This is a genomic window from Ectothiorhodospira sp. PHS-1 (assembly GCF_000225005.1).
Lineage (GTDB): Bacteria > Pseudomonadota > Gammaproteobacteria > Ectothiorhodospirales > Ectothiorhodospiraceae > Ectothiorhodospira.
In genome coordinates this window covers 1-57,671 of the sequence record NZ_AGBG01000018.1, presented here as the reverse complement: position 1 = coordinate 57,671, position 57,671 = coordinate 1, and the positions used below count along the sequence as shown (strand labels likewise).

The following is a 57,671-nucleotide window of genomic DNA, read 5'->3' as shown; positions in this document are numbered from 1 at the left end:
CAGGGCCCCGCCGATCACCGCCCCGGTCTGCTCCTGGGTCGGTCCCGTCGCACAGCCGCCGACGAGGACGGCCGCGCCCATGATGGCGGCAATGCTGATCTTGCTCAGAATGGTCATGATGATGCTCCCGGGTCTTTTGCGCAGACAGGTTCAGGCTTCCGTGGGAGGATAGAACACAAGACCTGAACGGGGCCTGACCCAAGCCATATGGAAATTGGAACCGCCCGGTCCCGGCAGGTTCCTCAAACACACCCCGGAAGGCCCAGCCCGGTTCGGGAAGCCTCCCTGCTTCCCATGGAGACCGGACGATCAAGCGGTTCTGAGCAGATCATACTGCAGATCCGGATAGGCCCTCGGACTCCTCACACCATTCAGCACCGCCTGCGGATCTTCACTCTCCGGCAACTGGAAGGCGTTGAAACCGACCCGGCGCATGAAGTCCAGCTGATCCCGATAGACCTCGCCGGTCGCCCTGAGTTCGCCCTGATAGCCGTGCCGGGTACGCAGCAACCGGGCAGTGCTGTAGTGCCGGCCATCCGCCACCCGGGGAAAGTGCAGGCCGATCAGGTTCAATCGGCCGAGCCACGGCAGGATCGGCTCCAGGCTGTCTTCCGGTTGCAGGATCACGCCCAGTCCGCCGGGGCGCTGGGAATAGAACAGGGCGTTGGCGACGAACCGCTCATACCCGAACAGCAGGCTTCCGTCCGGCGGCAGGGATTCGTCATCCCTCACTGTGCGCCAGTGATCCGTGGTGAGTTGCCCGTCGAGAATGATCATGTTGTTCATAAACCGTTTCCTTGAAAGTCTTGAGACCGATGCGTTGCACCGTCTCCGCAAAAGGCTCCCCCGACAGCCGCCGGGCGGCGTAAAGGGCGAGTATTGTTTCGATGGCGTCCGGGACTTGCTCCGCCCGCAGGGCCGGCCCGAGCACGCGCCCCAGACGGCTTTCGGACCCGGCACGGCCTCCCAACAGCAGCTGAAACCAGGAACCGCCCTGCTTTTCCACACCCAGCAGACCGATGTCCGCCACGTGGTGATGGGCACATCCGTTCATGCAGCCGGAGATCTTCAGGTGGACCTCCCCCAGGTCATGGAGATAATCCAGATCCTGGAAACGCTGCTGGATCTGCTGCGCCAGCGGCAGGGTGGCCGCATTGGCCAGATTGCAGTAATCCAGTCCCGGACAGGCGGTCACATCGTTCACCGTGCCGATGCCGGGATTGGCCAGACCCAGGATGTCCAGGGTCTGCCAGACCTCCCGCAGGGCCCGCACCGGAATATGGGGCAGCAGCAGGTTCTGATCATGGGTGGTCTGCAACCGGCCGAAGCCGTGCTGATCCGCCAGATCGGCCAGCACGCGCATCTCCACCGCCGTCAGGTCGCCGGGCGCCCGTTCCAGCCCCTTGAGCAGGATGAAGACCACCCGGTACCCGGGTACCCGGTGTTCACGGGTGTTGTACCGGAGCCAGCGGGCAAAAGCCCCGGTGGGCGCGGGCTCGATCCGGTCATCGGCCAGCGCGGGATCATGGGCCGGCTCGGTGAATCGGGCCTGGATCCGCGCCAGGGCGGCCAGGGCCGAGATGGACCGGGTTTCACGAATGTCCTGCCAGGTTGCTTCCACCTGATTCGAGAAGGCCTCGATCCCCAGGCTCTTGACCAGGATCTTGATACGGGATTTGTAGAGATGATCCCTGCGCCCGGCCTGGTTGTAGACCCGCAATACCGCCGTGAGATAGTCGATGAGATCATCAGCGGGCAGGAACTCCCGCAGGCACTGGGCCAGATGGGGCTCTCGACCCAGGCCGCCGCCGACCCAGACCCGGAATCCCGGCTTCTCCTGTTCATCCCGCCGAAGTTCCAGCCCCAGATCATGAATCCGGCAGGCGGCGCGGTCGTGCAGGCGGCCGCTGACGGCGATCTTGAACTTGCGCGGCAGGAAGGTGAACTCGGGGTTCAGGGTGGCCCATTGCCGGATCAGCTCACACCAGGGCCGGGGGTCATCCACCTCGCCGGGCAAAAGTCCCGCCAGCGGATCGGTGGTGACGTTGCGGATGCAGTTGCCGCTGGTCTGGATGGCATGCAAACCCACCTCGGCCAGTTCGGCCAGGACATCGGGGACCGACGCCAGCGTGAGCCAGTTGAACTGGATGTTCTGGCGGGTGGTGAAATGGCCATAGCCGCGGTCATGGTGCTCGGCCACATGGGCCAGCCCCCGCAACTGGTCCGAGGAGAGGACGCCATAGGGGATGGCCACCCGCAGCATGGGGGCGTGGCGCTGCACATAGAGGCCGTTCATGAGGCGCAGCGGACGGTAGGCATCCTCGGTCAGCTGCCCGGCCAGAAAGCGCTGTGTCTGGTCGCGGAATTCCGCCACCCGCTCCCGCAGCAGGGCCTGGTCCCATTCATCCTGTTGGTACATTGTCTACCGTCTCCTGCATTCTTGAGCTTTGCAGGAGGTTACTTCAATTGATAACGATCAAAAAAGAATTTGTATTCATCTATTGATTCCTTTAGTGAATATGAGGCAGGTCAAGGGGAGTGTCGGGCAGGTTCAGGAACGCCCCGCAAGGCCTACAATGAAGTCCAGGCAGTTGACCACCTGGAGGCATCATGGAATTACCCGAGCTGACAGTCCGCCTGCCCGACTGGCTGCGGGCACAACTGCAGGGGCCGGCTCCCGTGCTGGAGACCGCCGAGGCACAGGTCCGGTTCGCCATCGAACTGTCCCGACAGAATGTGATCCACGGCACCGGCGGGCCTTTTGGGGCCGCCATCTTCGACGAGGACGGGACCCTGGTGGCACCGGGGGTGAACATGGTGGTGAGCCGGGGCTGTTCCATCCTGCATGGGGAGATGGTGGCACTGGCCATGGCCCAGCAGAGGGTGGGGCGGCACGACCTGAGCGATGGCGGGCAACACCGGTATCGGCTGGCGGTATCGGCCGAACCCTGTGCCATGTGCATGGGTGCCCTGCCCTGGTCCGGCATCCGGGAACTGGTCTACGCGGCCCTGGACGAGGATGTTCGGGCCATCGGGTTTGACGAGGGCGACAAGCCCGCGGCCTGGCGGCAGGCCCTGGAACGACGGGGCATCCGGGTGACGGGAGGGGTGCTGCGGGAGGAGGCCGTGGCCGTGCTCAATCAGTATCTGGCGACCGGCGGCCGGCTCTACTGAGAGCCGGGCACCAGCAGTCACGATGCGGGAGACTCCCGCGAGGGCGGCCTATTCCTCTCCCGGCGTCTCGCCCCGGGCAGCCCTTTCCATCTCCTCCAGGCTGACGTGGCGCACGTCCTTGCCCTTCACCAGGTAGATCACATATTCGCACATGTTGCGGGCATGATCGCCGATGCGCTCCAGCGCCCGCAGGGCCCAGATCACGTCCAGGGCACGGGTGATGGTGCGGGGATCTTCCATCATGTAGGTGATGTGCTGGCGCATCACGGACTCATATTCCCGGTCCACATGGGCATCTTCCCTGGCCACCGCCAGGGCCACTTCCACATCCATGCGGGCAAAGGCATCCAGGGCCTCATGCACCAGACGCGCCACCCGTTCGCCCAGGGACTGAACATCCGCGTACTGATTCTTGGGTCGGTCCTTCTCCGCCAGGTGCACCGCCATGCGGGCCACCTTTTCCGCTTGGTCGCCGATACGCTCCAGATCGGTGATGGTCTTGACGATGGAGATAATGAAGCGAAGATCGCTGGCCGCCGGCTGATGGCGGGCCAGGATCTCGGCACACTGCTCGTCGATGATGACCTCCAGGCTGTTGACCCGGGCATCGTTCTTGATGACCTGATCCGCCAGGCGCACATCGGCGGCCACCAGTGCGCTCACCGCATCGGTCACCTGGGATTCCACCAAGCCGCCCATGGCAAGGACACGGTTGCGCAGAGTCTCCAGTTCCTCGTTGTATTTCTCCAGGTAGTGACCACCCAGTTTGTTCTTGTCCATCGCTATTGCCTCGAAAATATCGGTGAAGAACGGCCGATCAGCCGTAACGACCCGTAATGTAGTCCTCGGTGGCCTTCTTCCTGGGATTGGTGAAGAGGGTCATGGTGTCGCCGTATTCGATCATCTCGCCAAGATACATGTAGGCGGTGTAATCGGATACACGGGCCGCCTGCTGCATGTTATGGGTGACGATGAGGATGGTGTAATCCTCCTTCAGCTCATAAATCAGCTCTTCGATCTTGGCCGTGGAAATCGGATCCAACGCCGAGGCGGGTTCGTCCAGCAGGATTACCTCCGGCTCAATGGCAATCGCCCGGGCGATGACCAGACGCTGCTGCTGACCCCCGGAAAGCCCGAAGGCGTTCTGGTGAAGACGGTCCTTGACCTCATCCCAGAGGGCGGCACTCCGTAGGGAACGCTCCACCACCTCGTCCAGGACCTTGCGGTCACGCACACCCTGCAGGCGCAGGCCGTAGGCCACGTTCTCGTAGATGGACTTGGGGAAGGGGTTGGGTTTCTGAAACACCATGCCCACCCGGCGACGCAACTCGGCCACGTCCACCTTGCGGTCGTAGATGTCATCCCCTTCCAGCAGGATCTTGCCCTCGATACGGCAGGCATCCACCAGGTCGTTCATGCGATTGAAACAGCGCAGCAGGGTGGACTTGCCGCAGCCGCTGGGGCCGATGAAGGCGGTGACCCGCTTCGCGGCCACCTTCATGGAGATGCGCTTCAGGGCCTGGGCCTCACCGTAGTAGAGGTTGAGGTCCTGCACTTCCAGGGCAATGGTCTCGTCGGCCAGGCGCAGACGCTTGCGCTCGGTGTTCTCGAAGAGACCGGCGGTGACGCCGTGGGTCATGGTGTTCTGCTCTGTCATGGTTGTCATGCCGTCCATATTCTTGAATCTCTTCGACCGGGATCAATCCGACTCGCCGCGATATTTCTCGCGCAGATGGTTGCGAATGCTGATGGCGGTCAGGTTCAGCACCACGATCAGGACCACCAGGGTCAGGGCGGTGGCGTAAACCAGCGGCTGGGCCGCCTCCACGTTGGGACTCTGGAAGCCCACGTCAAAGATGTGGAAGCCCAGATGCATGATCTTGCGCTCCAGATGAATGAAGGGGAAGTTACCGTCGATGGGCAGGGTCGGAGCCAGCTTCACCACCCCCACCAGCATCAGCGGCGCCACCTCGCCCGCGGCCCGGGCGATGGCCAGGATCAGGCCGGTCATCATGGCGGGCGTGGCCAGGGGGACCACCACCTTCCACAGGGTCTCCGCCTTGGTGGCACCCAGGGCCAGACTGCCGTGACGGATGGTGCTGGGAATCCGCGACAGCCCCTCCTCCGTGGCCACGATCACCACCGGCAGGGTCAGCAGGGCCAGGGTGAAGGAGGCCCACATCAGACCCGGCGTGCCGAAGGTGGGCGACGGCAGGGCTTCAGGATAGAAGTTGCGGTCAATGGCCCCGCCCATGAAATAGACGAAGAAGCCCAGGCCAAACACCCCGAAGACGATGGAGGGCACCCCCGCCAGGTTGTACACGGAGATGCGAATCACCCGCAGCAGCGGCCCCTGGCGGGCATATTCCCGCAGGTAGATGGCCGCCAGCACACCGAAGGGGGTGACGATGATGGACATGATGAACACCATGGTCACGGTACCGAAAATGGCCGGGAAGATGCCGCCCTCGGTGTTGGCCTCACGGGGATAACCGCTCATGAACTCCCAGAACTGCTTGAGATAAAGGCCGGTCTTGCTGAACACATTCATGTCATTCGGCTGGATGGCGCGAATGATCTGGGCCATGGGAATGTCCCATTCCCGACCATCCATCACCCGCGTCACCAGGGTGTCGCGACGCACGTCCTTGTACAGCGCGTCCAGCTGCTCCTGCAGCACGGCGTATTCCTGGTCCAGTACCAGGCGCTGGGCGGCCAAGGCCGCCATGCCCTGATCCCGCTCGGCCACGGTGATGCGGCCTTCACGCAGTTGCAGGTCCAGGCGCCGCTCGCTCAGACGCACCCGCTCCATGCGGTGATTGACGTTGCCGATCTCCCGTCGCTCGATGCGGCGGATTTCATCAAAGATATCGTTGGCGCGGCGAATGCGCTGCTGCAACTCCGGCCACAGCTGGTCTCCTTCCGCCACGGTGCGGCCCTGTTCCAGGATGCGCACGGGGAAGCCGTAGAAATCGCCCCATTCACGCCGCTCCAGGCGCATGGCGTCCTTCGGATAGGTCCACTGGGTCATGCCCAGTTCCGGGTACCAGACAAAATCCCGCCCCCAGACATCCCGGTTACCCTGTTTGATCAGATGACGGGTGACCAGCTGGATGTCATCGTCGATGGGCACCCCCGCATCCCGCAGCACCTGGGCCGGCAGCACCTGGGAGCGGGACAGTTCGCCGACAATGCGCATCTCGCGACCGTCATGGGTGGTCAGGTCCGTCATCAGGATCGGCGAGGGCCAGAAGTGGGAGAAGCCACGCACCATAATGAGGGCCAGGAGACCCACCACCATGATCATGCTGATGGCGATGGCGCCGGCATTGAGCCAGACCCAGGGGCTGCCGCTCTTGAACCAGTTCTTGAGAGTCATTGGCTTGTTCCCGGCACGTTCCGGTCCAGTTCCAGAAAAATCATCATGTCATGCCCTCCCCGGCCTACAGATTGCTGTAGCGCTGACGCAGGCGCTGGCGGATGATCTCCGCCGCCGTGTTCACCACGAAGGTGAGGATCAGCAGCACCAGGGCGGAGAAGAACAGGATGCGGTAGTGGGTGCTGCCCACGGCGGTCTCGGTCAGTTCCACGGCGATGTTGGCCGAGAGGGTGCGCATGCCTTCGAAGATGTTGAAGTTGATCACCGGGCTGTTGCCGGTGGCCATCAGCACGATCATGGTCTCGCCCACGGCCCGGCCGAAGCCCATCATCACGGCGGCGAAAATGCCGGGGCTGGCGGTGGGCAGCACCACGCCCACCACCGTCTGCCAGGGAGTGGCGCCCAGGGCCAGAGAACCCTGGGTCAGGTGCTTGGGCACGTTGAATACCGCATCCTCGGCAATGGAGAAGATGGTGGGAATGACGGCAAAGCCCATGGCGATCCCCACCACCAGGGCATTGCGCTGGTCGTAGGTGATGCCCACCTCGGTCAGCCACTGCCGCATGCTGCCGCCGAAGAACAGCACTTCCACCAACGGACTGGCGGCGATGGACAGCCAGCCCACCAGAAGGATCACCGGCACCAGCACCAGGATCTCCATACCCAGAGGGACGTACTGGCGCACGCTCAGGGGCATGCGGGTCCAGGCGAAGCCTGCTGCCAGCATGGCCAGGGGCATGAGTATCAGGATGCTGAACACCGCCGGCAGATGGGACTCAATGAACGGTGCCAGCCACAGGCCCGCCAGGAAACCCAGGATCACGGTGGGCAACGCCTCCATGATCTCCACCGTGGGCTTCACCACGGTGCGCAGGTGCCGCTGCATGAAGTAGGCAGTGTAGATAGCGCCCATGATGGCCAGGGGGGTGGCGAACAGCATGGCGAAGAAGGCGGCCTTGAGGGTGCCCAAGGTCACGGGAATGAGACTGAACTTGGGCTCGAAGTCATCGGTGGCGCCGGAGGACTGCCAGATATACTCGGACTGACTGCGTCCCTCGTACCATACCCGGCTCCACAGGGCCTGCCATGACGCCTGAGGATGGGGGTTTCGCAGGTCCAGCAACAGCAGGTTATCGGCGTCGTCCCGCACCAGCATCGCCCGATTCACCGGCGACAGGCCGATATCCCGAATCGGGCCATCGGTCAGCTGACGCTTGAGCAGGGTCCGGTGGGAGGTGGCGTAATGAATGCCCAGTACACCGGAGGCATCTCCCACATAGAATCCCTTTCGGGCCAGTTCCGGCGTGATGGCGGTGATGGGCGCGGCGTGGGATTCGAACTCCCGCACCAGGGTCAGATGGTGACGATTCTGCTCATCCCGCACCAGGAACCACTGGGACACCGAACCGTCGGACCCGCCGACGATGATGGACAGGGTGCCCACCAGGAAATCCATGGCCGTGATCTGGTGTCCCTGGGGAACCACCCGGCCGGAATCGGCCAGACGGGCATTGGCCGGCACGGAGATGTCGTAGTAATGGAGCTGTCCCAGGTCATCGGCAACGAAGACGCTGCGATGATCCCCGGACACCAGGATCTGCCGGGTGTTACCGGGTGGAGACGGCAACTGGAAAGAGTCCCGCCGCACGTCCACGGCCCCGGTGAAGAGGTTGGTGGTGCTGCGTACCCGACTCATGAGCAGGCGGTTGTCTTCGGTGAGCGCCGCCAGCACGAAACCCTGGGGGCCTTCCTGGACGGCAATCTGGGTGAGAGCCCTGCCCTGGGGATCCACCACCACCGGGTCATCCCCCAGAGGGAAATCCACCTTGGGCGTGATGTAACGGATGTCATCCGGATAGCTCAGGTCATAGGCATGGCGGCCGACGATGGCGCTGCCGTCCGACAGGCCATAGGCCACCAGTCGCTGGCGAGCCTCGCCATGGGCAAAGCTGGTGACAGCCACTCCTTCGGGAATGGGCATGGCCGCTTGGGCGCGGACGCGGCCATCGCCGGTTTCAAAGAAGGTGGCGATACCGCGATCGGAAAAGCGCACCCCCAGTTCCTGATAGCGCTCCAGGGTCAGAAACAGGGTATCGGCGTCGGCATCACCGGGGAGCTGGTAGGTGCTTTCAACGGAGACATCCGCCGGCACCAGCAGCGGGAAAACCTCGTAAAAGAGGTAGACGAAGATCAGACCCAGGGCGAACACCACCCCGATACCGCCGGCACCCACGCCATAGCGGGACACACCGTCCTTGAAATAGCGCCACTTGCGCAGGCGTGCACGTTTTTCACCGCTGGGGAGCAACGTGGCCGACGGCCTGCTGTCCTTGCCCGGGGCTGTGATGGATGCATCAGTCATGGGGAAATCGCCGTCCGAAGGGATTGCACTTTGCGCGCACGGTAACCCACGAAAGTGACAGTACGATTACGGATTGTCATATTTCATGAAAGGCGCGCATGCCGTCATTCCCGCGAAAGCGGGAATCCAGCGATGGACTGAAAGGCCTGGGCTCCCGCTTTCGCGGGAGCGACGGCGCAGTGGGAGTGACAGGGGTGATGGAAGTGACGGGTGAGGGGCACAAGAAAAACAGCCCCGGCGATACCTCGCCGGGGCTGGCTTACAACCGGTCACAAGGACTGCTTACTTCACACCGACGCGCTCGCGCACCTGGGCGGCCACGGAGGCCGGCAGGGGGATGTAGCCGTCACGAAACACGATTTCCTGTCCCTGCTTGGACAGGATGAGCTTGACGAATTCATTTTCCAGCGGGGCCATGCCCCGGTTGGGGTGGGAGTTCACATAGACCAGCAGCTGACGGGCCAGCGGATAGTCGCCGGTGGCGGCATTTTCCGCCGTGGGCTCGAAGAACTGACTGTCATCCTTACCAACAGCAATGGCACGCACGCCGGCGGTTTGGTACCCGATGCCGGAATAGCCGATGCCATTGATGGACTCGGTCACGCCCTGTACCACGGAGGCGGAACCAGGCTGCTCGTTGATGCTGGGCTTGAAGTCACCCCCGCAAAGGGCAACTTCACGGAAGAAGCCATAGGTACCGGAGACGGCGTTACGGCTGTAGAGGGTGAAGTCGCGGTTGGCCCAGGCGCCGGTCAGGCCCAGTTGGCCCCAGCGGGTGATGTCTTCGGGATGGCCGCAGCGGCGGGTGGCGGAGAATACCGCGTCCACCTGGGGAATGGACATGCCCTGGATGGGATTATCCTTGTTCACGAACACCGCCACCATGTCGATGGCCACACCCACTTCCGTGGGCGGATAGCCGTGGGCCTGTTCGAAGGCCTGGATCTCGGAGGAGCGCATGGCACGGCTCATGGGACCGAAGTTGGCGGTCCCCTGGGTGATGGCCGGCGGAGCGGTGCCGGAGCCGGCACCCTGGATCTGAATGTTGACGTTGGGATAGAAGCGATTGAACTCCTCGGCCCAGAGGGTCATGAGGTTGTTCAGGGTATCGGAGCCGATGGAGGACAGATTGCCCGAGATGCCGGAGACGCGCTGGTAGTCGGGCAGGTTGGGGTCGACGCGATCCGCCATGGCGGGCGCGGAAACCATCAGGGCCGCGGCCACGCCGGCGACAAGGGCCTTCTTCAGGTTCATCATTGATTTCCTCTGGACAGGGGTGTGCGTGTGTCCTGCATCTCGCAAGGGGAAGCAGTTTTGACATGGAGAAGTATGGGAACCTGCGGTGTCAGGCTTGTGAAGGGATTGTGACGATTTGGTGACAACCCCTTCGCGGCTCGCGGTCCTCTAATGCTTCGAATGCCCTGAACCGGCCTGCGCCTCTTCCAGGACCGGCATCTCATCGGTCACCAGCGCCTTCAGGGTCATCCCCCCCATCAGCGCCTGCAGCGTTTCGTCACGCTTGCTCAGCACCTGATCCACACGCCGGTCCTCATCGGGCAACCCCTCGTCCAGCAATGAGCTGCCATAGCCCCTTACCGAATCCAGAATCTCCTTCAGGTTGATCCGCTCCAGATCCCGCCCGGGCACGTAGGCCTCGGCCTCACTGCCCGCGGACACCAGCAGCCCCGCCTGCCGCAGGGCCTCCAGCACCGGCTCCACCCCCTCTTCCGGCAGATTGAAGTCCCGGGCCATCCGTGCCCTGGGCGTCGGCCCCTCGCCCTGATAGAACCGCTCCCCGACCAAGCGCATCACCCGTAGCGCCAGGCGCTCCTGCAGATCTCCCGAGAGCCTCATCGGCGATCCATGGGCCACATGCAGATAGCCGGGATGCTGCACATAGAAAGCCACGTGAGAGCCCACCAACAGGATCAGCCAGTTCAGATACAGCCAGAACAGCGCCATGATGACGATGGCAAATCCGGAATAGATCGCATCATATTTGGTGGAGCCGGCCATCATGGACGTAAAGCCCCACCCGGTGGTCTGCCACAGCAACGCCGCCACCAATGCCCCCACCAGGGCCGGCACCGGTTTCACGCGAGTGTTGGGCACAAAAATGTAGATGAAGGCGAAGGCCAGCATCACCAACAGATAAGGCACCAGGCGGCTGAGCAGCGCCACCGACTCCCCCACCAGGCCATAGTCCATGGCTTTTTGCACCACGTCGGCGGCCATCACCGAAGCCGTGATGCCCAAGGCCGAGAAGATCAGCACCGGCCCCACCAGGATCACACTCAGATAATTGGAAAAACGCTGGGCGAAATTGCGGGGACTGGTCACATGCCAGATGTAGTTGAAGGCCGCCTCCACCTTCTGGACCAGGCCGATCACGGTAAAGAAGAGGAAGATCAGGCCGATGAATCCCAGCACCCCCACCCGCATGTTCTCGACAAAGACCACGATGTTGGTGACGATCTCTTCCCCCTGCTCACCCAGGGGCTCCAGCACCGTCAGCAGGAACGGCTCCACCGCGTTGTGAGCCCCAAAGGCCTTGAGCACGGAAAAGGACAGGGCCAGCAACGGTACCACCGACAGCAGGCTGGTATAGACCAGGCTCATGGCATGCAGGTTGAGCTGTCCGGCGGAGACCTCCCGGCCGATGCTCATGACCGCCCGCGCCGCACCCACCGCCCGGGCCTGGGATCGGGGCATGCGTCGCAGGTCACCCTGCTCCACCAGTTTTCTCAGGTGCTCGGGATAGTCCGCAATCTTCACCGATCGGCTCCTTTGCAATCGACGCATATCCTCATGATAGGCGCTGGAGACGCCCCTGTCATACCGGTGGCAGCAGGGACCGGCACGACATGAGCGACGTTCCTCTTTCTTCGTGCAGCCGCTACACTGCCCCCCGAACGTCAACTAAGGAGCGCCCGTCATGCCCATCCAGGTCGGCGATCAGATCCCCGAGACCACCCTGCGCGTGATGACACCGGCAGGTGACCACCCCATCACCACCACGGAACTCTTCAGCGGCTACCGCTGCGCCCTGTTCGCCGTCCCCGGTGCCTTCACGCCCGCCTGCTCCGGTGTTCATCTGCCCGGCTTCATCCACAAGGCGGAGCAGCTGCGGGCCGCCGGCATCGAGCGGCTCTTGTGCCTGGCGGTGAACGATATCTTCGTCCTCAGTGCCTGGGCCGACATCCACGCGGTGGACAACCGGATCATGATGGTTTCCGACGGCAATGGGGATCTCACCCGGGCCGTGGGGCTGGAATCCGATGCCACCGGCAGTCAGATGGGGGTCCGTTCCCGGCGCTATGCCATGATCGTGGACAACGGCCGGGTGGAATGGATCGGTGTGGACAAGCCCCGACAGGTGGTGGAAAGCTCCGCCGATGCCGTCCTCAAGGCCCTCCAGGGCCGACCATGACCGCCCCCAGATAGATCGCCACCAGCATCGACAGCACCAGACCGATGAACAGCAGCCCCAGGGTCTCCCAGCGCAGCAGCAGGCGCTCGCCCCGGGCCACCCGGTCCAGCCATGCCGCCCAAAGCCGGGGCAGCCCATGGACCAGGGCCAGGGTGAACCCGCCGCCCGGCATGTGCCAGAACCCAGGGGTACGGGAAATCCATCCCAGCACCCCCTGACCGCCCCGCTCCAAAGGCACCCACAGATCCCCCTCGGGTATCAAGCGGGGCATGGTCCCGCCCCAGAGACGAGCCAGCAGCACACCGCTGCCGCCGATCAACAGTCCCAAACCCATGGGCCAGGCCACCGCCAGCACATGGTCGGGGGTCAGGGCCTTGAACGCGCCTTCCGGTGCCAGAGCCCAGGGCAGGAGTACCGTGCCCAGCACCAGCACCAGACAGGGCAGCCAGAGGAACACCGACACCGGGCGAGGCTCGCGCGCGCCACCGGCGGCCAGTACCCAGAACCGCAGCATCAGCAGCAGGGTGCCGGCCGCCGCCGTGGACAGCAACAGGGTCACCAGGGACAGATCCACGGGCGCATCGTACAGGGGTGCCTTGAGCAGGGTCTTGGCCACGGCGCCACTGGTCAGGGGCATCCCCGCCAGCGCCAGTCCCGGCAACAGCAACCAGGCCAGTGCCGCCGGTCGCCCCACCCGCTGGGCAATGCCCACCCCCAGGAACAGAGCTGCCTTGGCAATGCCATGGTGCAGGGCGTAGATTACCAGTGCCGATATCAGCGCGGGCGCCAGGGCCGGGTGGGCTATCGCCACCCCCAGGCCCGCCGTCATCAGCCCCATCTGACTGATACTGGAATAAGCCAGCACGGTCTTCGCCCGATACTGAAAAACCCCCGCCGCCACCCCGTAGCCGGCCCCCACCAGGCCCAACACTACCAGGATCGTGCCCAGGGCTTCCGGCGCACTGCCCGGCGGTAGCAGGCGCATCCAACCCAGCAGGCCCGCCTTGATCATGGCCCCGGAAAGTACCGCACTGGCGGGGGTGGGCGCCGCCGGATGGGCCAGGGGCAGCCAGACATGCAGGGGGACCAGCCCGGCCTTCACCCCCAGACCGATCACCAGCAGGGCCGCGGCCGCCGCATCCGGCGGCTGCTCCCAGACCCGCACCATGCCATGTCCGCCGGCATCGTGCACCAGCAGGATCAGCCCTGTGAACAGGGCCACCTCGCCGACCACGGCCATGCCCAGATAGACCCAACCCGCCCGCCAGGATTCGAAGCGCTGGTCGTGCACCACCAGCCCCATGGCGGCCAGGCTCATGAGGGCAAAGCTGGTATAGAAAAAGACCACGTCCGCCGCCACCACCAGCCCCAGGTTGCCCGCCATGGCCAACAGGAAAAAGGCGTGGAAACGCACCCGGGCCGGACCTGCCCCCAGATACCCCTGGGCGTAAACGGCCGCCGCGCCCCACAGCAGGGCGGTGAGCAGCAAAAAGCCTCGTCCCACCGGATCCAGGGCCAGTTCCGTACCCATCAGCAGCCAGGGATAGAAGGCCCAGGCACCATCCGGCAGCCACACCAGGCCCGCCAGGGCCGGCAACACCGCCAGCGGGGTCAGGCGCCAGAGATGCCGCCCCAGGCCCGGCAGGGCCATCGCCAGCACCAGCAGCAGCGGGGTTACAGGGATCAGGATCAGCCACAGTTCCAGGGTCATGGCGTCTCCCATTCGAAGATGGCGCGCCAGATATGATCGTAGCCGTACTCGAATTCCACGATGAAGGTCACCCAGTACAGGGGACTGATGGTCAGGGAGGCCAGTAGCCCCATGCCCAGGGCCATGGCGGCGACGGTCACCGTGGGCAGCAGCAGCATCCAGTGGGTTTCCAGCCGTCGTCCCCCGTGACGTTCATCGGGCCACGCCCCCTCCCGGCGACTGAACCAGCCCCGCAGGATCGGCGGCAGGAAATACAGGGCGTTGAGCAGACTGCTGACCACCAGCACGCCGGTCACCCAGGCCATTCCCGCCTCCAGGGCGCCCAGGCCCAGATACCATTTGCTGATGAACCCGGCCAGCGGGGGAATGCCGATCATCCCCAGGGCCGCCAGGGTGAAGGCGGTCATGGTCCAGGGCATGCGCCGGCCCACCCCACGCATCTCATCCACCCGATGGATGCCCAGGGTCTCGGCGAAATTGCCGGCGCAGAAGAACAGGGTGATCTTCATCACCCCCTGATGGACCAGATGCACCAGCCCCCCCACGGCACCGATGGGTCCGGCCAGGGCCACGCCGAGGATGATGTAGGACACCTGGCTGACGGTGGAAAAGGCCAGCCGTTGCTTGAGATCATCGGCAAACACCGCACGCACCGAACCATAGACGATGGTCATGATGGCCAGCAGCAGCAACGGCAGGGTCACCCCCAGATCCGCCGCCAGTTCCACCCCGTAGACATCATTGAGCACCCGCACGATGCCGAAGGCCCCGGCCTTGACCACGGCCACCGCGTGCAGCAGGGCACTCACCGGGGCCGGGGCCACCATGGCCCGGGGCAGCCAGCTATGCAGGGGCAGCAAGGCCGCCTTGACCCCGAATCCGGCCATGAGCATGGCAAAGATCATGATCAGAACCGGACCCTGGTCGGCACTCAGATGCCGCAGATAACCGCCGGCGACAAAGGGCTCGGAACCCGCCAGCAGGGTCAGCCAGACCACGGCCCCCAGCAGCACCGCGCCCCCCAGGAGGGTGTAGGCCAAATAGATGCGCCCGGCCCGGAAGGATTCCGCCGTGCCCCGGTGTACCACCAGGGGCCAGGTGGCCAGGGTCAGGATCTCGTAGAAGATCAGCAGGGTGATGAGGTTGCTGGAGAAGGCGATCCCCACCGTGGCGCTCACGCACAGGCTGAAGAAACCGAAGAAGCGGCTGCGGTTGGGGGAATCCTCCAGGTAGCCGATGGCGTAGATGGTGGTGACCAGCCAGAGCACCGCCGAGAGGGTGGCAAACAAGAGAGACAGGGCATCCGCCGCCAGCACCAGATCGATCCCCGGCAACAGGTTCACGCTCAGGCTGTAGGTCTTGCCGTCCCGGTACACTCCCACCAACAGGGCAATGATCAGCAGGAACTTGAGGGTGGCGCCCCCCAGGTTGAGGGCCGTGCGCAGGGCAAACTGCTGCTCCCGCAGGAAGAAGATGGCCACCCCGGGCAGCAGGGAGCTCAGGAGAATCAGCAGCAGCATGTATCCCCCCGTTGCCATTTCAGCCCCCTCCCCCGGCCAGGGTTCGGGCCAGCAACGACAAGGCCGGGCTACCGGCAAACCCCAGGCCGATGGTCAGCAGGGCCAGGGCCAGGGGCACCCATTCCATCACCGCGGGCAAGGGACGCCCCCGATCCGCGGGGCCCGGCTCAAAGGCCGGCCCCAGCAGACGGAACACATAGGCGCCGGCCAGAAGCCCGCCACCCAGCACCACCAGGGCCCAGATCCACAGCCCGGCCTCCAGGGCGGTCTGCACCAGCAGCCATTTGGCGATGAAACCCCCGGTGAAGGGCAAACCCACCAGACCGGCACCAGCAATCCCCAGGGCAAAACTGGTCTTGAGCCGCCCCCGCATCACCGCCCCCAACTCCGCCAGCCGGTCGTGACCCGCCGCCCGCTGCAGGGTGCCGGCGGCCAGGAACACGGCGGCCTTGGCCACCCCGTGGGCAACCGCGAAAAAGACCACCGCCTTCCAGCCCTCCGGATGCGCCCGGAGAAACGGAAACAGCAGGAACAGATAGCCCACCTGGGCCACGGTGGAATAGGCCACCACCTGCTTGAGCCGAGGGGCCCGCAACGCCATGAGGCCGCCCCAGAGCACCGCCCCGGCGGCCAGCGCCCCCATCAGCACATCCAGCCCCGACAGAGGCAATGCCGGGAAGACCGTCAGCCAAAGCCGCAGGATGAGATAGAAGGACACCTTGACCACCAGAGCCGAAAGCGCCGCGCTGACCGGCGCCGGGGCACTGCCATGGGCGGGGGGCAACCAGACATGCAGCGGGAACAGGGCGGACTTGGCCAGCAACCCCACGGTCATCAGCACCGCCGCCAGCATGGGGGCCGACGACAGTACCACTTGGGCACCCAACCCCTGCAGATCCAGCGTGCCATAAGCCCCGTAGAGCAGGGCCACCCCCATCAGGTAGGCCATGGATCCGAGCAGGCTCACCAGCAGGTAGCGCATGGCCGCCACCAGGGGGGCGGCACCGCCGGCCAGGGCCACCAGGGCCACCGACGCCAGCACCACCAGTTCCAGGGTGACATAGAGATTGAACACATCCCCGGACAGATACAGGGCATTCATGGCCGCCCACAGCCACAGCCAGAGGACCCAGAACCAGCGGCCCCGGTCTGTTCCGCCCAGGTAGCCCAGGGCATACAGACTGATGGCCAGCCCCACCCCGGCGGTCATCAGCACCATCAGGCTGGCCAGGCCGTCCACCACCAGGGTGATACCCAGGGGCGGCGCCCAGCCCCCCAGATCCAGGATCACGGGACCCTGGGCATGCACCTGCAGGGCCAGCAGCAGGGCCATGACCGGGGTGAGCAGCGCCGTCAGCAGCCCCCACCATCGGACCGCGGCAGGCCACAGTCCCGCCAGCAAGGCACCCGCCAGAGGCAGGATCACCAGCCAGGGAGCCAGGAGCACGTCTGCCATGGCAGCGGCCGGCGGCATGTCAGTCCTCCGGCCCGGACCGGGGCAATCGCGCCAGGCCGGTGGCCGCCTTCACCCTGAGCATCAGCACCAGCGCCACGGCCGTGGCGCTGAGTGCCACCACGATGCCGGTAATGACCAGGGCATGAGGCACCGGATCCACTCCGCCATCACCGCCGGCGGCCACTCCCAGCAGGACCATGAATATCCCGGAACCCATGATGTTGATGGCGAGGATCTTCAGCAGCAGATGACGACGCGCCACCAGGGCATGCAGTCCCATCACGAACAGCAGGGTGCCACACGCGAGGTAGATCTGAAGACTGACGGGCTCAGTGGCCATGGCGCCCTCCCAGGAACAGCAGCACCAGGGTCAGGGCGATGGAGAGGGCGGCGACCAGTTCGATACCCAGGATCAACGGGTAGGCCCAGGCGGGGGGATACCCCATGAAGCCGTGACCAGCCAGCAGACCCGCGGTGCCCACCGCCAGGAAAACACAGACCCCAAGGGCCAGACCCAGGTGCTGCAGCGGCGCGGGCAGCATGGGCAGCTCGCGGGGACGCGACAACATCAACATGACGCCGGCGGCCCCCAGCACGGCCCCGCCCTGGAAGGCGCCGCCGCTGTCGCTGCTGCCTACCCAGACCAGATAGCCCCCGGTAACCACCGCCACCGGGATCAGATGACGCAGGGTGCCGTGCAGCACCGGCCCCTGCACCGGTCGGGCCGGAATCGGATCACGACGCCCCAGGGACCAGACCGCCAGCACGGCCAGCAACAGCACCGCCAGTTCCAGGAAGGTGTCGTAGGCGCGAAAATTGAGCAGCACCGCCGTGACCGGATGATCCACACCGGCCCGGTCCATGGCGCCGGCCACCGGTTCGACCAGCCCGGGCTGTGGCGGTAGATCCAGCACGGCAACAAGGAGCAGCCCAGCCAGAGTCAGGCTCATCAAGGGCATCAGGGCCGGTGCGGAGCGATGCCGGATCATCGCTTTTTTCCTCCCCCGAAGGCCCGGGTTTCCAGACGCCGCAACCGTCCCAGGGCCACCAGCAGCAGGGCACCGGTGACGCCGGCACCGATGGCGGCCTCCGCGAGGGCCACGTCGGGGGCAGACAGACGCACCCAGGCCAGGGACAGCAGCAAACCGAAGGCAATGAACAGGACCACGGACCGGAATAGATCCCCGCCCGCCAGCAGACGCCAGGCAACCCACAGCAGGGTGAGGACCAGCAGGGCATCAAAACCGATCAAAAACCAGGTGGTGATCTCTTCAGGCATCGCGTGGCCGCATGAACGAACAGGGAAGTCAGAGCCGATGGGATTCCCGCCGGCGGGCCCGCTGGGCCACCAGATGGCACCCGGCCGCGCCGGCCGCCAGCACCAGGCCCCAGATCAGGATCAGCTTGAACACTTGGGGCAGGCTGCCGACTTGCAGGGCCACCCCCGCGACCACCAGCCCCAGCCCCAGATTGTCGGCCTTGGTCAGGGCATGGAGCCGGGTATAGACGTCCGGGAACCGCAGCATGCCGATGCTGCCGGCGGCAAAGAACACAAGCCCCATCAGCACCAATCCCATGCTGACGGCATCCATGACCTGACCCATCATGCCTGATCTCCCCCCTGCCGTGGCAAACCCCGCTGTCTGACGAAGGCCACCGTGGCCACCGCCGCCAGCAGGGCGAAGACCAGGGCCACGTCCACCAGGGTCGGCTGTTCCATGGCCAGGGAGAGCAGCAGCAGGATGGCCACCCCGGCGGTGCCGAAGAGCTGGGCCGCCAGCATCCGGTCTCCCGGCGTGGGGCCGGACAGTACCCGCACCATGCCCACGGCAGCGGTGAAAAGCAGGAACAGGGCGCAGAAAAGCCAGAACACGGTCATGTCACGAAGCCTCCAGCCGCAGACCAAAGAGCGCCGCCACCCGATCTTCCAGCCGGGACAGGGAAGCATGCAGCGGCATCCCCACATCCAGCACATGGAGCTGAAGGCGGCGTCGATGCAGTCCCACGCTCAGGGTGCCCGGAAGCAGGCCGATCACGTTCATGAAGAAGGTCAGTGCCGGCCCCCGCGGCAACCGGACCGGGTAATCGATGAATCCGGGAGCCAGAGGCATCCGTGGCGACAGGGCCCGACGGGAGACATCCAGGCCGCCGACGAAGGACTGCCAGAGGAAGAAGCCCATGAACACCATCAGACCCCGCAAGGATAGCCGGTAGCGCCGCCCCGGCGGCAGGACAAAGACCGAGGCGGCAGCCAGCAGGGCCACCGGGATACCGATGGCCCAGGCACCGGGCGCGCCGCCGGTCAGGATCCACCACAGGACCAGAGCTGCCGACAGGGTGACCAGGAAACGGCGCGGAGGAGAGGGAGCCAGGCGGCGATATCGATCCGACATGGAAAGAAGTGTAGCCGATGCAGTCATTCACCCTGGACGGCTACTTCTGCCGCCACTGTCCCCGCTCATCCTGGTACCAATATCCCCGTGGGGCCTCCTGCACCCAGACCCGAGCGAAGGTGGCGCGGATGTCCGACTCCCACTCGGGACGGTCATTGGCCCTGGCGATCTCCCGGTACAGGGCGTTGCGGTCGGCATTTTCTTCCGTCACCAGGCGCTGTACCGCGGCCCGGTCCCGCAGGGGTACGGCATTGAGGTCGCGAATGGTCACCAGCCCGTCCCGGGTGAAGCCGATGGCCCCGGAGGCAAAGTGAGGCTGCAGTGACGGCGTGCGCGAGCGCATGGAGGCCCGCAGACCGTCGATGGTGGCGGTACGAATGTTGATGTTGGCCTGCTGGGCCTGGGCCGGCGGGATGACCGTGTCCAGGATCAGCGCCAGCACACGCCGGGAGGTGCCGTCCAGAAGGGCGTCCGGAGCGGTTGGCGCGGCTTCCGGGGACTCATCGGCGGGCCGCACGGTCTCGCCCAGCACGTCCCGCACGATGGTGCGGGCGGCATCCTCGGCGGCGGCGGCGGGGAAATAGATGTTGATGGTGACGCAGGCGGTCAGGAGCAGCACGGCGCCGAACCAGGCCAGGTGTCGGGGTAATGCGATGAAGTGGCGTGTCATGGCGATGGATCCTTGAGTTTATTGACATCTGCAAACGGCAGACGGTTCGACGTCCAATCTAACCCGAAAAAACATCAAAACCCTACAGGGGCAGGCTGAAAAAGGCCGACAAACTGGCTCCGATCCGTCCGAACTGATACCTTTAATCATTTCCCTGCCCCCGCCAAGATCATGACATCCGATACCCGCAACATCCTGGTCACCAGCGCCCTGCCCTACGCCAACGGCCCCATCCACCTGGGTCATCTGGTGGAATACATCCAGACCGACATCTGGGTGCGTTTCCAGAAGATGCGCGGCCACCAGTGCATCTATGTCTGCGCCGACGACGCCCACGGCACCCCCATCATGCTCAAGGCGCAAAGCGAAGGCATCACCCCGGAGGTCCTGATCGAGCGCATCGGCCGGGAACACCGGGAGGACTTTGCCGGCTTCCTGGTGGATTTCGACCACTACCACAGCACCCATTCGGAAGAAAACCGCCATTTTGCCGAACTGATCTACACCCGGCTGCGGGATGCCGGACATGTCGCCCGGCGCACCATCCGCCAGGCCTACGACCCGGAAGCGAAGATGTTCCTGCCGGATCGCTTCATCAAGGGGGAATGCCCCCGCTGCGGCGCGGCGGACCAGTACGGAGACTCCTGCGAGGCCTGCGGCGCCACCTACGCCCCCACGGACCTGAAAAACCCGGTCTCCGCCATCTCCGGCGCCACGCCGGTGGAAAAGGAGTCCGAGCACTACTTCTTCAAACTGGGCGACTTCCACGCCATGCTGCGGGAATGGACCGGCTCCGGCAGCCTGCAGGGGGAGATCCGCAACAAGCTGCGGGAATGGTTCGAGGCGGGCCTGAACGACTGGGACATCTCCCGGGACGCCCCCTACTGGGGCTTCGAGATCCCGGATGCACCGGGCAAGTACTTCTACGTCTGGCTGGACGCCCCCATCGGCTACATGGCCAGCTTCAAGCACTACTGCGAGCAGCAGGGCCTGGACTTCGATGCCTGGTGGCGCGCCGACAGCACGGCGGAGCTACATCACTTCATCGGCAAGGACATCGCCTACTTCCATACCCTGTTCTGGCCCGCCATGCTCAGCGGCGCGGGCTTTCGTACCCCCACGGCGGTGCACTGCCATGGTTTTCTCACCGTCAACGGCCAGAAGATGTCCAAGTCCCGGGGCACCTTCATCAAGGCCCGCACCTATCTGGACCACCTGCAGCCGGAATACCTGCGCTACTACTTCGCGGCCAAGCTCGGCCCCGGCGTGGATGACATCGACCTGTCCCTGGACGATTTCATCGCTCGGGTGAACAGTGATCTGGTGGGCAAGGCGGTGAATATCGCCTCCCGCTGCGCCGGATTCATCCACAAGGGCTTTGCCGGCCGCCTGGCCGACAGCCTGCCGGACCCGGATCTGTATGACCGTTACGTGCGGGCCGGCGAGGAAATCGCCGGACACTATGAACGGCGGGAATTCGGTCAGGCCATGCGGGAGATCATGGCCCTGGCGGACTTGGCCAACCAGTATGTGGACGAACAAAAACCCTGGGTGCTGGCCAAGCAGGAAGACGGTCAGGCCCATGTCCAGGCCGTCTGCACCCAGGGCATCAACCTGTTCCGGGCCATTCTCACCTATCTGCGACCGGTGCTGCCGTCCATGGCGGAGAAAGCGGAAGGGTTTCTGGGCATTCCCGCCCTCACCTGGGAAGCGGTGCAACAGCCCCTGGTGGGAACCCGCATCAACGCCTACGAACCCCTGATGACCCGGGTGGACCCGCAGGCGGTGCAGACCCTGCTGGAGGCCTCGAAGGAAAGTCTGGCACCCACGCCGACCCAGCCCCAGGGGTCGCTGGCCCGGGACCCGATCCGGGAAGAGATCACCTATGACGACTTTGCCAAGGTGGATCTGCGCATCGCCCGCATCAGCCGGGCCGAGCATGTGGAAGGCGCCGACAAGCTGCTGCGCCTGACCCTGGACCTGGGCGGCGAGACCCGACAGGTCTTCGCCGGCATCAAGTCGGCCTATGATCCGGCCGACCTGGAAGGACGCCTGACGGTGATGGTGGCCAACCTGGCACCGCGCAAGATGAAGTTCGGCCTGTCCGAAGGCATGGTGCTGGCCGCCGGTCCCGGCGGCAAGGATCTGTTCATCCTGTCACCGGATACCGGCGCCCAGCCGGGCATGCGGGTGAAATAGGCCGCCCGTCAGCCGGCGGCGACGGGAATCGGATGACTGAACCCGGGGTTGTGGGGCTGCCGACTCGGCAGGCCCCCGGCTCCGGCGGTCTGGTGTACCCGACTCAACTCATCTTCCAGGTGACGCAGTTCCCGCTCCAGCGCCACCATGCGGCGTCTGAGCACGACTTCCCGGTGATGGGCCTGGGCAGGGGTGTGGATGCTGGACTGGGCCATGACGGGTCCTCCTCATTTGATTGAAATCAAATCTAGCAACCCCCGAAGCCGGGTTGAAAGAATATAAATTTGTGTTGTAATCACCCAATAGAATTAGCAACACAGCCCCGGGTCCCCATGAAGCTCCAGCAGTTGCGTTATCTGAAGGCCATCGTCGAGAACAACCTCAATGTGACGGAGGCCGCCGAGCGCCTGTTCACTTCCCAGCCTGGGGTGAGCAAGCAGGTGAAACTGCTGGAAGAGGAACTGGGGCTGGAGATCTTCCATCGCAGCGGCAAGAATTTCAGTCACGTCACCCCCGCCGGTCGCCAGATCCTGGCCCGGGCCGAAAACATCCTCAGTGAAGTGCAGAACATCCATGCCCTGGCGGAAGACTTCAGGGACGAGGAGCGGGGCACCCTGCGCATCGCCACCACCCATACTCAGGCCCGCTACTTCCTGCCGCCCCTGATCACCCAGTTCCGGCGCCGCTACCCCCGGGTGCACCTGCTCATCCACCAGGGCACCCCGGTACAGATCTCCCAGATGGCCGCCTCCGGCGAAGTGGACTTTGCCATTGCCACCGAAGCCATCGCCCTGAACCGGGAACTGCTCATGATCCCCGCCTATCGCTGGCACCATTGCGTGGTGGTCGACAAGGGGCACCCGCTCACCGGGGTCAAGTCCCTGGCCCTGGAAGACGTGGCCGGCTACCCCATCGTCACCTACGTGCACGGCTTTTCCGGTCGGGGCCGTCTGGAACAGGACTTTGCCAATGCCGGGCTTGCGCCGGAGATCGTGCTCAGCGCGGCGGACTCGGACGTCATCAAGACTTACGTCAGACTGGGACTGGGGATCGGCATCATTGCCCACATGGCCTATGAGCCCGGCCAGGATACGGATCTGGCCTACCTGGATGCCAAGTCACTGTTCAGGGAAAATGTTACCCGGGTCGGGTTCCGCAAGGGCGTCTACCTGCGCCGCTTCATGTGCCACTTCATGGATCTGCTCGCCCCCCACGCGGGAGAGGAAAGGGTCCAGGAAGCCCTGAATGCCCGGACCCAGGAGAGCGTGGACCGGATCTTCGAGGGCATTGACCTGCCCGAGCATTGAATTCACCAGCAAACCTCTTGATCGTTTCCCAAGGGAGTGGATACATAACGCAAGATTATATATGTATACTTGGCCCGATACAGACAACGCTCCCTTTCGGAGCCGATTGATCCGGGGCCATTCGCCCTTGATCACAGGATATTCTCGACATGAAACTCCAGCAACTTCGCTATCTGCAGGCCATTGCTCGCTACAATCTGAACATCTCCGAAGCTGCGGATCGCCTGGCCACCTCGCAGCCGGGCATCAGCAAGCAGATCCGCCTGCTGGAGGAAGAACTGGGTGTCCCCCTGTTCCAGCGCAACGGCAAGCATCTGTCCGGCATGACCGCCGTGGGTCGCCGGGTGCTGGAATACAGTGAAGTCATCCTCAGGGAAGTGGAAAACATCCGCGCGGCGGCGGAAGAGGCCCGGGATGAACAAGCCGGGGATCTGCGCATTGCCACCACCCATGCCCAGGCCCGCTACATCCTGCCCCCCATCGTGGACGCCTTCCGCCATCGTTTCCCCCGGGTCAGGGTACAGATCCACCAGGGCACGCCGCGGCAGATTGCCGACATGCTCTCCCATGACGAGGTGGACTTCATCGTCGCCACCGAGCCCATGCTGGCCTCCGGCCAGGTGATCGTGCTGCCTGCCTACCGCTGGTCTCACTGCGTGGTGGTTCCCAAGGGGCATGAGCTGGCCGGTGCCGGCGCCATCCCCCTGGAACGGCTGGCGGACTACCCCATCGTCACCTATCTGGACGGCTTCAGCGGCCGCACCAAGCTGGACGCGGATTTCCGCCGCGCCGGACTCACCCCGGACGTGGTACTGACGGCGGCGGACGCGGATGTCATCAAGACCTACGTACGCCACGGCATGGGCGTGGGCATCATCGCCCGCATTGCCCTGGAAAAGGGCCATGACGACGACCTGGTGGCACTGGACACGGAACCCGGACTGTCGGAGAACATCACCCGCATCGGCTTTCGCCGGGGCGCCTGGCTGCGCGGCTACATGTATGATTTCATCACCCTGCTCGCCCCGCATCTCACCCATGAGCACGTGGCGCAGGCGGCCCAGAACCCGGACCCGGAAAACCTGGAAGCCCTGTGCCGCAACATGGAGGTCCCGGAGGGCATTTCGCACTGTGCCTGAACGAAGGGACCGGCAGGATGGACGCGGCCGCATGGGTCGCGTACATTAACCCGCTGTTTTCCCTTTGATCAGGCAGGTATGGAAGAGACACACGAGCACCTGGGGGCACGTGCCGCCCAACTCATCTCGGCAGGAAGCTTCTTCTATCACCGGGGCTGGATGCCGGCCACCGCCGGCGGTCTGTCGGCGCGCCTGGACGATCACCGCATGGTGATCACGGAATCCGGTCGCAACAAGGGCGAACTCGGACACGACGGCCTGATGATGGTGGACCTGGACGGCAACGTCCTGTCCCCCGGCAAGCAGCCCTCCGCGGAGACCTTCCTGCACATCATCCTCTATCGCCGTTCCCCGCGGATCGGTGCCGTGATGCATACCCATTCCGTCAGCGCCACCGTGCTGTCCCGCATCGTGGAGGGCGCCGAACTGACCCTCACCGACTGCGAAGTCCTCCGTACCCTGCCGGGCATCGCCTGCCGGGACGCCTCGATCACCCTGCCCATCTTCGGCAATGATCAGGACATCCCCCAACTGGCGGCGCAGGTGGATGATCACATGAACCGTCACCCGGACACCCCCGGCTACCTCATCGAGGGCCATGGATTCTATACCTGGGGGCGGGATGCGGCCGAGGCCCGGCATCATGTGGAAGCCTTCGAATTCCTCTTTGACTGTGAACTGCAACTGCGCAGACTCAAGCCATGATGACACCCATCCAGACCCGGAACCCACGGCCATGATCAGGGCCATCATCACTGATATCGAAGGCACCCTGTCCGGGGTGTCCTTCACCCGGGAAGTGCTGCTCCCCCATGCGGTCAAGCACCTGCCCGAGTTCGTCCGCACCCACCGGACGGTACCGGAGGTGAAGCGCCTGCTGGCCGACATCCGGGCCTATGCCGGTGGCTCCCTGGATGACGAGGCCCTGATGCAACGCATGGTGGCCTGGATGTCGGCGGATCAGAAGATCACGCCCCTCAAGGCCCTGCAGGGCCTGATCTGGGAAGAAGGCTACCGCCGGGGGGATTTCAAGGGACATATCTATCCGGACGCCGTGGCCTGCCTGCGGGCCTGGCATGACCGTGGAATCACCCTGCATGTCTTTTCGTCGGGCTCCGTACGCGCCCAGGAAGACTTCCTGGCCCACAGCGAGGCGGGCGACCTGCGCCCCCTGTTCAGCGGCAACTTCGACACCCGCATCGGCGGCAAGACCCATATTGCCGCCTACAAGCTCATCACCGAGCGCATCGGGTGCGCCCCGGGCGAGGCCCTGTTCCTCTGCGACGACACGCGGGAACTGGATGCCGCGGCGGCGGCCGGCCTGCGGACCACCCTGGTACAGCGACAGGGCGCGGCCGCCGCCGACAGCTCTCATCCGGTGGTGACGGATTTTCACCAGATCCGGCTGGAGCCCTGATTCCATGCGATTTCCCCATGACCCGCCCGGTTGCAGGCAGCGCGCCCGGTAGCGGATACTCAATCCTCAGAGCGGGAGACCCATGTCCGAGTACCTACTGATCCTGGTCAGCACTGTCCTGGTCAACAATTTCGTCCTGGTGAAGTTCCTGGGCCTGTGCCCGTTCATGGGGGTTTCCAAGAAAGTGGAAACGGCCATCGGCATGAGCCTGGCCACCACCTTCGTGTTGACCCTGTCCTCGGTCTGCAGTTATCTGGTCAACGAGTATCTGCTCGCGCCCTTCGGTCTGGAATACCTGCGCACCATTGCCTTCATCCTGGTGATCGCCGCCGTGGTGCAGTTCACCGAGATGGTGGTACACAAGACCAGCCCGCTGCTTTATAACGTACTGGGGATCTTTCTGCCCCTGATCACCACCAACTGTGCAGTGCTGGGGGTCGCCCTGCTCAACGTGCAGGAAAGCCATGGATTCCTGGAGTCGGTGATGTACGGCCTGGGCGCCGCCGCCGGCTTCTCCCTGGTCATGATCCTGTTTGCCGCCATGCGCGAGCGGGTTGCCGCCGCGGATGTGCCGGTACCGTTCCGCGGCAGTGCCATCGCCCTGGTCACCGCGGGTCTCATGTCACTGGCATTCATGGGTTTTCTGGGGCTGGCCCCCTGACCCGGATGCCGCCATCGACGAGCCAGGAGTCGTAATCGCCCATGCTTGCCGCCGTCCTAGTCATCAGTTCGCTGTCCGCCCTGTTCGGCATGATCCTTGGCTATTCCGCCATCCGCTTTCGCGTGGAAAGCGATCCGGTGGTGGAGAAGATCGACAACATGCTGCCCCAGACCCAATGCGGGCAATGCGGCTTTGCCGGCTGCCGTCCCTATGCCGCCGCCATCGCCGAGGGCAAGGCGGACATCAATCTCTGCCCTCCAGGGGGGACCGGCCTGCTCATGGCCCTGGCCGATATGCTCGGGCGCGACGCCAAGCCCATCGAGGGCAAGGTCAAGGAAAAGGCTCTGGCCCGTATCGACGAAAACAGCTGCATCGGCTGCACCCTGTGCGTGCAGGCCTGCCCGGTGGACGCCATCGTCGGCGCCGCCAAGCAACTGCATGCCGTCATCGAGACCCAGTGCACCGGCTGCGAGCTGTGTCTGATGCCCTGCCCGGTGGACTGCATCCGCATGGTGCCCATTGCCCAGGACCTGAACACCTGGAAATGGCCCTTCCCCATGGACACCGCCGCCGATCGCCTCTGCCTGGTGGATCTGGCCCGACCGGCATCCGCGGGCTCCGGCGCCTGAGGCGCAAAAGCCCCCGCTGACCACGACAACCCATGACCGCAAGTTCCCACACACTCTGGCGATTCCATGGCGGCGTCAAGCTGCCTGACCACAAGGCGGAAAGCACCACCGAGCCGGTGGCTGCCGCGCCCCTGCCGCAGCGGCTGATCCTGCCGCTGCGGCAGCACATCGGCGAGGCCGCCGTGCCGGTGGTCAAGCGCGGCGAGCACGTCAAGAAGGGACAGCTCATCGCCCGCTCGGATACCTATGTGGGTGCCCACCTGCACGCCCCCACCTCAGGTCGCATCGCCCTCATCGGCGATCAGCCGGTGCCCCACCCTTCCGGCCTGTCCGCCCCCTGCATCGTCATCGAGGCCGACGGCGAGGATGACTGGGGCGATAGCCGGATGCCGCCCATCGAGGACTATCGCAACATCGATCCGGTCAAGCTGCGCAACCGGGTGCGCGATGCCGGCATCGTGGGCCTGGGGGGGGCTGCCTTCCCTTCGGCGGTGAAGCTCAACCCCCGCCCCCACCAAAAGATCGACACCCTGGTGATCAACGGCGCCGAGTGCGAACCCTACATCACCTGCGACGACATGCTCATGCGCACCCAGGCGGAGACGGTGATCGCCGGCATGCATCTGGTGCGCCGCGCCCTGAAACCCGAGCGATGCCTGATCGGCATCGAGGACAACAAACCCGAGGCCATCCGCGCCATGACCGAGGCCCTGGGCGGCGAGGAACGGGACAACATCCGCATCGTCCCCATTCCCAGCATCTATCCCACCGGCGGCGAACGCCAGCTCGTGCGCGTACTCACCGGCCGCGAAGTCCCCAGCGAGGGGCTACCCGCCGACGTCGGCGTGGTCTGCCACAACGTGGGCACCCTGGCCGCCATCTACCGGGCGGTGGTCCTGGGGGAACCCCTGATTTCCCGCCTGGTGACGGTCACCGGCAGCGGGGTCCACCGCCCCCGCAACCTCCAGGTCTACCTGGGCACCCCGGTGGCGGACCTGATCGCCCTGGCCGGGGGCTACACCGACGACGTGGAGCGACTGATCATGGGCGGCCCCATGATGGGTTTTGCCCTGGCCAGCGACGCGGTACCCATCATCAAGGGCGGCAATTGCATCATCGCCGCCCGCGCCGCCGACGTGGAGCGCCCCGGTCCGGTGATGCCCTGCATCCGCTGTGGAGAATGCGTCAAGGCCTGCCCCGCCGGCCTGCTGCCCCAGCAACTGTATTGGTTCAGCCGTGCCCGTGACTTCGACAAGGCCCAGGAATACAGCCTGTTCGATTGCATCGAATGCGGCTGCTGCGCCCACGTCTGTCCCAGCAATATTCCGCTGGTGCAGTATTACCGCTTTGCCAAGAACGAGATCTGGTCCCAGGAACGGGAGCGCCGCCAGGCCGAGGCCGCCAAACAGCGCCACGAACTGCGCCGGGAACGCCTGGAGCGGGAAGAACGGGAAAAGGCCGAGCGCATGAAGCGCAAGCAGGCCGCCGCCCAGCAGACGGCCCCCACCGCCGACGGGGGGGAAGATCCCAAGCAGGCGGTGATCCGTGCCGCCCTGGCGCGGGCTCAGGCCCGCAAGGCCGAACAGGCCGCCCAGGACACCACCGCCGCCGCGCCGGCCTCCGAAAACGACAACGAAAACCGCTGATGCGCTTCAAGACCTTCAGTTCGCCGCACATGGCGCCCGCCCGCAGTGTCAACCGGGTCATGGGACAGGTACTGCTGGCCCTCATCCCCGGCACCGCGGCCATGACCTGGTATTTCGGCTGGGGGGTGCTGATCAATGTCTCCCTGGCCGTCACCGTGGCCCTGGCCTGCGAGGCCCTGATGCTGCTGGTGCGTGGTCGCACCCTGACGCCCCACATCACCGACCTGAGCGCGGTGCTGGCCGGCTGGCTGTTCGCCCTGGCCGTGCCGCCGCTGACACCCTGGTGGGTCACCCTGGTGGGGGTCGGGTTTGCCATGGTGGTGGCCAAACATCTCTACGGCGGCCTGGGCTACAACCCCTTCAATCCGGCCATGGTGGGCTATGTGGTGGTGCTCATCTCCTTTCCGCGGGAAATGACCCTGTGGCTGAGTCCTTCCGTCATCGCCGAACTGAACCTGAGCCTGCCCCAGACCTTTGCCGCCATCTTCGCCGGCACGCTCCCGGACGGGCTGACCTGGGACATGATCACCGCCGCCACGCCGCTGGACCGGATCCAGACCGGGGTGGGACTGGCACACCCCATCAGCGAGATCCAGAACTCCCCCTTCTTCGGCTATCTGGGAGGCGTCGGCTGGGAGTGGATCGGCCTGTGGTTCCTGGTGGGGGGGCTATGGCTGCTCAAGCGCGGCGTGATCGGCTGGCAGATCCCGGTGGCCATGCTGGGCACCCTCACCTTGCTCTCCGGCCTGTTCTGGCTCATCAATCCGGAGACCTACGCCTCCCCCCTGTTCCACGTCTTCAGCGGTGCCGCCATTCTCGGCGCCTTTTTCATCGCCACCGACCCGGTTTCCGCCAGCACCACGCCCCGGGGACGCCTGATCTTCGGTGCCGGCGTGGGGGCGCTGGTATTCGTCATCCGTACCTGGGGGGGGTATGCGGAAGGGGTGGCCTTCGCGGTCCTGCTCATGAACATGATGGTCCCGCTGATCGACCATTACACCCAGCCCCGGGTCTTCGGCAAGACCACGGCCGGCAAGGAGGGCTAGGACGTGCTGCGGGAAATCTATCTCTCCACGGCCCTGCTGGCCGCCTTCGGACTGGTGGGGGCCGGACTGGTGGCCCTGGTCCACATGGGCACGGCGGAGCGCATCGAAGCCAACCGGGAGGCGGCCACCCTGGCCCGCCTGCATGAAATCCTGCCCGACGGTGAATACGACAACGACATCATCAACGACACCACCGTGCTCGGTCATGCCCTGCTCGGCGGCGGCCATCATCTGGTCTACCGGGCGCGCCTGGGAGACGAGCCGGTGGCCGCGGTGTTCACCGTGATTGCCCGCGGCGGCTATTCCGGTGACATCCACCTGCTGGTGGGCGTGCGCGCGGACGGCCGCGTGGCCGGCGTGCGGGTGGTCAGCCACCGGGAGACGCCGGGGCTGGGCGACGACATCGAGGCCGGCCGCTCCGACTGGATCCTGGGCTTTGACGACCTGGCACTGGGCAATCCGCCGGTGGAACGCTGGGCGGTGCAACGGGATGGCGGCATCTTCGACCAGTTCACCGGGGCCACCATCACTCCTCGGGCGGTGGTGCGCGCGGTACGCGACACCCTGATCTACTTCGACACCCATCGGGAACAGGTATTCGAGCCGATGCTCGTCGATGACACGGATGAAGAGGCGCACACTGATGAATGACACCCCCTACGGCAAGATCGTCGCCGACGGCCTCTGGTACAACAACGCCGCTCTGGTGCAGCTGCTGGGCCTGTGCCCCCTGCTGGCCATCTCCGGCACGGTGGTCAATGCCCTCGGGCTGGGCCTGGCCACCACCCTGACCCTGATCGCCTCCAACGTCAGCGTCTCCTTCATCCGCAACTGGGTGCGGCCGGAAATCCGCATCCCCATCTACGTGCTCATCATCGCCTCGGTGGTCACCGCCATCGAACTGGCCATGAATGCCTACTTCCATGAACTCTACCTGGTGCTGGGAATCTTCATTCCGCTGATCGTGACCAACTGCGCCATCATCGGCCGGGCCGAGGCCTTTGCCTCCAAGCACACCATCCCCAAGGCCTTCGTCGACGGGCTGATCATGGGTATCGGCTTCACCCTGGTGCTGGTGGCCCTGGGGGGCATGCGCGAAGCCATCGGCCAGGGCACCCTGTTCGACCAGGCCCACCTCATGTTCGGCGAGGCGGCCCGGGGACTCACGGTGACCCTGATCGAGGATTACCGGGGCTTTCTGCTGGCCATCCTGCCGCCGGGGGCCTTCATCGGCCTGGGCCTTTTGCTGGCCGTGAAGAACCTGGTGGATGACCGACTGGAGAAGCGGGCCGTCCGTCGCGCCGAGGCTCTCGGGGAGGCCCGGGCCTGAGGCGGACGGCTGAACGATGAACAACGACAAGCGTCGGGAGATCTTCACCCGCTGGCGGGCGGCCAATCCCCACCCCACCACGGAACTGAACTACCGCACACCCTTTGAACTGCTGATCGCCGTGATCCTCTCGGCCCAGGCCACCGACAAGGGGGTCAACAAGGCCACGGCCCTGCTGTTTCCCGTGGCCAACACCCCCCAGGCCATCCTCGACCTGGGGCTGGAAGGCCTCAAGAGCCATATCCGCACCATCGGCCTTTACAACAGCAAGGCGGAAAACATCATCAGGACCTGCCGGATCCTGGTGGAACAGTGGCAGGGAGAAGTACCCCGTGAGCGGGCCGCCCTGGAGGCCCTGCCCGGGGTCGGGCGCAAGACCGCCAACGTGGTGCTGAACACCGCCTTCGGCGAGCCTACCATCGCCGTCGACACCCATATCTTCCGTGTGGCCAACCGGACCGGCATCGCGCCGGGCAAGACGCCGCTGGCAGTGGAAAAACGTCTGCTCAAGGTGGTGCCCGCGGCGTTCAAACGAGACGCCCATCACTGGCTGATTCTGCACGGACGGTATACTTGTACCGCGCGTTCCCCCAAGTGCGGACGGTGCCTTATCGCCGACCTGTGTGACTTCAAGGACAAGACGTCCGCTGCCGCCAGCCGTTGATGGACCGAAGGTTCAAGCGCCAGGATCGGCGGATCAACCGACCATGGTCAGTGTGCCTCCGCTGTGACATGCTGATCCCAGCAGCCGAGACACGAGGCACGCAAACAGGATGTGCGGCAAAGGACACCCCGGTCGGTCAGCCTGTCAGAGGGAGTCCTCCCGATGACCGAGCAGGCCAGTCATGCAGAAAAGACCCGCTATCTCTACGAAGGACTACCCGCCACCGTGGTGGTGTCCATCGGCGCGGCCGCCATCCTTGCCCTCATTCATCTGCCTGTGCTGCCGGCCCCCGTATTGCTGGGCTGGTTCGGTCTCATCCTCCTGGTCACCCTGCTCAGGGGTGGCCTGTGGCTCGCTTATCGCCGCAGCGACACCCCCGAGCACCCCGTCTGGCTCAGGCGCTTCAGGGCCGCCACGCTGACCGCGGGCATCAGCTGGGGCATCGGCTGCACCCTGCTGGCCCAGTCCGGTGACCTGAGTTTCCAGGCCTTCCTGGCCTTTGCCATTGCCGGCATCACCGCCGGAGCCATGATCGCCCTGGCCACCGACCGGCTGTCCACCCTGTTCCTGGCCGGCCCCATGCTCGCTTCCCTGGCCATTGCCCTGCTGATGCAGGATGAAGCCCTCTCCGTGATGGCCGGGCTGATCGTCTGCCTGTTCCTGCTGTTCGTTTTCATCAGCGCCACCCGGATTCAGGACAGTTTCAATGAAAACATCCGCCTGCGCATTCAGGCCGAGGCCCAACAGGCCACCATCCTGGACAATGAACTGCGCTGGCGTTTTGCTCTGGAGGGCAGCAATCAGGGACTGTGGGACTGGGACATCCCCAGCGGCAAGACCTATTACTCCCCCCGCTGGGCAATGATGCTGGGGCATGACCCCGAGGAAATCACACCGTCGTTTGATGCCTGGACGGAGCGTCTGCATCCCGATGACCGGGATTGGGCGCTGCAATACCTCCAGCAACATCTGGACGGTCTCACGCCCACCTACGAGTCGGAATACCGCCTGCGTTGCAAGGACGGCAGTTATCTCTGGATCGTGGACCAGGGTCAGGTGATCAGTCGAGATTCACGGAACAGGCCCACGCGAATGATCGGCGTCCACCAGAACATTCATCGTCGCAAGGAGGCGGAAGCGGCCCTGGCGGAAAGCAATCGCTATAACCGTGCCCTGCTCGAAGCCATGCCGGACCTGATGTTCCGCTTGAGCAGTGACGGGCATTTCATAGACTGGCACACCGGCCAGAAACATCTCCTGTACCGGGATCCCGGCGACTTCCTGCACAGGAAACTCGCCGATGTACTGCCTCTTGAGATCGCCGTGCGGGTACGGGAATCCATTCGTCGGGTCCTGGCCGAGAACCGTCTGCAATTCGTGGAATACGCGCTGGACGTGTCCGGCGATCGGCGCACCTTCGAGGCCCGACTGGTGAAGCTCAATGACCGGGAGGTCATGGCGGTGATCCGGGATGTGACAGAGCAGAAACAGGCCAGTGAGCGCATCGCGCAGATGGCATTCTACGATACCCTGACCCAGCTCCCCAATCGCCGCATGCTGCTGGACCGACTCGAAAAGGCTCTGGTCTCCAGCAAACGCAGCGGCCAGCACGGTGCCCTGCTGTTCCTGGATCTGGACCGTTTCAAGGCCCTGAACGACACCTACGGGCACGTCACGGGAGATCTGCTGCTGCAACAGGTGGGTGAACGCCTGAGAGGATGCGTCAGGGAGGCTGACACGGTCGCCCGGCTGGGAGGCGATGAGTTCGTGGTGATGGTGGAAAATCTGGGACCGGCGGCAGAAGAAGCCCTGGGACTGGCCAGGGACATCAGCGACAAGATCTCCACGGCCATGAGCAGACCCTACGTCCTCAACGCCCTGGAACACGTGGTCACGCCCAGCATCGGCATCAGCCTCTTCAATGGCGATGCGGGTGGTACCGATGAAGTCCTGCACCAGGCCGACATGGCCATGTACGAGAGCAAGCGCCAGGGACGCAACGGCATGAGTGTCTTCGAGCCCACCATGCAGTCATCCCTCAAATCCCGTTCCGTCATGGCTCATGAACTGCACCAGGCCATGAGCCACCGACATCTGACCCTGCATTACCAGCCGCAATACGATCTTGCCGGGCGCGTTCTGGCCGCGGAAGCCCTGCTGCGCTGGCAGCACCCCCGACAAGGCCTCATTCGCGCGGCCCGGATGATTCCAGTGGCGGAAGAATCGGGCCTGATACTGTCCATCGGTCAGTGGGTCATGGAACAGGGCTTCAGGGATCTGCAACGCTGGTCCGAGCATCGTGAGTGGTCCAATGTGGTGCTGGCCATCAATCTCAGTCCCAGACAGTTCCGACAGCCCGGACTGGAAACGGAAATCATGAGGCTGTTGGATGAAACCGGCGCAGACCCCCGACACATCCGGCTTGAAATCAATGAAGACTGCCTGGATGGAAACATGGGAGAAGCCATTGCCCGGATGCAGCGGCTCAGGGTGCGCGGTCTACGCTTTTCACTGGATGATTTCGGGATCGGGACACTGTCTTTCGGTGACCTGCGCCGACTCCCCCTGGATCAGCTCAAGATCCATGAAAGCTTCCTGCACCGGGCACTGGATCACGAGGATGATGCCTCCCTGATGCGGGCGGCCCTGCTCCTGGGGGAAGGGCTGGGCCTGGAGGTGCTGGCCGAAGGCGTGGAAACTCCGGCACAGAAGGCCTTTCTCGAGCAGATGGGATACCGCGCCTTCCAGGGCTATCTATTTGCACAGCCCATGAACTGGGGAGAACTGATGGGCCTGCCGACAGCCGATTCATCATGACCGCCTGGCGGCGTCATACTGAAGCTCCATCAACAGTCGGTTCAGGGAACGGTCCACGCTGGGGCTGAGTTCCAGAAACAGTACGCCCAGCCTGAGCACTGACCTGCCGTCCACCGGCTTGATGCTGCGCACCTCGACGCGAAGGTCCGACCATTGCTGGCCACCGATGTGCAATTGACTGATCAGCAGGGCATCACCCACCCGGGGACAGTCGTCCTCCGTCAATTCGCACTCCAGACACATGCCCTGAATGGAAAGATCCGAAAGACGACTCTCATGGATTTCAGGCTCGCGGGTTTCCGTGGGTGCCTCATCGACGGACAGATGCTGTCCATGCCGCTCGCGCATCCACCGGACGCAACTCTCCATACTGCGAGGAACCTGCACCCTGAAGGCATTGCGACGCTGCTGATAATCCAGTTCCTCGGGCCACCGGCAGACCAGCACCTCGTCCCCACCGAAGCGATCAAGGCGCACGAGACGGGTGTCAAAACGCACCGGCACCCCCTGCAGGGCACCTCTCACCGTCAGACGCACGCCCTCCTCAAGCCCCTTCACCAGAGTTTCGTCATTGGGAATGTCGAACAGCAATTCATCTTCGTCAAGATCGGACTCGATGATCTGAGTCAGACCCTGCTGCCTGCGCTCCGGCGCGTGCATCATGAGCAGGGAACGGCTCTGCTTCAGCGCATTGAAAATACTGTTCTGGCGCTTTCGGTTGCGGATGATCGTCGAGGCGTTCTGAGTCATCTGACGGGCATGGTTCGGTTGAAGTGGCTCAGGGGCCGAAGCGCCGGGATACGGTGGGCAACTGAAACAATCTTCACCCAGGAGATCCCTACATCCTGAATGATTCGACCGGCCGAGATTCTACAGTATTTTCCCGCGGGCGACATTGAAGCCACCGGTCCCCGCCAACAGGGACGTGTCATCGTGTTATGATCATCCGACCATGGAGTCTGCTTCCCGACATACCTCCAGCCACCTGAAATGGACTTGATTCAGGTCCCGGCTACCCAGAGCCCGCGAGATCACCCGAGTCATCTCCACGTCCATGAGCCAGCCCCCCCCAGTCTCCGGCCGACAAGCCATCCACCGAACACATCCCGGCAACCCTCCACGCACCCGCCGCCCAGCACTTTGAGCAGATGGTGGAGCAGGCTTCCGACGCCATCCTGCTACTGAACGCTCAGGGTGTGATTCAATACGCCAACCAGGCGGCGGCCCACCTGTTCGGTTGCACCGTCGAGCACCTGCACGGAGAAGTCTTCGGCTTCGTGGTGACCGCCGGCGAACCCACCGAGATCGAGATCGCCCATGCCACCCGGGGCATGCTGTCCGCCGATCTGCGGGCCGTTCCCATGCGCATGGAAGGCTGGGAAGTCTCCGTGGTCTATCTGCGGGACGTCACGGAACGCAAGGAAAGGCTCCTGGATCAGTTGCGTCTTCAGGAAGCCATCAAGGGCGGGCGCATCGGCCTGTTTGACTGGGACCTACAGACCGGCGAGGTGTACTACTCACCGGAATGGAAGACGCAACTGGGCTATACCCAGGAAGAGATCGGCAGCGACTACACCACTTGGCTGGCGCTGCTGCATCCCGATGACCGGGAAGCCACGGAAAGGCAGGTGGCCGAGTACCTGAAATGCGCCGATGGACGACGCTATGTCATGGAGTTTCGCATGCGCCACAGGGATGGTTCCTACCGCTGGATACTGGCCCAGGGCTCGCTGATCCATGGACCGGACGGTCGACCGTCACACATGGTGGGCTCACACCTGGACATCACCGAACGGCGCCGCACCGAGGGGCATCTGCAACGTCTGGCCTTTGCCGTGGATCAGAGTCCGAGCATCGTCGTCATCACCGACCCGGACGGCGCCATACAGTACGTCAACCGGCGTTTCTGCGAGGTCACGGGTTTCGCCCCGGAGGAAATGCTGGGCGTCAACGCCCGCGCCCTGGCCCAGACGCCCATTGAGGAAGTGATCCACCAGAATCTCGTGTTCACCCTGCGACAAGGACATACCTGGGAAGGTGAATTCCGCAACCGCAAGAAATCGGGGGAAACCTACTGGGAACAGGCCCGCATCTACCCGGTGCGCGAAGAGGACGGCACCATCGTCCAGTACATCAAGCTCGCGGAAGACATCACCGACCGCAAGCAGCTCACGGATCGACTGGACTTCCTGGCCTTCCATGACACGCTCACCGGGCTGCCCAACCGAAGTCTCATGATGGATCGCCTGGGCCAGGCCCTGGTTCAGGCCCGCCGGGACAAAACCCTGCTCGCCGTCGCCTTCCTGGACCTGGACGATTTCAAGACCGTCAACGACTCCCTCGGCCACGGACAGGGAGACCAGTTACTGCGCATGGTGGCCGAGCGTCTGAAGGGGCTGCTGCGCGAAGGCGATACGGTGGCGCGCTTTGGCGGCGACGAATTCATCCTGATGCTGACCCAACTCCATGCCCCCCGGGATGTGATACCCGTGGTGGAAAAGCTGCAGATGGCCTTTACCCAGCCCATTACGCTGGGTCAAACCCCTCTGGTCACCGGCTTCAGCATCGGCCTGGCCATCTACCCCACCGACAGCCATCGTGCCGAAGACCTGATCCGACACGCGGATATCGCCCTGTCGCGGGCCAAGGCACAGGGACCGCGCAGCTACCACTTCTATACCCGCGATCTGGACGACCAGCTCCATGAGCGCATGCAACTGGAGCAGGCCATGCGATGCGGCCTGGAACAGGGGCAATTCCTGCTTCACTATCAACCCTGCATGGACATGCGGAACAACCGCATGCTCAGCATGGAAGCCCTGATCCGCTGGCAACATCCGGACTGGGGCATGGTGATGCCCGGAAGATTCATTCCCCTGGCGGAAGAAACCGGACTGATCATCGAGCTGGGGTCGGAAGTCCTCAGACTGGCCTGCCTGCAGCTCAAAGCCTGGCAGTCCAGTGGCCGTCCCCTGTTGCCCCTGGCCGTCAACCTGTCTCCCCGGGAGTTCCATCAGTCGGATCTGCTGGAACGGATCATGGGGATCATGGAGGAGTACGAGGTGGACACCCGGCTGATCGAGTTCGAGATCACCGAAAGCGCCGCCATGAGTTCGGTGGAACAGACCATCGACACCCTGTCCCAGTTGACCCGCATGGGCTTTCGCATCTCCATCGACGACTTCGGCACCGCCTATTCCTCCCTGAACTATCTCAAGCGCCTGCCGGTACAGAGCCTCAAGATCGATCAGTCCTTCGTCAGGGATCTGGCAGATGATCCCGCCGCCCATCCGCAAGATGCCGCCATCATCCGGGCCATCATCGGCCTGGCCGGAAACCTGGGTCTGGAGGTCATTGCCGAGGGGGTGGAGACCAGCGCCCAGCGGGAGTTCCTGCTGAAACACGGCTGCCGGGTGGGGCAGGGCTACCTGTTCAGCCGCCCGGTGGCGGCGGCCGATATCGAAACCCGGTTTGCCGCCTGAGACCCAGCCCGCGGACGGGGTGGGTCAGCGGGTGTCGCGCGCGTCCCGGGCCTTGTCACAGGGCGAACCGCAGCCACACTGACCCGTACCGCATCCCCCTCCCTCCCGAAACGGACCCAGCTCCGGATGACGCTGGGCCAGACGGCGGGCCGCCGCCTGTACCAGCACCCAGCCGGTGAACATCAGGAAGATCAGGCCCACCGCCAGCAGATAGGTCTTCATGCCGTGCTGCCGCCCAGCCCCGCAAAGCCCATGAAGGCCAGAGACAGGATACCCGCCAGCATCAGGCTCATGGCCGCGCCCCGGGCGATGGCCGGCACATCCGCCAGTTCCAGCTTCTCCCGCAGCCCCGCCATCAGCACGATAGCGATGATGAAGCCCGCGCCGGCTCCCAGGCTGTACACCAGAGACTGGCTGAAACTGTACTCGTAGTTGGTCTGGAACAGGGCCACGCCCAGGATGGCGCAGTTGGTGGTGATCAGGGGCAGGAAGATCCCCAGCGCCCGGTACAGGGGCGGACTGAACTTCTTGATGGTCATCTCCACCAGCTGCACCGCCGAGGCGATCACCGCGATATAGGCGATCAGGCGCAAAAACTCCAGATTGAAGTACAGCAGGAATTCATTGATCAACCAGGCCGACACCGAGCTGATCAGCATCACGAAAGCCGTGGCCAGCCCCATGGAAAAGGCTGTGCTGATCTTGCCGGATACCCCCAGCAAGGGGCAGATGCCCAGGAACAGGGCCAGCACGAAGTTGTTGATGATGGCCGCATTGAGAAAGATATAGGTCAGTGAATCAGCGTGCATGGACACCCGCCTCCCCGGCGCCGGTCATCTTCTGTTTGAGCTGTCGTTCCTTGACCCAGGCGAACAGGAGCAGCCAGGCCCCCAGGACGAAGAAGCCACCCGGCGGCAACAACATGATGATCCAGGGTTCGAAGCTTTCGCCGAACACCGGGATGCCCAGCAGGGTACCGGCTCCAAGCAGTTCGCGCACGGACCCCAGGCACAACAGGGCAATGGTGAAGCCGACCCCCATGCCCAGGGAATTCACCAGGGTGGTACTCACCCGGTTGCGGGAGGCAAACGCCTCGGCCCGGCCCAGGATCATGCAGTTGGCCACGATGAGCTGGATGAAGGCACCCAGGGCCTGATAGATCTCCAGGCTGATGGCGTGGATCAGGTAATCCACCACGGTGACGAAAGTGGCAATGATCACGATGTAGGCGGCAATGCGCACTTCCTTGGGGATATGCCGCCGCAGCAGCGCCACCAGGGCGGTGGAGCACAACAGCACAAAGGTGGTGGCCAGCCCCATGGCCAGGGCATTGACCACGGAGTTGGTCACCGCCAGCACCGGGCACATGCCCAGCAACATGACGAACACCGGATTCTCCCGCCATAGACCAATCAGGAAGGTATCCAGGGTGATGGGTTTTTCGGTATTGGCCGCCATGTTCAGGCGCCTCCTTCAAGCATGGCCCAATACGGCGCCAGTTGCGGCAGTACCGTATCGGCACTGTCGTTCAGCATGCGCCCGATGGCATTGGCGGAGATGGTGGCCCCGGTGATGCCGTCGATCTGCCAGGGATGTTCCTTGTCACCCTGCTTCACCGTGACGATGGCGTGGGCCAGGCCGGTACCGGCCGGGTTGAGGCGGGCATCCAGACGCTCGAAGTTGGCCACGAATCGGGCATCGGTCTCGATCTTGTCACCCAGGCCGGGGGTTTCACGGGATTCCAGCACGGTCATGCCGACAATGCACTGACAGGACGGGTCATAACCGTAGAGGACGCGGATCACATCCGCATAGCCGCGGGCCGAGGCCTGCAGTGCAATGCCCCGCAGGTTTCCCTCGGCATCGTAGGCGGCAAACACCCGCTGCCCCGGGGCCGGAGCCTCCGCCGCCGGGAACAGGCCCTGGGCGGTGAGCACGAAGTCCTGGCGGGTCACCGCGCCGGGCACCACCCGGAATACCGCGGCCTCCAGGGCCCGGCGCTGGTTTTCCGCGATATAGGGCTTGGTGAACTCGAACACGCTCACCACCAGCAGCCCCGAGAACAGGGCGATCAGACCCAGGGTGGCCACCAGTTTGAAGCTGGAGGTAGGTGCCGGGCGTTCCGCGGCAGTGGTCTGGGGGGTACTGCTCATGCCGCGTCCCTCCGCTTGCGGGTACCGTAGGGTCTGGGCTGGGTGATACGCTCGATCAACGGCGCCATGGCATTGCCCAGCAGGATGGCGTACATGATCCCCTCCGGCAGACCGCCGAAGAAGCGGATGATCACTGCCAGGAAGCCGATCAGGATGCCGTAGATCCAGATACCGGAACGGGTGATGGGCGAGGCGATCATGTCACTGGCCATGAACATGGCCCCCAGCATCAGGCCGCCGGACAGCAGCACGAACCAGGGCGTGGGATAGAACGTGGGGTCCATCCAGTAGAACACCGAGGCGGTGACGAAGGCACTGCCCAGCACCGCCGCCGGAATGCGCCAGTTCATCATGCCCCGGGCGATCAGATAGAGGCCACAGAGCAGGATCAGGATGGCGGACGTTTCCCCCACGGAGCCCGGCGTCATGCCGGTGAACAGGGACCAGGTGTCCACATGGACGCCTTCGAACTTCCACTGGGCCAGGGGCGTGGCCGTAGTCCAGGCATCCACCGGCGCCGGCGTGGTGAAGGGCATGGCCAGGGTGGACGGCAGGAACTCGGTGAATCGGTCCGGATGACCCGGCACCGTCCAGGTGGAGACGGAAACAGGAAAGGCGGCTTGAGCAAACGCCCGTCCCACCAGGGCCGGGTTGAACAGGTTGTAACCCATGCCGCCGAACATCACCTTGGCCAGGGAAATGCCGATAAAGCCGGACAGGGCCGCCATCCACAGGGGGAAGGAGGGCGGCAGGGTCAGGGCCAGCAAAAGGCCGGTAATGACGGCGCTGAAATCGGACACGCTGCTGCGCTTGCCGGAGAGCCTGGCGAACAGATGCTCGGTCAGCACGCAGGTCACCACGGTGGTGATCATCAGCGCCAGGGCGCTGATGCCGAAGTGATAGACCGAGAAGGCGCAGATGGGCAAAAGGGCATAGGTCACGTGGCGCATGATCTGCTCCACGCTGCCCGCCTGCTTCAAATGCGGCGAGGTCTTGAGTTCGATTTTCAGCGGGGTCACTTGAGGCGCTCCCGGTTCAGGGACTTGGCGATGCGGAAGTACTGCACCAAGGGGATGTTGGAAGGACAGACATAGCTGCAGCAACCGCACTCGAAGCAGTCATTGAGGTGATAGCGCTCCTCCATCACCTCGTACTGGCGTACCGCGGCCAGCTTGCCCAGATCGGAGGGATTCAGACCCACGGGACAGGCTTCCACGCAACGACCACAGCGGATGCAGGGCTGGATGCGAACGTCCTCGTCTTCCGGATCGGGCAACACCACCACACCGGACACTCCCTTGGTGATGGGCACGTCCAGGGATGAGACGGTATTGCCCATCATGGGTCCGCCCAGGATGATGTGGCTGGCGTCATTGCCCGTGAACCCCACGTGCTGGAGCAGATAGCGCAGCGGAGTGCCGATGGGCACCCGGTAATTCCCCGGACGGGTAATGCCGGGACCGGCCACGGTCACCACCCGCTCCACCAGACCCTCGCCTCGGGGCAACAGAGTACCCAGTTGGGCCATGGTGCCCACATTGTTGACCACCACCCCGATGTGATACGGGAAATGCCCGGAAGGGACTTCCCGTTTGAGCAGGGCCTTGATGAGCATCTTCTCCGAGCCCTGGGGGTATTTGCTGCGAACCTTGCCCACGGAGATAGGGCCTTCCTTGTCCAATCGGGCCTGCAGGGCCGCGATGGCATCGGGCTTGTCATCCTCCACACCGATGACGGCACGAGTGGCGCCGACTGCCTTCATGGCGATACGGATGCCGGCAATGACGGCATCGGTCTGCTCCAGCATGATGCGATGATCGGCACTGAGATAGGGTTCGCACTCGCACCCGTTGACCACCAGGGTATCGATGTCATGCCCATCCGGCACCGACAGTTTCATGTGGGTCGGGAAAGCCGCCCCCCCCTGCCCCACCAGACCGATATCCTGAATCGCCTGGATCAGCTGAGGGCGGTTGAGTCGCTCCAACTCCAGGGGCCGTGCCCAGTGGATGGCCTGGCTGTCACCGGGCGCGGTACGGATCACGATGGCTTCGGTCTTGGGTCCCCGGGCGGTGGGCATGAGTTCGATCCCCTCCACCACCCCGGTCACCGGGGCATGCAGGGTCACGGACTCGAAACCATCCGCCTCGGCAACGGGTTGCCCCCGCAGTACCTCCTGGTGCTTGACCACCAGGGGCCGGGCAGGCCGGCCGAAATGTTGCTGCAGGGGGACTACCACGCGGGGCGCAAAGGGCAACCGACGAATGGGCTTGTCACGGGTATCTTCCTTCAGCCCGGGGGGATGAACCCCCCGGGGGAAGGTGAGCCCCGTCAGAAATGACAGGAGGCCCATGGTCAGTTGAACTTCATGGCCCGCTTCATCAGCTTTTCAGCATCGGGCTCGTTGGGGTTGAAGGGGGTACCCGGATGCACCGCCATCACGGTGCACTTCTCGGCGGCCCGCACGATGTCCTTGTACGGCGCCCCCTGGGGGTTGGTCACCACCGCCTGGCGGTTGTCGTCGTAGGCGAACACGCCGGGAGCGATCTGCACGCACTCGTCACAGGCGGTGCACTCGGTGGTCTCCACCCAGACCGGCTCGTATTCCAGTCCGTTGCCCTGGGCGGCATGACCGTTGCCGTTGCTGCCATTGACCGGCGCCGCCGACACGGCGGGTGCCGGTGCCGCCGGGGCGGCAGGAATCACCACCGGTGCAGGCACCGGTGCCTGCAGGGTATCTGCCAGCTTCGCGGCGCCCTCGCCGCTGACCAGGGACAGCAGGGCACTGGAGAGACGCTGGGCCATGTCGGCGCGGGTCTGGGCCGCCACGGCGTCCACATCCACCACCTCGTGATCCAGTCCCAGCAACCCCTTGAGCTGATGCCAGAATTCCAGTCGTTCCTCGGCGGAACGCACCAGTTCCTCGGACACCAGCACCCGGGTCAGGCGGTTCTTGGCATCCACGGCCCAGACATAGGGGAAGCGACCTTCCCGCTCGTCCTCGGACAGCGTCAGGAACTCAGCCATGGGGACCATGTCGTCGTTCCAGGTCTCCACCGGCGCCTTGCGGAAGTGCTTGCGGAAGCGGCCTTCGGTCAGGGCGAAGTCGGCAAAGGTCATGGGCAGTTCCATGGTGGCCTCGCCGCCGTCCTCTTCCTGATACTTCAGGGTGTAGGTGGGCCAGTCCTGATCGATGGCCGGGTTGCCTTCCAGGGTGCAGCACTCACGGAAGGTCACGCCCTTGTCCGGGTTGTAGCGGAACAACGGATAGGCACGGGACTCCACCGCCAGCTTGGACTGGGCGAAGGCCACATCGTCACCCACCCCATGCTCCGGCGGACACACGGCATAGACGTTGAACAGGGCCGGACGACGGGCATTGAGGCCCTCGATGAAGCTCTCCAGCAGGTGGGTCACATGGGAGATGGCGCCCTGCATCACGTAGCTGGTGCGGTGGGCCAGGCCGATCAGGCTGATCTCCTTGCGGATCTCCTCCTTGCCCTTCCAGGCCTTGCCGTAGGGAGCCATGTCGGACACCTGGCTGATGAAGCCGGAGGTACAGGCCTGGCCGCCGGTGTTGGAGTACACCTGGGTATCCACCACCAGCACCTTGATGGGCATGCCGGACATCAGGGCGCGGGACAGGTTCTGGAAGCCGATGTCGTACATGGCGCCGTCACCACCGATCCCCACCACCGGCGGGCAGAGGTGGAATTCCTCGTCGCTGAACTGCTCCCAGTTGAACTGGGCGAAGAAGGGCTCATGCTCCACCGGGTTGTAGGTACCGGCCAGTTCCAGTTCCGCCATGCGGATGGCCTTGAAGCCCTCGGCCATCTTGGCCATGTGGCCTTCGAAGATGCCCATGGCCATGGACGGAGTGTCCTGGAACAGATGGCTGGCCCAGGGGAACGGATACGGGCTGTAGGGGAAGGTGGAACCCCACACGGAGGTACAGCCGGTGGCGTTGATGACACCCATCTCGGTACGGCCACGACCGGAAGGCCCTTCCAGATAACGCCAGCGCAGGTCCTTGAGCTTGGCCAGCACGCCGGTGATCCACTGCAGCCAGTCCGGATCGACGGTGTGGCTGCCGCCGGCATCCAGGGCGGTGGACAGGCGGGCCAGGGTCAGATCCTTGTCGGCATGCTCGCCGATCACCTGGTTGACGGCCTGGACATTGGACAGATCCATGCCTTCGGCCAGCTTCAGGCGCACATGCTGTTCCAACCGGCCGATGAGATCATCCAGCTTCTTGAGCTGAGCCTTGACGCGGGGCTGCATCAGGGCGGTCACGGTGGCCGTGAACAGATGTACGGTGGTCTTTTCGCCGCAACCCAGGCAGGCGGAATCGCCGCAGTTCAGGGAACCGTAGGCCTTCTTGTCCAGCAGCAGGGTTTCCAGGGCGCCGATGCCCTCGTCCAGATCCTCGATGCGGATGTAGTCCGGACGGGTGGTGGGCAGGTCCATCCAGAAGTCCCAATTGCGGCGCATGGTGTCCACGCTTTCCGGGGTCTGGGGGGTCACCACCAGGGCCTGGTCCTCACAGATGCGCACGCATTCCATGCAGCCCTTGCAGGTGTAGGGATTGAGGGTCAAGGAGAACAGACCGCCGCTGCCCTTGGCACGCTTTTCCATGGCGCTGAAGAAGGGACGGGTGGCGGCGAACTGGAAGTCGCCGATGGACTCCTTGAGCCAGCCCAGTTCCTTTTCCAGACGGCTCTTGTCATCACCCTGCAGGTCGGTCTCGGCCAGCAGATGGGTGACGGCAAAGTCCAGTTCGGCGCGCACGTCGGCACCGTCGCCGGCCTGGGTCAGGGCATTGCGCAGACGCTTTTCCAGGTCACGCACGGCACGGCGCAGGTGACGGGTGGGCTTGCCGCCGATCTCGATACGGCGCACGGCGGTTTCGAACACCTCGCCCAGGGTGTGGACCAGGCCGGGGATGGCGCTGTCGGGGCAAACGGTGTAGCAGTCGCCGCAGGCAGTGCACTTCTCCGGCAGCCACTCCGGATAATCGAAGCGGATCTGGGTCATGTCGCGGAAGATGCCGGTGGAGGCCGGGATCAGGGACATGCCGATGAAGGGGTCCACCAGGTTGTCATTGCCCTGACCGGAGAGATAGAAGCTGCCGGTCTGCTCCCAGAAGCGATGGATGTCGCCGGAGGCACTCAGGGACTGAGGCATGCGCTTGAGCATCACCGGCATTTCCGGTGCACTGCGATCCGCCAGGGCCGGCAGGTTGTCGGTGGTGGGCTGCTTCTCGGTGACTTCCACCAGTTCCTCGAAACCACGCCGCACCACGCGCAGGTTATCCTGCACCACACGGGCGCCCTTGCTGCCGAACTTCTCCTGCAACTGCTCTTCGATGGCCTTGAACAGGGTCTGCTCGGTGAGGTTCTTGCGCTGCATCACCGGGGAAGCGGCGAAGAAGGCACCCTGGAAGGCGATGCCCTGCATGCGGAACTGCAGATCGGCGTTGGAGGCTTCGTCGCGGGCGATCTTGAAGGCGTCCAGATAGAAGACGCGGATCTCGTTGTCACGGATATAGCGCTGGGCCGCCGGCGGGAAACTGCGCCATACCGCTTCCGGGTTCTCCAGGGAAGACTGGATGATGAACACGCCACCCTTGTTCAGACCGGACAGGGGATCGGAGTGATCGAACACATTGGGATCGGGGGACAGCACCACGTCCACCTGCTTGAGCTCGTTGCTGATGCGGATGGGCTCCGGCGCCGCGGCGAGGTAGTAGGTGGTGGGCTGGCCCTTCTTCTCGGAACCGTACTTGGGGTTGGCCTTGATGTGGAAGTCCAGCAGGTCGAACAGGGTCATGGCCAGGTTCTTGCCGGTGGTCATGGCACCCCAGCCGCCCACGGAGTGCAAGCGCACGGCGATGGCGCCCTCGGGCATCAGGCTCGGATTCTCGGAACCCCGCAGGGCCATGCTCTTGATGTTGGGATAGGCCTCCAGCAGGGCCTGCTGGTGCAGTTCCTGCTTGGGGCTGGCGGCCTGGTCGCGGATGAAATCCACCGACAGATAGAAGAAGGTGCGCTTGCCGCCCTCGGGCAGCATGTTCTCCACGGCGGCGATCAGCCCCTCGGGCTGCAGGTCGCGGGAACCCAGGCCGAAGGCACCGGAGTACAGGCGAGGAATGTCGCCGTTGCGATCAAAGGCCGGATAGTCGGGATACGGCAGGGCCTCGCCCTTGCCGGCCAGACCGTTCTCGATGGCCTTGCCCAGGGCGGCGCGGGTCTCGCGCATCAGCGGCAGGTCTTCCGCCAGCGGCTGGTCGGTGCGCTCCAGCACGGCCACGCCCTTGCGGCCCTTGAGCAGGGCGGCCAGCAGATTGCCGGGGAAGGGACGGAACATGGTGATGTTCACCACGCCCAGCTTGATGCCCCGGGTTTCGCGCAGGTAATCGGCCACGGCCTCGGCGGTGGCCACCATGCTGCCCTGCCCCACGATCAGGTACTCGGCATCGTCGGTGCGATAGCCGGAGGCGCGGGCATAGCGCCGACCGGTGAGCTGATAGAACTCTTCCATGCACTGATCGGTGAGCTCGGCCACGTGGTCGAAGAAGTAGGGCCGCTGGGCCGCCACTTGCTGCATGTAGGCGTCCTGGTTCTGCAGGGCACCGGACACCATGGGGTTGTCCACGTCCCAGGTGGCCGGGATGCGGCGTCGCTTCTCGCCAAAGATCATCTTCTGGGCCGGGGTCGGGCAGTCGATCATGTCATCGGGACGGCCCAGGAACTCGGCGATCAGTTCCCGCTCCGGCACCTTCATGGACTCGATCAGGTGGGTGGTGAGGAAGCCGTCCTGACCGACGATGCCGGGGTTCAGGGCCAGCTCGGCCACCTTGTGGGCGATGATGTTCAGGTCTGCCGCTTCCTGGGCATTCTTGGCGAATACCTGGAAGAAGCCGGTGTCGTCCACGCAGTGGTAGTCATCGTGGGAGGCATGTACGTTCAGTGCTGCCTTGGTGATGGCGCGGCAGCCAATATTGAGGATGTAGGGCAGACGCTTGCCGGCGGCGGCGTACAGGGACTCGTGCATGAAGGCCACGCCCTGGGCCGAGGAGAAATTGATCGCCCGCATGCCGGTCATGGCCAGACCGGCGGTGACGGCAGCGGCGGCATGCTCGGATTCCGGCTCGATGAACACCAGGGAACGGCCGGAGATGTTGATGTGCCCCTTGGACACCTCTTCCGCCCACATCTCGCCCATCTGGGTGGACGGGGTGATGGGGTAGGCCCCCGCCGCATCGGAAGACTCACGCTCGCAATAGATGACGGCGGTATTGCCATCCAGGGCCGCGCGGGTACCCTGATACTTGAAGCCCTGCGATGACTTGCGCTTGAACAGCATGTCGTTTCTCTCCTGCCGGCTCGCTGGCCGTCACGTTTTTGTAATCGGTATCTGCGCCTTCCATGCGGGGATGCCAAAGGGCCGGTCGACGCCATGTCGACCGGCGAGCCCTGGTGCTGCCGTGCGTGCGGTCAGACGCGCGGCAGGGGCTCCATGCGAGGCAGTGGTTCCTTGCGGGTGACTTTGCGGGCGCCCGAACCCTTGCGGGGCGCCTGCCCTTCCAGCCAGACAATGGCCCCCGTGGGGCAGCGCTGAATAGCCACGGGGGAGGCCAGGGCATTCTTGGTGTAATCAATGACGGCCAGGTTGGACTCCATCCGGATCAGCCCCTCCGGCGCATCGGCGGCGCAGCGACCGCAGGCGGTGCAGACCACCTGGCAGTGGGCCATGGCCTCATCCTGAGGATCATGGTTGAGACAGGCCACCCAAAGCCGATGACTTTCCGGCTGCAGGGTAAACAGATTCTTCGGGCAGACATCCACACAGTCATTGCAACCGGTACAGCGCACCGGGTCCACCACCGGCAGGCCGTAGCGATCCAGGTGGATGGCGTCGAAATCACAGACCACCTCGCAATCCCCCAGCCCCAGGCATCCCCAGGTGCAGCCCTTGCCGCCACCGGACACCAGGGCGGCGGCGCGACAGGACTTGAGGCCCTGATAACGGGCACGGGTGGCGGCCACGTGGGAACCACCGGCGCAGGCCAGGCGGGCAATCTGCCGCTCGTGGCTGCCCAGGGCCACACCCAGCATGTCGGCAATCTGCTGGTTCATGTCGGTGGAGTTCACCGTGCAGCGGGCCGGCTCCAGACGGCCTTCCAGCAGGGCCTCGGCAAACGGGCGACAGCCGGCCACGCCGCAGGCACCGCAGTTGGCGCGCGGCAACAGGTCTTCCAGCTGGTCGATGCGCGGGTCCTCGAAGACGTAGAGCCGTCGATTGGCAATGGCCAGAATGCCGGCCAGGAGTATGCCCAGACCAGCCATGAAACCGCTTGCCAGCGCTATTTGCAGGATCGGAGAAGTCACGGTGAACACATTTCTTAGTGAATAACCAGGCTTTTGTGCAGTGAACAATTGATGACAAAACGTACCTTGCGGCGCTGACGGGGTCAAGCGGATTAAAGACCAAAGGCGATGAAAAATCGCTATTTCGGCAGGGGATTTGCGAATTCACAAGGGTTACAGGGATATTCCGGAACCAGTCATGAGCGCCATAAACTCAGTTTCTACAGGGAGATAGGGCGTGATCGGTTCTCATTCGCCCGTGCGGCCCCTGGACTCGGACAGCCATCCGCCGTCGCCGGGCACGGGCCACGAACTCACATGACGCGCAGAAAAATTGTCTACATCCGCCGTCGCCGGGCGACCGGGTGGCGGCGTCATACCCCCCGGGTGGAGACGCGGCGAAGGCATTCCAGATAGGTGGCCTCATCAGGCGGCCGCCCCGACCGCTGGGCCTCCCACAACGCCTGTCCCAGGCAGTCCATCATGGCGTGCTCCGCCTCCAGGGGACCGAGCCGGGGCAGCAGGCGCTCGTAGGCCGCGCGAACTCCGTGGGGGCGATCCGTGGCCACCTGATCCCGGATGGCCAGATGCATGCCCATGTGCAGAAAGGGATTGACAGCACCCTGCTCCGGCGTGAACTCTGCCGCCAAGGCGGCTTCCGGCGCCTCCAGCATGGCCTGATACTCCGGATGATCCCGAACCACCCTGGCGATCTGCTGTTCCAACGGCTGCAAGGGTTCCCCGGCCCGGGACTTTCTCCAGACCTGGCAATACATCTGTCTGAGCTGCTCTCGGCTCTGATTGGCAAACATGGCGGGGATCCGGACCGAATGACGAGGGACTCAAGCCTATCGCCCCACCCTGGTACAGACAAGGGCGCCGGCTTGACCTACACTCATGGCAGTAACCTCGCCCGGCAACGCCTGGTGAGCCGGGCCTTTTCAATCCTGATCCTGGATGATGCGCGCAGACAGACATGCGGCCACGCTTGGGTGATGTGCAGCAGATGAGAATGCTCACCCGGCTGCTGTGTCTGTCGTTCTTCCTTTGCCTGCCCACTCAGGGCACGACAGGTCCGTACTCCGAGTACCAGCTCAAGGCGGCCTTTCTTTACAACTTCGCCCTGTTCACCGAATGGCCCGACCAGGTCGGAGACACACTCTACCTCTGCGTCCATGGCCGCGACCCCTTCGGCGAGGATCTGGCCAAGCTGGATCACAGGTCGGTGGGGACACGCACGATCCTCACCCGCCACACCCTGACACTGACCGAACTCCAAAGCTGCCAGATGGTATTCATCAGCAGCGCCGCGATAGGGCAACTACCGCAGATACTAGGCACCCTGGAAGGCGCGCCCGTGCTGACGGTGGCCGATACCCCGGGCGCCATGCGTCAGGGCGTGGCGCTCAACATGGTCAGGCAGCATAACCGAATTGCCTTTGAAGCCAACCTGATGGCGGCACGGGCACATGGCCTGAACCTGAGCTCCAGACTGTTGCGCCTGGCCACGGAGGTGGAGCAATGAAACCCGCTCCCTCGACCGGTGCCGCTTCCCTGACCCTGGCGGAACGGCTGCGTCGCATCAACGGCGCAGCCCTGGGAATCTCGATCACGATCATGGTCGTGATCACCATCCTGGGCGGCCTGACCGTCAATCTCCTCAGTCTGGTGGACGCCAATCGGGTCAAGACACGGGTTCTGGCGGAGAACGCCGCCGCCAGCCTGCTGTTCGGTGACGAAAAGGCCGCCCTTGACCTACTCGCCTCCCTGCGCCACTCCCCCGATGCCCAGGCAGCGGTGATCTACGACAGGGATGGCCGCCCCTTCGCCCGCTATCAATCCACCCCCAGCCGGGCCGATGAGCAGGTCAAGCTGGCACCATACACAGACTACGGACTGACCGCCGTCCGGCTGACTCAGCCGATCGTCATGGAAGACGACACGCTAGGGGCGATCCAGATTGTCATCGGCCTGCGATCACTTTACCTGCAGATGCTGGTACTGATCCTGATCACCATGCTGGCAGCCGCGCTCGCCCTGCTTTCCAGCAGATTGCTCATGACCCGCCTGGGGGCCAGAGTGACCCAGCCGGTGACAAATCTGACCGCGCTGATGAGACGCGTCACCCAGGACGCGGACCTGAGTGTTCGCGCCGGTGATGCCGACCTTATGGAAATCAACACCCTGGCGCGGGGCTTCAACAGCATGCTGGAGGAAATCCAGGAACGGGATCAACGGCTTGGCCGACAGAAGGAGTTGCTGGAGGAAGAAGTGGCGGCGCGCACCTTCGAGCTGCTCCAGGCCAAGGAAGCGGCCGAGGCGGCCAATCGTGCAAAAGGCGAATTTCTGGCCACCATGAGCCATGAGATCAGGACCCCGATGAATGGCGTGCTGGGCCTGACCGAACTGCTGCTGAGCACACCATTGGATACCAGGCAGCGCCACTATGCTGAAACCGCCATCCAGGCCAGTCGCCAGCTGCTGGGCATCATTGACGACATCCTGGATTTCTCCAAGGCGGAATCCGGCCAGATGCATTTGGAGTCGGTGGATTTCGATCTCGGCGCTCTGGTCCGTGAGTGCGTGAACCTGTTTCATGAGTCGGCCGCGAAGAAAGGCCTGACGCTGTCGATGGATTTATCACCGAAGGATCAACCGCTATGGTTTCAGGGCGACCCGCTGAGGCTGCGGCAGGTGTTGACCAACCTGCTGAGCAATGCCATCAAGTTCACCCATCAGGGGGGCGTTGAGGTCTGCGTCCAGATCGACAGGATCCCCGGACAGGCGGACTCCGTTCGTCTTCAGATTAAAGACACCGGCATCGGGATCGCTCCCGAGGCCAGAGAGAAGATCTTCGAACGCTTCGCCCAGGCGGATGGATCGACCACCCGGCGTTACGGAGGCACCGGTCTGGGACTCGCCATCTGCATTCGCCTGGTGGAACTGATGGGGGGCAACATCAGCATGAACAGCACCCCTGGACAAGGCTCAACATTTATTGTCCACTTGAGTCTGGCGGCAGGCGACGGGCATCCACCGGTAGAACCCTCCACGGGCAGAGAGCCGCCACGAGGGGACATCCACAACGCCCAAACCCTGAACGGTCACGTCCTGCTGGCGGAAGACAATTCAGTCAACCAGCTGGTCGCCGGCAGCATGCTGGAGCAACTGGGGCTCAGCTACAGCATTGCCAATAATGGACAAGAGGCACTGGCCATGCTGGACGCAATCAAGGTCGATCTGATCCTGATGGATTGCCGGATGCCGGTGATGGACGGCTATCAGGCCACCACGGCGATACGCCAGGGAAAGGTACCAGGTTGCCGGAACGTGCCCATCATCGCACTGACCGCCAATGCCTTACCACGGGAGCGGCATCAGTGCCTGGCTGTCGGCATGCAGGCCTGTCTGTCAAAACCCCACACCCTCGGACAACTCCGCGGCATCCTGCAACAATGGCTTCCGACCACCGCTGATAGGTCCGTGGACGACGCAGAACCGGCGCCATGTCCGGACGCGTCTGTCGACGGTCTCATCCTCCACCCACAGACCCTCGCCGAACTGGAGAGCCTGGGCGAATCCACGGGCCAGAACCTCCTCATCAGGGTATTCCAGGCCTTTCTGGACACCGCCCCCTCACTGGCTGAACAGATCGAGACCGCCGTGGCGGCAAAAGAGACCGACTCACTGCGCAGCGCCGCTCACTCACTGAAATCCAGTTCGGGCAATGTCGGCGCCTGGCGCCTTGCAACAGTCTGCCGACAACTGGAAAACTGCGCCAGAAACCAGAACGTGGACGCCGCGGAACAACTGCTGGCGCATTTCCGGTCGCTCTCGCGGGCGACACTGGATGAAATCCGCCATCGGATTCAGGCGGCAGCATGACCGATACGACCCGAATTCTCCTGGCGGACGATGACATCACCACGCTCATGCTCATGAGCGCCGCTCTGGAAAAGGCAGGGTTCACCACATTCAGCGCCCAGGATGGGGAGCAGGCGCTGACTGTGTTTGAGCAAACACGTTGCGACATGGTGCTGCTGGATGTGGACATGCCCCGCATGGACGGCTTTCAGGCCTGTATCCACCTGCGTCGGCAGGCCGGTGATGAGTTGCCGATCGTCATGGTCACCGGCATGGACGATCTGGACTCCATCGCACGGGCTTTTGAGGCGGGCGCCACGGATTTCATTTCCAAGCCCATCCACTGGAACCTCATCGGACACCGGGTGAAGTACCTGTGGCGTGCCCACCTGACGCGCCTTGCCCTGCACCGGGCCAATGCCCGCAACGCGGCCATCCTGAGCGCATTGCCGGACATCATGTTCCGCCTCACCGATGACGGCATGGTGCTGGACAGACTCGCTGGTCAGGATGACCACACCCACCCCCGACCCGGCACTCATCTCCAGCACAATCTGCCCGTCGAGGTTGCCCGGGCCTATCTGGACGCGGTCAGGCAGGCGCGCGCGAAAGGAGATTTGCAAAGCATCGAGTACGTGCTCCCGGGACAGGATCAGTCCCCGCGCTACTTTGAAACCCGAATCGTGGTCATCGACAGCCAGGAAACCCTCTGTCTGGTGCGTGACATCACGGCGCGCAAGGAAGCCGACTCCGAGATATACCGACTGGCCTACTTCGATACCCTCACGGGACTGGCAAACCGCCAACACCTCATTGAAAGGCTGGAGGGCGAGATTCGCCGCGCAGGCAGCAATCACAGTCAGCTTGGAGTGCTGTTCCTGGACCTGGATGGATTCAAGCACATCAACGACACCCTCGGTCACGCCACCGGTGACATGCTGCTGCAGCATGCCTCCCAACGTCTGAGACTGGGCGTCCGCCCCACCGATACGGTATCCCGTCCATCGCATGAATCCCGCGGCATGAATCTGGCGCGACTCGGCGGTGACGAATTTACCGTGATCATTCCGGACATGCTCCACCCCGAAGACGCCCTGACGGTGGCCCACCGGATACAGGAACTCATGCGCCAACCCTTCATCGTTGCGGGAAGGGAAATGGTACTGACCGCCAGTATCGGTATTGCCGTGTATCCCGATGACGGCAAGGATGCCGACACCCTGCTCAAGCATGCGGATACCGCCATGTATCATGCCAAGTATCTGGGACGAAACAACACCCAATTTTACAGCCCCGCCCTCACGCATCAGGCCATGCGACGTCTGAACATGGAAACGGCGCTACGTCATGCCCTGGAAGCCAAGGAGTTTTATCTCGTCTATCAGCCTCAACTGGATTTAGGCACGGGGCGAATCCTGTCGGTCGAGGCCCTGATCCGCTGGATACATCCCCAGCAGGGCATGATCCCGCCGATGGAATTCATCCCCCTGGCCGAAGACAACGGGCTGATCATCCCCATCGGTGAATGGGTGTTGAGAACGGCATGCCGGGAAGTCGCGCACTGGCATGCCCGAGGATATCCCCTGCGGGTTGCGGTCAATCTTTCTCCCGTGCAGTTCAGGGATGGCGTCCTGACAGAGATCGTTCGGGATATTCTTCGTGACACCGGTCTGCGGGCCGATCACCTGGAGCTGGAAATCACGGAAAGCACCCTGATGGACGAAAGCGCCACCACCCTGCAAACCCTGCACGATCTGCATGAAATGGGCCTGAAGTTTTCCCTTGATGATTTCGGCACCGGCTATTCATCCATGAGCTATCTCAAGCGACTCCCCCTGCACAATCTCAAGGTGGATCGTAGTTTCGTCATCGGTCTGCCCCAGGATACGGAGAGCCTGGCAATCATCAAGGCTATCATCTCTCTGGGAGAAAGCCTGGGGTTCACGGTGACCGCCGAGGGTGTCGAAACCCTGGAGCAAGCGGAAATACTCAAACAACAGTCCTGTCATGCCCTGCAGGGTTATTATTTCAGTCAACCCATGCCATCAGATCAGATTCTTGAACTGCTGAACAAGCACAAAAACAACCATGGACTAACCTCGATCTGAACAGGCCACAGTTCCGAGGCCTCCACCGGGATCATTCAGTGAGTGAGCACATCATGGGCAGACCGACAAATCCCAGGCGAATGCCTTCCATGGTGCTCCCCTTTTTGCTGCTTGGTTGTGCCCTGCCATCCTCCCAGGCCGTAGCCATCGAACACTTTCTGGAACTGTCTCTGGAAGATCTACTCCAGCAGGAAGTCATCTCCGTCAGCCGTCGATCCCAACGCCTGTCCGATGTCGCCGCAGCCGTGCATGTCGTCACAGCCGAAGATATCCGCCGCTCTGGAGCACGCTCCTTGCCGGAAGCACTGCGCCTGGCCCCAGGGGTGGACGTGGCTCGTATCAGTGCAGATCGCTGGGCTGTCTCCATCCGCAGCCACACGGAATACCTGTCCAACAAGCTCATGGTGCTGGTGGATGGGCGCAACGCCTACAGCCCCAACTTCTCGGGCGTGCTGTGGAATACCCTGCAAATCCCCCTTGAGAACATCGACCGCATCGAAGTCATCCGCGGCCCAGGGGGGGCGGTCTGGGGCGTGAATGCCGTCAACGGAGTCATCAATATCATCACCCGCTCCTCAGATGCCACTCACGGCACCCTGATCAGCGCGGGCTACGGCAACGATACCGGTCCGTTCGCCCTGTTGAGGCAGGGCGGCCCCTGGGGAGAAGACCGGAGTTTCAACGTGTATCTGCAAACCCGGGAGGGCCGCGACTCCCTGACCGAGACCGGCGATGATCACCATGATCGGTCGGATCATCTGTCCGCCGGTTTTCGCCTGGATGGAGGACAGACAGGGGGAGACTGGATGATGGCGGGGAATGCCTACCATATCGAGTCTGACGCCATAGGTATCGTCAGGGATCCGCTCTCTCCCCCCTTCTACCGACGGGTAGAGAGGATCACCGACCGATTCTCTGGCCTGGACCTGCAGGCAGGACTGATCCGGCAGACCTCGGAACATGCGGAAGTCAGGGTCAACGCCTCCTGGAGTTACTCCGATCTGGAGGCGGTCATGCTGGCAGACCAGCGACAACACATCGTCGACCTGGAGTTCCAGCAACGCCTGGATATTCCCCATCGACATACCATCACCTGGGGTGCCGGGTATCGCTGGTACAACGACAGCATCTCCAGCGGCCTGACCACCCGCATCGAGCAGTCCAGGGAAACCCTGCATGTCGCCAGCCTGTTCGCCCAGGATGAGATCGCCCTGGCTCGAAGTCTGCGCCTGACCCTGGGTGGGCGCCTGGATCACAACAGCTACACGAGCACGGAATTCCAGCCCACGATCCGAATACTGTGGAACATGACGCCCCGGCATAGCCTCTGGACATCCCTGTCCCGTGCCAAACGCATCCCGTCCCGGGGCGAGCGCACCGCGGACTATATCCTGACGGTGGCCCGGCCGGGCCAATTCATGCTTGATCGACCGGTGGATGATGCCCTGGCAAACCTGCCGATACAGGGCGAGGTGCGCGGCAACGATGCCTACGGCTCGGAACGTCTGACGGCCTTCGAAGCAGGTTACCGCGGCCACCCCTCTCCCGGTCTCTATCTGGATCTGACCGCTTTCGTGCATCGCTATGACAATCTCAGAGCGGCGACAACCATCACGGATCCCAACATGCTGTTGATGGGTGAAAACGATGCCTACCTGATAGCCCCTACTCGATTCATCAATAGCGGCGAACTCACCGTCACGGGTATGGAATTGACGGGTGACTGGCGCACCAGCGAAGCTCTGCGTTTCCAACTTGCCTACAGCTTCAACGATACCGGTGAATTCACCGGTGGCGACCGCCTTTTTTCCAGCTTCATCCCCAGACATATCGCATCCTTGCGCAGTTCGTGGAACATCGGTCACCAAGTGGACATGGATCTGTGGATCAGGCACGTGGACAGGCGTCCCCGACCTTTCCTCTCACCCATGGACGCATACACCACTATGGACTTGAGAATGGCCTGGCGACCGGAAAAGCGTCTGGAACTGTCCCTGGTAGCCCAGAACCTGCTGGATTCCGAACGCACGGAATATTACGCCCTGACCCCCACCTACCTGCCGTCCCAGACCCGTCGCGGTTTCTATGGACAGGTGAAGCTCAGCTTCTGAAATGTGTAAAACCGCCATGGCCAGGCGGTTTTACACAATCTTCATGCACGGCTAACCATCGCTAAACATGACTGCCTTAGATTTTCGGTGATTTATTCACCAAACCACGAGGCATGGCATGAACTTCCGTAGAAGCGCGATTTCCATCGCAGTGTTGATGGCGGCATTCTCCCTGCATGGCTGCTCCAGCGACAACGATTCCGATAAAAACCGGGCTGATCAAAATCCTCAGGCAAAAAACGTGATCCTGATGATCACCGATGGCGCCAGCTGGGGGACCTGGGACATGGCCAGCTATTGGGAATACGGCGAGCGAGGCCGGCAGCCCTATGACCAGTTCGACGTCAAACTCGGCATGATCACCCCGCCCCTGAACACCTCCAACACCCCCACCTTCACCGGCATTCCCCAGGTGACCTATGATCCTGAACAGGCCTGGGATACCACGCCCGTGGGCAGTACCACTGCTGGCCGACCCAACCACTTCGCCGGCTATGAATATCTCAAGGAGGACTACACCGACTCCGCCGCCGCCGGTACCGTGCTGGCCACGGGCCAGAAGACCTACAACAATGCCATCGACTATGATGACTTCGCCCAGCCCCTGACCCTGGAGTATCCCCACGTTTTCGCA

The 57,671-nt window shown here is 63.7% G+C and carries 48 protein-coding genes and 2 pseudogenes (1 of these 50 running past the window's edge); 21 read left to right on the top strand and 29 right to left on the bottom strand.

All coding sequences use genetic code 11. The annotated features are described in order from the left end of the window. From ECTPHS_RS08995 to ECTPHS_RS08985, 3 genes are all read right to left on the bottom strand, one after another. On the bottom strand, positions 1 to 117 hold the start of the coding sequence (locus tag ECTPHS_RS08995) for an RT0821/Lpp0805 family surface protein (RefSeq protein ID WP_008932422.1). 345 nt of this gene lie to the left of the window's left edge; the window shows 117 of its 462 coding nt (coding positions 1–117); it begins with the start codon at positions 115 to 117; the stop codon falls past the left edge of the window. A 192-nt stretch (positions 118 to 309) separates the two neighbouring features. Further along, positions 310 to 786 (bottom strand): DUF934 domain-containing protein, encoded by a 477-nt coding sequence (locus ECTPHS_RS08990; RefSeq protein ID WP_083838815.1) that lies wholly within the window; start codon positions 784 to 786, stop codon positions 310 to 312. Next, on the bottom strand, positions 722 to 2,419 hold the full coding sequence (locus tag ECTPHS_RS08985) for a nitrite/sulfite reductase (protein ID WP_008932420.1): 1,698 nt from the start codon (positions 2,417 to 2,419) through the stop codon (positions 722 to 724). The genes ECTPHS_RS08990 and ECTPHS_RS08985 overlap by 65 nt, the downstream gene beginning before the upstream one ends. Before the next feature lie 191 nt (positions 2,420 to 2,610). Between ECTPHS_RS08985 and ECTPHS_RS08980 the strand changes: the two genes are divergently transcribed. Beyond that, positions 2,611 to 3,174, top strand: a complete 564-nt coding sequence (locus tag ECTPHS_RS08980; protein WP_008932419.1) for a nucleoside deaminase — start codon at positions 2,611 to 2,613, stop codon at positions 3,172 to 3,174. 48 nt (positions 3,175 to 3,222) lie between these two features. Here the strand turns inward: ECTPHS_RS08980 and phoU are convergent, their stop codons facing one another. The 6 genes from phoU to ECTPHS_RS08950 form a co-directional block, all read right to left on the bottom strand. Next, positions 3,223 to 3,954 carry a phosphate signaling complex protein PhoU gene (gene phoU / locus ECTPHS_RS08975; protein ID WP_008932418.1) on the bottom strand — a complete coding sequence of 244 codons (732 nt, stop codon included), beginning with the start codon at positions 3,952 to 3,954 and terminating at the stop codon, positions 3,223 to 3,225. Positions 3,955 to 3,991: 37 nt separating this feature from the next. After that, the gene (gene pstB / locus ECTPHS_RS08970) at positions 3,992 to 4,849 is read right to left on the bottom strand and encodes a phosphate ABC transporter ATP-binding protein PstB (RefSeq protein ID WP_008932417.1); all 858 of its coding nucleotides are present in this window, start codon (positions 4,847 to 4,849) and stop codon (positions 3,992 to 3,994) included. Positions 4,850 to 4,873: 24 nt separating this feature from the next. Beyond that, positions 4,874 to 6,553, bottom strand: coding sequence for a phosphate ABC transporter permease PstA (gene pstA, locus ECTPHS_RS08965; RefSeq protein ID WP_008932416.1), 1,680 nt, complete (start codon positions 6,551 to 6,553; stop codon positions 4,874 to 4,876). 64 nt (positions 6,554 to 6,617) lie between these two features. Next, positions 6,618 to 8,915: an ABC transporter permease subunit gene (locus ECTPHS_RS08960; protein ID WP_083838814.1), complete on the bottom strand. Its 2,298-nt coding sequence runs from the start codon at positions 8,913 to 8,915 to the stop codon at positions 6,618 to 6,620. Between the two features lie 282 nt (positions 8,916 to 9,197). Further along, positions 9,198 to 10,169 (bottom strand): PstS family phosphate ABC transporter substrate-binding protein, encoded by a 972-nt coding sequence (locus tag ECTPHS_RS08955; protein ID WP_008932414.1) that lies wholly within the window; start codon positions 10,167 to 10,169, stop codon positions 9,198 to 9,200. Positions 10,170 to 10,319: 150 nt separating this feature from the next. After that, positions 10,320 to 11,717 (bottom strand): YhjD/YihY/BrkB family envelope integrity protein, encoded by a 1,398-nt coding sequence (locus tag ECTPHS_RS08950; RefSeq protein ID WP_050814240.1) that lies wholly within the window; start codon positions 11,715 to 11,717, stop codon positions 10,320 to 10,322. A gap of 133 nt (positions 11,718 to 11,850) precedes the next feature. Between ECTPHS_RS08950 and ECTPHS_RS08945 the strand changes: the two genes are divergently transcribed. Beyond that, entirely contained in the window at positions 11,851 to 12,345 is a 495-nt protein-coding gene (locus ECTPHS_RS08945; protein ID WP_008932412.1) for a peroxiredoxin, read from the top strand. Here ECTPHS_RS08945 and ECTPHS_RS08940 read toward each other — a convergent pair. The 9 genes and pseudogenes from ECTPHS_RS08940 to ECTPHS_RS08895 form a co-directional block, all read right to left on the bottom strand. Next, positions 12,320 to 14,056 (bottom strand): complex I subunit 5 family protein, encoded by a 1,737-nt coding sequence (locus tag ECTPHS_RS08940; RefSeq protein WP_008932411.1) that lies wholly within the window; start codon positions 14,054 to 14,056, stop codon positions 12,320 to 12,322. The two genes, ECTPHS_RS08945 and ECTPHS_RS08940, sit on opposite strands and share 26 nt — an antisense overlap. Then, positions 14,053 to 15,594 carry a complex I subunit 5 family protein gene (locus ECTPHS_RS08935; protein WP_050814239.1) on the bottom strand — a complete coding sequence of 514 codons (1,542 nt, stop codon included), beginning with the start codon at positions 15,592 to 15,594 and terminating at the stop codon, positions 14,053 to 14,055. Before ECTPHS_RS08935 ends, ECTPHS_RS08940 begins: the two co-directional genes overlap by 4 nt. A gap of 1 nt (position 15,595) precedes the next feature. After that, positions 15,596 to 17,050: a complex I subunit 5 family protein gene (locus tag ECTPHS_RS08930; protein WP_008932409.1), complete on the bottom strand. Its 1,455-nt coding sequence runs from the start codon at positions 17,048 to 17,050 to the stop codon at positions 15,596 to 15,598. A 1-nt stretch (position 17,051) separates the two neighbouring features. Beyond that, complete coding sequence (locus ECTPHS_RS08925; protein WP_008932408.1) at positions 17,052 to 17,372, bottom strand: Na+/H+ antiporter subunit C; 321 nt, start codon at positions 17,370 to 17,372, stop codon at positions 17,052 to 17,054. Then, positions 17,362 to 18,311, bottom strand: a pseudogene (locus ECTPHS_RS08920) (hydrogenase subunit MbhD domain-containing protein). Before ECTPHS_RS08920 ends, ECTPHS_RS08925 begins: the two are co-directional and overlap by 11 nt. A gap of 28 nt (positions 18,312 to 18,339) precedes the next feature. Beyond that, positions 18,340 to 18,639: a monovalent cation/H(+) antiporter subunit G gene (locus ECTPHS_RS08910; protein ID WP_008932405.1), complete on the bottom strand. Its 300-nt coding sequence runs from the start codon at positions 18,637 to 18,639 to the stop codon at positions 18,340 to 18,342. Beyond that, positions 18,636 to 18,911 carry a monovalent cation/H+ antiporter complex subunit F gene (locus ECTPHS_RS08905; protein WP_008932404.1) on the bottom strand — a complete coding sequence of 92 codons (276 nt, stop codon included), beginning with the start codon at positions 18,909 to 18,911 and terminating at the stop codon, positions 18,636 to 18,638. Before ECTPHS_RS08905 ends, ECTPHS_RS08910 begins: the two co-directional genes overlap by 4 nt. Before the next feature lies 1 nt (position 18,912). Then, positions 18,913 to 19,425, bottom strand: a complete 513-nt coding sequence (locus ECTPHS_RS08900; RefSeq protein ID WP_008932403.1) for a Na+/H+ antiporter subunit E — start codon at positions 19,423 to 19,425, stop codon at positions 18,913 to 18,915. Positions 19,426 to 19,465: 40 nt separating this feature from the next. Continuing rightward, complete coding sequence (locus ECTPHS_RS08895) at positions 19,466 to 20,095, bottom strand: YdbL family protein (protein ID WP_008932402.1); 630 nt, start codon at positions 20,093 to 20,095, stop codon at positions 19,466 to 19,468. A 171-nt stretch (positions 20,096 to 20,266) separates the two neighbouring features. Here ECTPHS_RS08895 and metG point away from each other — a divergent pair, with 171 nt between their 5' ends. After that, the gene (gene metG / locus ECTPHS_RS08890; RefSeq protein WP_008932401.1) at positions 20,267 to 22,294 is read left to right on the top strand and encodes a methionine--tRNA ligase; all 2,028 of its coding nucleotides are present in this window, start codon (positions 20,267 to 20,269) and stop codon (positions 22,292 to 22,294) included. A gap of 8 nt (positions 22,295 to 22,302) precedes the next feature. Here the strand turns inward: metG and ECTPHS_RS08885 are convergent, their stop codons facing one another. Continuing rightward, positions 22,303 to 22,509 carry a hypothetical protein gene (locus ECTPHS_RS08885; RefSeq protein ID WP_008932400.1) on the bottom strand — a complete coding sequence of 69 codons (207 nt, stop codon included), beginning with the start codon at positions 22,507 to 22,509 and terminating at the stop codon, positions 22,303 to 22,305. A 117-nt stretch (positions 22,510 to 22,626) separates the two neighbouring features. Between ECTPHS_RS08885 and cysB the strand changes: the two genes are divergently transcribed. From cysB to ECTPHS_RS14010, 12 genes are all read left to right on the top strand, one after another. Further along, positions 22,627 to 23,601 carry an HTH-type transcriptional regulator CysB gene (gene cysB, locus ECTPHS_RS08880; protein ID WP_008932399.1) on the top strand — a complete coding sequence of 325 codons (975 nt, stop codon included), beginning with the start codon at positions 22,627 to 22,629 and terminating at the stop codon, positions 23,599 to 23,601. Positions 23,602 to 23,750: 149 nt separating this feature from the next. Further along, positions 23,751 to 24,740: a LysR substrate-binding domain-containing protein gene (locus tag ECTPHS_RS08875; protein ID WP_008932398.1), complete on the top strand. Its 990-nt coding sequence runs from the start codon at positions 23,751 to 23,753 to the stop codon at positions 24,738 to 24,740. 78 nt (positions 24,741 to 24,818) lie between these two features. Next, positions 24,819 to 25,445 carry a methylthioribulose 1-phosphate dehydratase gene (locus ECTPHS_RS08870; protein WP_008932397.1) on the top strand — a complete coding sequence of 209 codons (627 nt, stop codon included), beginning with the start codon at positions 24,819 to 24,821 and terminating at the stop codon, positions 25,443 to 25,445. A gap of 31 nt (positions 25,446 to 25,476) precedes the next feature. Further along, on the top strand, positions 25,477 to 26,157 hold the full coding sequence (gene mtnC, locus ECTPHS_RS08865) for an acireductone synthase (RefSeq protein WP_008932396.1): 681 nt from the start codon (positions 25,477 to 25,479) through the stop codon (positions 26,155 to 26,157). Between the two features lie 82 nt (positions 26,158 to 26,239). After that, positions 26,240 to 26,818 carry an electron transport complex subunit RsxA gene (gene rsxA, locus ECTPHS_RS08860; RefSeq protein WP_008932395.1) on the top strand — a complete coding sequence of 193 codons (579 nt, stop codon included), beginning with the start codon at positions 26,240 to 26,242 and terminating at the stop codon, positions 26,816 to 26,818. Positions 26,819 to 26,859: 41 nt separating this feature from the next. After that, positions 26,860 to 27,447, top strand: coding sequence for an electron transport complex subunit RsxB (gene rsxB / locus ECTPHS_RS08855; RefSeq protein WP_008932394.1), 588 nt, complete (start codon positions 26,860 to 26,862; stop codon positions 27,445 to 27,447). Positions 27,448 to 27,479: 32 nt separating this feature from the next. Further along, positions 27,480 to 29,093 (top strand): electron transport complex subunit RsxC, encoded by a 1,614-nt coding sequence (gene rsxC / locus ECTPHS_RS08850; protein ID WP_008932393.1) that lies wholly within the window; start codon positions 27,480 to 27,482, stop codon positions 29,091 to 29,093. Then, positions 29,093 to 30,139, top strand: coding sequence for an electron transport complex subunit RsxD (gene rsxD / locus ECTPHS_RS08845; RefSeq protein WP_008932392.1), 1,047 nt, complete (start codon positions 29,093 to 29,095; stop codon positions 30,137 to 30,139). The genes rsxC (ECTPHS_RS08850) and rsxD overlap by 1 nt, the downstream gene beginning before the upstream one ends. Before the next feature lie 3 nt (positions 30,140 to 30,142). Next, the gene (rsxG, locus tag ECTPHS_RS08840) at positions 30,143 to 30,790 is read left to right on the top strand and encodes an electron transport complex subunit RsxG (protein WP_008932391.1); all 648 of its coding nucleotides are present in this window, start codon (positions 30,143 to 30,145) and stop codon (positions 30,788 to 30,790) included. After that, positions 30,783 to 31,469, top strand: a complete 687-nt coding sequence (locus tag ECTPHS_RS08835) for an electron transport complex subunit E (RefSeq protein ID WP_008932390.1) — start codon at positions 30,783 to 30,785, stop codon at positions 31,467 to 31,469. The genes rsxG and ECTPHS_RS08835 overlap by 8 nt, the downstream gene beginning before the upstream one ends. 16 nt (positions 31,470 to 31,485) lie before the next feature. Next, positions 31,486 to 32,133: an endonuclease III gene (nth, locus tag ECTPHS_RS08830; RefSeq protein WP_008932389.1), complete on the top strand. Its 648-nt coding sequence runs from the start codon at positions 31,486 to 31,488 to the stop codon at positions 32,131 to 32,133. 162 nt (positions 32,134 to 32,295) lie between these two features. Next, positions 32,296 to 34,950: an EAL domain-containing protein gene (locus tag ECTPHS_RS14010; protein ID WP_008932388.1), complete on the top strand. Its 2,655-nt coding sequence runs from the start codon at positions 32,296 to 32,298 to the stop codon at positions 34,948 to 34,950. Here the strand turns inward: ECTPHS_RS14010 and ECTPHS_RS08820 are convergent. Further along, entirely contained in the window at positions 34,945 to 35,700 is a 756-nt protein-coding gene (locus ECTPHS_RS08820; RefSeq protein WP_008932387.1) for a flagellar brake protein, read from the bottom strand. The genes ECTPHS_RS14010 and ECTPHS_RS08820 overlap by 6 nt on opposite strands. Before the next feature lie 353 nt (positions 35,701 to 36,053). Here ECTPHS_RS08820 and ECTPHS_RS08815 point away from each other — a divergent pair, with 353 nt between their 5' ends. After that, positions 36,054 to 38,432, top strand: a complete 2,379-nt coding sequence (locus ECTPHS_RS08815; RefSeq protein WP_256364685.1) for a GGDEF and EAL domain-containing protein — start codon at positions 36,054 to 36,056, stop codon at positions 38,430 to 38,432. 24 nt (positions 38,433 to 38,456) lie between these two features. Here the strand turns inward: ECTPHS_RS08815 and ECTPHS_RS08810 are convergent, their stop codons facing one another. The 9 genes from ECTPHS_RS08810 to ECTPHS_RS08770 form a co-directional block, all read right to left on the bottom strand. Then, positions 38,457 to 38,654: a hypothetical protein gene (locus tag ECTPHS_RS08810; protein ID WP_008932383.1), complete on the bottom strand. Its 198-nt coding sequence runs from the start codon at positions 38,652 to 38,654 to the stop codon at positions 38,457 to 38,459. Beyond that, entirely contained in the window at positions 38,651 to 39,241 is a 591-nt protein-coding gene (locus tag ECTPHS_RS08805; RefSeq protein WP_008932382.1) for an electron transport complex protein RnfA, read from the bottom strand. The genes ECTPHS_RS08810 and ECTPHS_RS08805 overlap by 4 nt, the downstream gene beginning before the upstream one ends. Continuing rightward, on the bottom strand, positions 39,231 to 39,890 hold the full coding sequence (gene rsxE, locus ECTPHS_RS08800) for an electron transport complex subunit RsxE (RefSeq protein WP_008932381.1): 660 nt from the start codon (positions 39,888 to 39,890) through the stop codon (positions 39,231 to 39,233). The genes ECTPHS_RS08805 and rsxE overlap by 11 nt, the downstream gene beginning before the upstream one ends. Positions 39,891 to 39,892: 2 nt before the next feature. After that, positions 39,893 to 40,585, bottom strand: a complete 693-nt coding sequence (locus ECTPHS_RS08795; protein ID WP_008932380.1) for an FMN-binding protein — start codon at positions 40,583 to 40,585, stop codon at positions 39,893 to 39,895. After that, positions 40,582 to 41,604, bottom strand: coding sequence for an RnfABCDGE type electron transport complex subunit D (locus ECTPHS_RS08790; protein ID WP_008932379.1), 1,023 nt, complete (start codon positions 41,602 to 41,604; stop codon positions 40,582 to 40,584). The genes ECTPHS_RS08795 and ECTPHS_RS08790 overlap by 4 nt, the downstream gene beginning before the upstream one ends. Beyond that, entirely contained in the window at positions 41,601 to 42,938 is a 1,338-nt protein-coding gene (gene rsxC, locus ECTPHS_RS08785) for an electron transport complex subunit RsxC (RefSeq protein ID WP_008932378.1), read from the bottom strand. Before rsxC (ECTPHS_RS08785) ends, ECTPHS_RS08790 begins: the two co-directional genes overlap by 4 nt. A 2-nt stretch (positions 42,939 to 42,940) precedes the next feature. After that, positions 42,941 to 47,950 (bottom strand): 2-oxoacid:acceptor oxidoreductase family protein, encoded by a 5,010-nt coding sequence (locus ECTPHS_RS08780; protein ID WP_008932377.1) that lies wholly within the window; start codon positions 47,948 to 47,950, stop codon positions 42,941 to 42,943. Positions 47,951 to 48,081: 131 nt separating this feature from the next. After that, on the bottom strand, positions 48,082 to 48,933 hold the full coding sequence (locus tag ECTPHS_RS08775) for an RnfABCDGE type electron transport complex subunit B (protein WP_008932376.1): 852 nt from the start codon (positions 48,931 to 48,933) through the stop codon (positions 48,082 to 48,084). Positions 48,934 to 49,328: 395 nt separating this feature from the next. Next, a complete protein-coding gene (locus tag ECTPHS_RS08770) occupies positions 49,329 to 49,766 on the bottom strand; it encodes a DUF1841 family protein (protein ID WP_008932375.1) in 438 nt (145 codons plus the stop codon). A gap of 164 nt (positions 49,767 to 49,930) precedes the next feature. Here ECTPHS_RS08770 and ECTPHS_RS08765 point away from each other — a divergent pair, with 164 nt between their 5' ends. The 5 genes and pseudogenes from ECTPHS_RS08765 to ECTPHS_RS08745 form a co-directional block, all read left to right on the top strand. Beyond that, positions 49,931 to 50,479, top strand: coding sequence for a YfiR family protein (locus ECTPHS_RS08765; protein ID WP_008932374.1), 549 nt, complete (start codon positions 49,931 to 49,933; stop codon positions 50,477 to 50,479). Beyond that, a complete protein-coding gene (locus tag ECTPHS_RS08760; RefSeq protein ID WP_008932373.1) occupies positions 50,476 to 52,839 on the top strand; it encodes an ATP-binding protein in 2,364 nt (787 codons plus the stop codon). The genes ECTPHS_RS08765 and ECTPHS_RS08760 overlap by 4 nt, the downstream gene beginning before the upstream one ends. Further along, on the top strand, positions 52,836 to 54,926 hold the full coding sequence (locus ECTPHS_RS08755; RefSeq protein WP_008932372.1) for a bifunctional diguanylate cyclase/phosphodiesterase: 2,091 nt from the start codon (positions 52,836 to 52,838) through the stop codon (positions 54,924 to 54,926). The genes ECTPHS_RS08760 and ECTPHS_RS08755 overlap by 4 nt, the downstream gene beginning before the upstream one ends. An 89-nt stretch (positions 54,927 to 55,015) precedes the next feature. Further along, the gene (locus ECTPHS_RS08750) at positions 55,016 to 57,037 is read left to right on the top strand and encodes a TonB-dependent siderophore receptor (RefSeq protein WP_008932371.1); all 2,022 of its coding nucleotides are present in this window, start codon (positions 55,016 to 55,018) and stop codon (positions 57,035 to 57,037) included. Between the two features lie 241 nt (positions 57,038 to 57,278). Beyond that, positions 57,279 to 57,671: pseudogene (locus ECTPHS_RS08745) on the top strand (hypothetical protein); the annotation flags it as partial.

What these genes read in the sequence shown, in the direction of transcription:
- ECTPHS_RS08910 (WP_008932405.1), bottom strand. Translation starts at nt 18,639, where the DNA reads ATGATGGGTCAGGTCATGGATGCCGTCAGCATGGGATTGGTGCTGATG.
- ECTPHS_RS08895 (WP_008932402.1), bottom strand. Translation starts at nt 20,095, where the DNA reads ATGACACGCCACTTCATCGCATTACCCCGACACCTGGCCTGGTTCGGC.
- ECTPHS_RS08900 (WP_008932403.1), bottom strand. Translation starts at nt 19,425, where the DNA reads ATGTCGGATCGATATCGCCGCCTGGCTCCCTCTCCTCCGCGCCGTTTC.
- ECTPHS_RS08755 (WP_008932372.1), top strand. Translation starts at nt 52,836, where the DNA reads ATGACCGATACGACCCGAATTCTCCTGGCGGACGATGACATCACCACG.
- phoU (WP_008932418.1), bottom strand. Translation starts at nt 3,954, where the DNA reads ATGGACAAGAACAAACTGGGTGGTCACTACCTGGAGAAATACAACGAG.
- mtnC (WP_008932396.1), top strand. Translation starts at nt 25,477, where the DNA reads ATGATCAGGGCCATCATCACTGATATCGAAGGCACCCTGTCCGGGGTG.
- pstA (WP_008932416.1), bottom strand. Translation starts at nt 6,553, where the DNA reads ATGACTCTCAAGAACTGGTTCAAGAGCGGCAGCCCCTGGGTCTGGCTC.
- ECTPHS_RS08905 (WP_008932404.1), bottom strand. Translation starts at nt 18,911, where the DNA reads ATGACCGTGTTCTGGCTTTTCTGCGCCCTGTTCCTGCTTTTCACCGCT.
- rsxA (WP_008932395.1), top strand. Translation starts at nt 26,240, where the DNA reads ATGTCCGAGTACCTACTGATCCTGGTCAGCACTGTCCTGGTCAACAAT.
- ECTPHS_RS08985 (WP_008932420.1), bottom strand. Translation starts at nt 2,419, where the DNA reads ATGTACCAACAGGATGAATGGGACCAGGCCCTGCTGCGGGAGCGGGTG.
- rsxB (WP_008932394.1), top strand. Translation starts at nt 26,860, where the DNA reads ATGCTTGCCGCCGTCCTAGTCATCAGTTCGCTGTCCGCCCTGTTCGGC.
- ECTPHS_RS08870 (WP_008932397.1), top strand. Translation starts at nt 24,819, where the DNA reads ATGGAAGAGACACACGAGCACCTGGGGGCACGTGCCGCCCAACTCATC.
- ECTPHS_RS08775 (WP_008932376.1), bottom strand. Translation starts at nt 48,933, where the DNA reads ATGGCTGGTCTGGGCATACTCCTGGCCGGCATTCTGGCCATTGCCAAT.
- rsxE (WP_008932381.1), bottom strand. Translation starts at nt 39,890, where the DNA reads ATGGCGGCCAATACCGAAAAACCCATCACCCTGGATACCTTCCTGATT.
- pstB (WP_008932417.1), bottom strand. Translation starts at nt 4,849, where the DNA reads ATGGACGGCATGACAACCATGACAGAGCAGAACACCATGACCCACGGC.
- ECTPHS_RS08885 (WP_008932400.1), bottom strand. Translation starts at nt 22,509, where the DNA reads ATGGCCCAGTCCAGCATCCACACCCCTGCCCAGGCCCATCACCGGGAA.
- metG (WP_008932401.1), top strand. Translation starts at nt 20,267, where the DNA reads ATGACATCCGATACCCGCAACATCCTGGTCACCAGCGCCCTGCCCTAC.
- ECTPHS_RS08935 (WP_050814239.1), bottom strand. Translation starts at nt 15,594, where the DNA reads ATGGCAACGGGGGGATACATGCTGCTGCTGATTCTCCTGAGCTCCCTG.
- ECTPHS_RS08780 (WP_008932377.1), bottom strand. Translation starts at nt 47,950, where the DNA reads ATGCTGTTCAAGCGCAAGTCATCGCAGGGCTTCAAGTATCAGGGTACC.
- ECTPHS_RS08810 (WP_008932383.1), bottom strand. Translation starts at nt 38,654, where the DNA reads ATGAAGACCTATCTGCTGGCGGTGGGCCTGATCTTCCTGATGTTCACC.
- ECTPHS_RS08795 (WP_008932380.1), bottom strand. Translation starts at nt 40,585, where the DNA reads ATGAGCAGTACCCCCCAGACCACTGCCGCGGAACGCCCGGCACCTACC.
- ECTPHS_RS08955 (WP_008932414.1), bottom strand. Translation starts at nt 10,169, where the DNA reads ATGAACCTGAAGAAGGCCCTTGTCGCCGGCGTGGCCGCGGCCCTGATG.
- nth (WP_008932389.1), top strand. Translation starts at nt 31,486, where the DNA reads ATGAACAACGACAAGCGTCGGGAGATCTTCACCCGCTGGCGGGCGGCC.
- ECTPHS_RS08945 (WP_008932412.1), top strand. Translation starts at nt 11,851, where the DNA reads ATGCCCATCCAGGTCGGCGATCAGATCCCCGAGACCACCCTGCGCGTG.
- ECTPHS_RS08990 (WP_083838815.1), bottom strand. Translation starts at nt 786, where the DNA reads ATGAACAACATGATCATTCTCGACGGGCAACTCACCACGGATCACTGG.
- ECTPHS_RS08765 (WP_008932374.1), top strand. Translation starts at nt 49,931, where the DNA reads ATGCGGCCACGCTTGGGTGATGTGCAGCAGATGAGAATGCTCACCCGG.
- rsxC (WP_008932393.1), top strand. Translation starts at nt 27,480, where the DNA reads ATGACCGCAAGTTCCCACACACTCTGGCGATTCCATGGCGGCGTCAAG.
- ECTPHS_RS08760 (WP_008932373.1), top strand. Translation starts at nt 50,476, where the DNA reads ATGAAACCCGCTCCCTCGACCGGTGCCGCTTCCCTGACCCTGGCGGAA.
- ECTPHS_RS08930 (WP_008932409.1), bottom strand. Translation starts at nt 17,050, where the DNA reads ATGCCGCCGGCCGCTGCCATGGCAGACGTGCTCCTGGCTCCCTGGCTG.
- ECTPHS_RS08980 (WP_008932419.1), top strand. Translation starts at nt 2,611, where the DNA reads ATGGAATTACCCGAGCTGACAGTCCGCCTGCCCGACTGGCTGCGGGCA.
- rsxC (WP_008932378.1), bottom strand. Translation starts at nt 42,938, where the DNA reads ATGGGCCTCCTGTCATTTCTGACGGGGCTCACCTTCCCCCGGGGGGTT.
- ECTPHS_RS08820 (WP_008932387.1), bottom strand. Translation starts at nt 35,700, where the DNA reads ATGACTCAGAACGCCTCGACGATCATCCGCAACCGAAAGCGCCAGAAC.
- ECTPHS_RS08770 (WP_008932375.1), bottom strand. Translation starts at nt 49,766, where the DNA reads ATGTTTGCCAATCAGAGCCGAGAGCAGCTCAGACAGATGTATTGCCAG.
- ECTPHS_RS14010 (WP_008932388.1), top strand. Translation starts at nt 32,296, where the DNA reads ATGACCGAGCAGGCCAGTCATGCAGAAAAGACCCGCTATCTCTACGAA.
- ECTPHS_RS08950 (WP_050814240.1), bottom strand. Translation starts at nt 11,717, where the DNA reads ATGCGTCGATTGCAAAGGAGCCGATCGGTGAAGATTGCGGACTATCCC.
- ECTPHS_RS08805 (WP_008932382.1), bottom strand. Translation starts at nt 39,241, where the DNA reads ATGCACGCTGATTCACTGACCTATATCTTTCTCAATGCGGCCATCATC.
- ECTPHS_RS08875 (WP_008932398.1), top strand. Translation starts at nt 23,751, where the DNA reads ATGAAACTCCAGCAACTTCGCTATCTGCAGGCCATTGCTCGCTACAAT.
- cysB (WP_008932399.1), top strand. Translation starts at nt 22,627, where the DNA reads ATGAAGCTCCAGCAGTTGCGTTATCTGAAGGCCATCGTCGAGAACAAC.
- ECTPHS_RS08750 (WP_008932371.1), top strand. Translation starts at nt 55,016, where the DNA reads ATGGTGCTCCCCTTTTTGCTGCTTGGTTGTGCCCTGCCATCCTCCCAG.
- ECTPHS_RS08960 (WP_083838814.1), bottom strand. Translation starts at nt 8,915, where the DNA reads ATGACTGATGCATCCATCACAGCCCCGGGCAAGGACAGCAGGCCGTCG.
- ECTPHS_RS08835 (WP_008932390.1), top strand. Translation starts at nt 30,783, where the DNA reads ATGAATGACACCCCCTACGGCAAGATCGTCGCCGACGGCCTCTGGTAC.
- rsxD (WP_008932392.1), top strand. Translation starts at nt 29,093, where the DNA reads ATGCGCTTCAAGACCTTCAGTTCGCCGCACATGGCGCCCGCCCGCAGT.
- ECTPHS_RS08940 (WP_008932411.1), bottom strand. Translation starts at nt 14,056, where the DNA reads ATGACCCTGGAACTGTGGCTGATCCTGATCCCTGTAACCCCGCTGCTG.
- ECTPHS_RS08925 (WP_008932408.1), bottom strand. Translation starts at nt 17,372, where the DNA reads ATGGCCACTGAGCCCGTCAGTCTTCAGATCTACCTCGCGTGTGGCACC.